The organism is Pseudomonas brassicacearum (assembly GCF_918698105.1).
GTDB classification, from domain to species: Bacteria; Pseudomonadota; Gammaproteobacteria; order Pseudomonadales; family Pseudomonadaceae; genus Aquipseudomonas; species Aquipseudomonas brassicacearum_F.
Genome location: NZ_CAKKMI010000050.1, coordinates 1 through 49079 on the forward strand (window position 1 = coordinate 1; position 49079 = coordinate 49079).

Consider the following 49079-nt stretch of genomic DNA (forward strand, 5'->3'; position numbering starts at 1 on the left):
GGCGCGAAGCGGCCCTGTTTTTGGGGCCGCTGCGCAGCCCAGCGGGAGCAAGCTCCCTCGCCACAAAGGCTTTTCTGCGTGGCAGCGCAAATAGTCGTCAAGATTATGTGACAGCTGTAGGCCGAATCCCACCGCTAAATCCCGATAACATCGCAACCCCACTCAATTCGTAACGAAAACTTTACGAATATACCTTTCTTTCACCTGCCCCGCCTTTGCCAGCGTGCTGCACATGTCGCTGCTTCGCGGTATCTCTATTGCATCGCTGGACATAACAACAAACACATCTTCCCCCCGAGGGAAATCAGCAGGAGAGCAGCATGAAGCAGACGCAGTACGTGGCCCGCGAGCCCGATGCGCAAGGTTTTATCCACTACACCGCTGAAGAACATGCGGTGTGGAACACGCTGATCACCCGCCAGCTGAAAGTCATCGAAGGCCGTGCGTGCCAGGAATACCTGGACGGCATCGACAAGCTTGGCCTGCCCCACGACCGTATCCCGCAACTGGACGAAATCAACAAGGTGCTGGGCGAGACCACGGGCTGGCAAGTCGCCCGGGTGCCGGCGCTGATTCCTTTCCAGACCTTCTTCGAATTGCTCGCCAGCAAGCAGTTTCCGGTGGCGACCTTTATTCGTACGCGCGAAGAGCTGGATTACCTGCAAGAGCCGGACATTTTCCACGAGATCTTCGGCCACTGCCCATTGCTGACCAACCCCTGGTTTGCGGAATTCACCCACACCTACGGCAAACTCGGCCTACAGGCGTCCAAGGAAGAACGTGTCTACCTGGCGCGCCTGTACTGGATGACCATCGAGTTCGGCCTGGTGCAGACCCCGCAGGGCCGGCGCATCTACGGCGGTGGCATCCTGTCTTCGCCCAAGGAAACCGTGTACTGCCTGTCCGACGAGCCCGAGCACCAGGCCTTCGATCCCCTGGAGGCCATGCGCACGCCGTATCGCATCGACATCCTGCAGCCGGTGTATTTCGTGCTGCCCGAGCTCAAGCGCCTGTTCGACCTGGCCCACGAAGACATCATGGGCATGGTCAAGCGCGGTCGGGAACTGGGCTTGCACGCCCCGAAATTCCCTCCAAAGGCTGCGTGAACCGCGTCTTTTAATCTCAATTGAGTCTGTTGCACGACGCGGCTTTGCTTTAGCGTGGGTGCATCGACGTTTTCAAATATTCGATCCAGGAATAGACCATGAACACTCTGAACCAAGCCCATTGCGAAGCCTGCCGCGCCGATGCCCCACAAGTCAGCGACGAAGAACTGCCGGTGCTGATCAAGCAGATCCCCGACTGGAACATCGAAGTACGCGACGGCGTGATGCAACTGGAGAAAGTTTTCCTGTTCAAGAATTTCAAGCACGCCCTGGCGTTCACCAACGCCGTCGGCGAGATCTCCGAGGCCGAAGGCCACCACCCAGGCCTGCTCACCGAATGGGGCAAAGTCACCGTGACCTGGTGGAGCCACTCCATCAAGGGCCTGCACCGCAACGACTTCATCATGGCCGCCCGCACCGATGACGTGGCCAAGACCGCCGAGGGCCGCAAGTAATGCATTTCGACGCCATCGGCCGGGTACCCGGTGACCCGATCCTCGGTTTGATGGAGGCCTACGCGGCGGACGCCAACCCGAGCAAGTTCGACCTGGGCGTGGGTGTCTACAAGGACGCCCAGGGCCTGACGCCGATTCTTCAGTCAGTGAAACAGGCTGAACAACGGCTGGTGGATCGCCAGACCACCAAGACCTACATCGGCGGCCATGGCGACGCCGCGTTCGGCCAGTTGATCAACGAGCTGGTGCTGGGCGCCGACTCACCGCTGATCCGCGCAAAACGTGCCGGAGCCACCCAGACACCGGGCGGTACCGGTGCGCTGCGCCTGAGTGCCGACTTCATCGCCCAGTGCCTGCCGGGCCGTGGCGTGTGGCTGAGCAACCCGACCTGGCCGATCCACGAAACCATCTTCGCCGCAGCCGGGGTCAAAGTCACTCACTACCCTTACGTGGGCGCCGATAACCGCCTGGATTTCGAAGCAATGCTGGCGGCCCTGAACCAGGCGCCCAAAGGTGATGTGGTGCTGCTGCACGCCTGTTGCCACAACCCCACCGGGTTCGACCTGTCCCATGAGCAATGGCACCAGGTGCTGGAGGTGGTGCGCAGCCGCGACCTGCTGCCGCTGATCGACTTCGCTTACCAGGGCTTTGGCGATGGGTTGGAGCAGGACGCCTGGGCAGTCCGGTTGTTTACCGATGCGTTGCCGGAAGTGCTGGTCACCAGTTCCTGTTCGAAGAACTTCGGCCTGTATCGCGACCGCACCGGTGCGCTGATTGTCTGTGCCCGGGATGCCGAGAAGCTGGTGGACATTCGCAGCCAACTGGCAAACATCGCCCGCAACCTATGGTCGACACCGCCGGACCATGGTGCGGCCGTGGTGGCGACCATCCTTGGCAACCCGGAACTCAAGAGCCTGTGGGCCGATGAAGTCCAGGCCATGCGCCTGCGCATCGCGCAATTGCGCAGCGGTTTACTGGAGGCCCTCGAACCCCATGGCCTGCGCGAGCGCTTCGCCCATATAGGCGTGCAACGCGGGATGTTTTCCTATACCGGCCTGACGCCAGAACAGGTCAAGCACCTGCGCGAGCGCCACAGTGTCTATATGGTCGGCACCGGCCGGGCCAACGTGGCCGGCATCGACGCCACGCGCCTGGACCTGCTGGCCGAGGCTATTGCTGATGCGTGTAGATAACGCCACCGTCGGCCGTTGATTTTGTGGCAAGGGAGCTTGCTCCCGCTCGGCCTGTAGGAGCTGTCGAGCGAAGCGAGGCTGCGATCTTTTGATCTTTCGCTTGAGATTCAAGTGGCAGGAAAAAAATCGCAGCCTCGCTTCGCTCTGTAACAGCTCCTACGCGCCCGTCCACTCGCGGACAAACTGCCCGACATCCTCTTGCGGCGCCGTACGCGCTTCTTTCTGCGGCGTGCCCAGGTAGAGGAAACCGATCACCTCCTCTCCCTCTTCAAGGCCAAGCCCCCTGGCCACATGCGGCGAGTACGCCAGTTCGCCAGTGCGCCACACGCCACCCACCCCTTGGGCATACGCGGCCAACAAGATGCCATGGGCCGCGCAGCCGGCCGCCAGCAGCTGCTCGGACTTGGGAATTTTGAAATGGTCCTGCAGACGGGCAATCACCACCACGACCAGGGGCGCGCGCAATGGGCCGTTGAGGGCCTTTTCCACGACGGCTTCCGATACCAGCGGGTCATTGAAGCGCGCTGCTTCGGCCAGCAGTTCGCCCATGCGATGCCGCGCCTGCCCTTCGACCGTCAGAAAGCGCCATGGCCGCAACTGGCCGTGATCCGGTGCCCGCATGGCCGCGGCGAACATGAGTTCGCGCTGTTCCGGCGTGGGGGCCGGGTCCACCAGGCGCGGGACGGAAACACGGTTGAGCAAAGCGTCGAGAGCCTGCATCGGCCACCTCCTGAAAAAATGTCCGGCTATTCTAGTGGCTGTGCGGCGAGTTCGTTAGCGCAAATTCCACGACCAGGCGCCCACTCGGCGCCGGGTGCCGGTTTACAGGACGCTTGTCACGGGTAGAATGGCGCCCTTCCTTTTTAGCCAGAGCGGATTTCATGGCGTTGCCGACCCTGCGGATCATTGGTTTCATCATCGGCATCTTCCTGATCACCCTGGCGATCTTCATGGTCGTGCCCATGGCCACCCTGATGGTCTTCGAGCGCACCGGCGACCTGCCGTCGTTCCTCTGGTCGAGCATGATCACCTTCCTCGCCGGCCTGGCCCTGGTACTTCCCGGGCGCCCGGAACACATCCACCTGCGCCCGCGCGACATGTACCTGTTGACCGTCAGCAGTTGGCTGGTGGTGTGTATCTTTGCCGCGCTGCCGTTCTTGCTGACCCAGAAGATCAGCTACACCGACTCGTTTTTCGAAAGCATGTCGGGCATCACCGCCACCGGCGCCACCGTCCTGAGTGGCCTGGACAGCATGTCCCCGGGCATCCTGATGTGGCGGTCGCTGCTGCACTGGCTCGGCGGTATCGGCTTCATCGGCATGGCGGTGGCGATCCTGCCCTTGCTGCGCATCGGTGGCATGCGGCTGTTCCAGACCGAATCGTCGGACCGCTCGGAAAAAGTCATGCCCCGTTCCCACATGGTGGCGCGGCTGATCGTGGCGTCCTACGTGGGCATCACCATTCTCGGCACCCTGGCGCTCTGGTGGGCCGGGATGAGCCTGTTCGATGCCATCAACCATGCGATGTCGGCGATCTCCACCGGTGGTTTTTCCACCTCGGACCAGTCCCTGGCCAAATGGACCCAGCCGGCCGTGCACTGGGTCATCATTGTCATCATGATCCTCGGCAGCCTGCCGTTTGCCCTCTATGTCTCGACGCTGCGAGGTAATCGACGGGCGCTGATCAAGGACCAGCAGGTCCAAGGGCTCATCGCGGTATTGCTGGTGACCTGGCTGGTGCTCGGCACCTGGTATTGGGTGACCACCGACCTGCATTGGCTGGAGGCGCTGCGGCACGTGGCGCTGAACGTGACATCCATCGTCACCACCACCGGTTTCGCCCTCGGCGACTACAGCCTGTGGGGCAACTTCTCACTGATGCTGTTCTTCTACCTGGGGTTCGTCGGCGGTTGTTCGGGCTCGACGGCCGGCGGGATCAAGATCTTCCGCTTCCAGGTCGCCTACATCCTGCTGCGGGCCAACCTTAATCAGCTGATCCACCCCCGTGCGGTGATCAAGCAGAAATACAACGGTCATCGCCTCGACGAAGAAATCGTCCGCTCGATCCTCACCTTTTCGTTCTTCTTCGCCATCACTATCTGCGTGATCGCCCTGCTGCTGTCGCTGCTCGGGGTGGAGTGGATGACGGCGCTGACCGGTGCGGCCAGCACCGTGTCCGGCGTCGGCCCGGGGCTGGGCGAGACCATTGGCCCGGCCGGCAACTTTGCTCCGCTGCCGGATGCGGCCAAGTGGATTCTGTCGGCCGGCATGCTGCTGGGTCGACTGGAGATCATCACCGTGTTCGTGCTGTGTATCCCGGCGTTCTGGCGTCACTGACCGCTTCAGGCTGGCTCGCCAACCGTGCCCGATATTCGCCAGGCGTGGTGTCGAACCAGCGGCGGAAGGCCCGGAAAAAATTGCTCGGGTCGGCAAACCCCAGCAGATAGGCGATCTCCAGCAGCGTCATGCGCGGTTGCGCCAGGTACTGCTCGGCCAGTTCGCGCCGGGTGTCCTCAAGCAAGCTCTGGAAACTGGTGCCCTCTTCCTGCAAGCGCCGCTGCAAGGTGCGCTGCGACAGGTGCAGCGTCTGCGCCACCACGTCACGCTTGGGCTCGCCCTGGGGCAACAGTCGGCACAACACTTGTCGCGCCTTGTGGGTCACACGGCTTTCCGAAAAACGCGCGAGGTATTCACCGGCAAACCGGTCATGCAACTGCGCCATGGCTTCGTTGGCCGTCGGCAGCGGCGCTTCCATGTCGGCCCGTTCAAAAATCAGCGCGTCATAAGACGCACCGAACACCAGCGGCGCGCAGAAGGCACGCTGATAAGGCGCCAGTTCCAGGGGGTCGGTGCCTTGGAACAACACTTTTACCGGGTGCAAGGTACGCCCGGTCAGCCAGTTGCACAGGGCCAACGCACAGGCCAGGGACGCTTCGGCGCTTTGGCGAGTGGGGGGTAAATGGTCGCCGTGCACCGTCAGAATCAGCCCATAGCCTTCTTCCAACCGACGAAAGCTCAAGTCGGCGCTTTCGGCAATGATCCGCTGGTATCGCACCAGTCGCTGGAAACCCTCCGCCAGCGTGCGACTGGACATCAAGGCGTAGCCCGCCACATGAAACGAGGCCGGGCGCACCACTTTACCCATGTTCAAGCCAATGGCCGGGTTACCGGACAATTCCACCGCCCGTTGCCAGAGCCGCGTCATCGAGTCCTGGGGGAAACGTGCATCCGGATCATCCAGCGCCTCAAAGTCCAACCCCAGTTGCTTGAACAGCACCCGACAATCCAGACCGTCCATTTCCAACGCCTTGACAATCCCCATCGCCCAGCTTGAAGAAGTCGTTCGTTCGTTCATGACGTTTTACTTGCATGACGAGCCGCAGGGTACGGCTGGATTTGCGAAGGATACTAAAGTGGCGCCGATTGTCACTGGCTGTTGCTAATGATGGCTCTAGACTTCAATCAAGTTGATGAATGCAAATCTCACCAGAACAATAACCACAGAGTCTGCAGTCGTGGAAAACACCAAACGATTCAATACCTTCGCCGAGTTCTACCCGTATTACCTCGGCGAGCACAGCAACAGCGCCTGCCGACGACTGCATTTCATCGGAACCTCCCTGGTCATCCTGATTTTCGTCACGGCCCTCGTCGTGGGTAGCGGGTGGCTGTGGCTCGCCCTGCCCGTAGCCGGCTACGGCTTCGCCTGGGTCGGGCATTTCTTTTTCGAAAAGAACCGTCCTGCCACCTTCCAGCACCCGTTCTACAGCCTGCTCGGCGATTTCGTCATGTACCGCGACATGCTGCTGGGCAGGGTGGCGTTCTAGCCAAAGGATTGCCTATGAACACTCATGCACGCTTTACCCACATGCGGGACGGCACCCAGGAAGACTGGGCGATCATCGCCGCCGACTTCAGCGCCTATGCCCGGCAATTGCCGGGCCGGGTCCTGGCCCACTTGAAACTGCTGGACGGCGACTTCGGCGGATTCCCGGTGGATCGCCTGACCCACTCCCTGCAAACCGCCACCCGCGCCTACCGTGATGGGAGGGATGAGGAGTATGTGATCTGCGCCCTGCTCCACGACATCGGCGACACCCTGGGTTCGTATAACCACCCGGACATCGCCGCGGCGATCCTCAAGCCCTTCGTCAGCGCCGAAAACCTGTGGATGGTGGAAAAACACGGGATTTTCCAGGGCTATTACTTCTTCCATCACCTGGGCATGGACCGGCACCTGCGCGAGCAGTTTCTCGAACATCCGCAGTACCAGGCGACGGTCGATTTTTGTGCGAAATATGACGCGGCCGCGTTCGATCCCGAGTACGACACGCTGCCGTTGAGTTTCTTCGAGCCGATGCTGGAAAGGGTGTTTGCTACGCCTAAGCAGTCGATCTACAAGGCGGCGATGACTGGGCAGCCTTCTGGCTGACAGATTGCTGGGGACCGCTGCGCGGTCCATCGCGGGCAAGCCTTGCTCCCACAGGTGTTGCCTGCTCTCATAGGCGGTGAGTACTTGTGGGAGCAAGGCTTGCCCGCGATGGCGTCATGAAGGCCTACACCGGCTCAGTCACTTTCAACTCAGTCTTGGCCAGTGCCTCCCGCGCCTGGGCCTCCGCCAACCGATACAGCTCGATCGACCCGTCCCAGTGCTCGATCAGCGCCGTGCAGGATTCGACCCAATCGCCACAATTGAGGTACTCCACCTCGCCCACCATACGCATCTCGGCATGGTGGATATGCCCGCAGACCACGCCATGCAGTTCGCGCTTCACACACTCGTGGGCGATGGCTTCTTCGAAATCGCTGATGAAGCTGACGGCGGTCTTGACCTTGTGCTTGAGGTACGCCGACAACGACCAGTAGCCGTAGCCGTAACGGGCCCGCCAATGGTTGAGCCAGCGGTTCAGCGTGAGCGTGAACTCGTAGGCCGAATCCCCGAGGAACGCCAGCCAACGATGGTACCGGGTGATGACATCGAACTGGTCGCCATGGATCACCAACAGGTGCCGACCATCGGCAGTGACGTGCACCGCTTCGTCCACCAACTGGATATTGCCCAGGATCAGCTTCGAATAGCGCCGCAGGAATTCGTCATGATTGCCGGTGACGTAGATCACCTCGGTGCCGCGCTTGCTCATGGTCAGCAAGCGGCGAATGACGTTGGTGTGGGCCTGGGGCCAATACATGCCACCGCGCAGTTTCCAGCCGTCGATGATGTCCCCCACCAGGTAGATCTTGTCGGCGTGGTAACCCTTGAGGAACTGCGACAAATGCTCGGCCTGGCAGTCCCGGGTGCCCAGGTGCACATCGGAAATCCACAGGGTGCGAACACGCTGTTTGCGGCTGGGTCTGGCGAGCTCGGCGCTGGTCATTGGGCAACCCTCTGATCGTTTTTGCCACTGTGCACGCCAGCGGTTAATGGCCCATGACAAACACAAGTCCATTGCATGACAGCGCCTGGCGTTGCGCCCCCGGTGTATGCTGGCGGCCTGACACGGGAGACCGCGATGAGACCGATCCTCACGCTACGCCACTACAGCCACGACTTGATCGTCCACAGCCATGACCACGCCCAATTGGTGTTCGGGTTGTCTGGCGCGCTGGATTTCGAGGTCGAAGGGCATGGCAGCCAGGTGGTGCAACAAAGCTTCGTGGTGATACCGGCCGGCGCGCATCACGCCTGCGGCAGCCCCAACGGCAGCCGTTGCCTGGTGTTGGATGTGCCCAGCGATGACTGGGTCGGGCAATGCCTGGGGGATCACGCCGACGCCAGCCGTCGTTTGCTCGACGACACCGCTCGCCTGCCCCTGGATACGGGGCAAAGCCAGTTGGTCAGCTGGTTGGCGGGGAGCCCGGTGGACGATCCGGTGATCGCCCAGCAAGGCGCGGTGCTGCTGCTGGCGAGTCTCAATAGCGCTCGCCAGCAAACCCTCGGCGGCCGGCGCCTGCCCTACGCCGCACTCAACGCCCACATCGACCAGCACGCCGCCTATCCGCTGCTGGTGGCGGACCTGGCGCGAGTGGCCGGCCTCTCCAGCGCCCGCCTGCACGCGCGCTTCGTCGCCGAGTGCGGGCAAACCCCGATGGATTACATCCGCAGCCGCCGCTTGCACAAGGCCGTAGCGTTGTTGCGGGATTCGCCGTTGCCCATCGGTGAGATCGCCCACCGCGTCGGCTACAGCTCGCAAAGTGCCTTCGCCGCGGCGGTGCTGCGCGAATTCGGCGTCTCGCCGGGCAAGCTGCGGCGTCAGCGCTAGATTCGCGCTAAAAATCGCTAGGATCGCGACAGACACTGCCGCCTCACCCACGCTTAAATACTAGGGGACGATCTTGTGGGAGCGAGCTTGCTCGCGATTGCTATCTGTCAGTCAATATCTGCATTGCCTGAACCACCGCTTTCGTCGGATCGCCGCCCGGAGCAAGCTCGCTCCCACAGAAGACACTCGCCAGTTGCCCCACTGTCTGTTGAAAGGATTGAAATGACACCCCGTACCGCCCTCGGCGCCCTGCACATTGGCGCACTCATGTTTGGCCTGACCGGTGTATTCGGCAAACTCGCCGCAGCCTCGCCGGCGGTCATTGTGTTCGGTCGCGCCGTTTTCGCCGTGCTCGCCCTGGCGATGTTTGCCCGGTTCGCCAGCAACAGCCGCTGGCAGAAACTGCGGGCCCAGGATGGCCGGCGCTTGCTCCTCGGAGGGCTGTTACTGGCTGGGCATTGGGTAAGTTTCTTCATCGCCGTGAAGGTGGCCGGCGTGGCGGTCGCCACGCTGGGGTTCGCCAGTTTCCCGGCCTTCACGGTATTGCTTGAAGGATTGATTTTCCGCGAACGGATTCGCGCCAATGAAATCGGGTTGGTGGTGTTGGTGAGCGTCGGCCTGGTGTTGGTCACGCCGAACTTCGACCTGGCCAGCGGCGCCACCACTGGCCTGCTGTGGGCCATGTTCTCGGGGTTGCTCTTTTCCCTGCTGTCATTGACCAACCGCGCCGGTTCGGCGCACGTCCCGCCGGTGCAGGCCGCGCTGTGCCAGAACGTGGTGGTCGGGTTGTGCCTGCTGCCGATGGCCGCGCCACAATTGAGCGACGTTCGCCCCATCGACTGGTTGTGGATCGGCTTGCTCGGCGTGTTCTGCACCGGCCTGGCCCACAGCTTGTTCGTCGCCAGCCTGGCGGTGATCAAGGCCCGTACGGCAGCGGTGGTGTTCGCCATGGAGCCGGTCTACGGCATCGCCATGGCCTGGTGGCTGTTCGATGAGAGCCCGACCCTGCGCATGCTGCTGGGCGGCGTGGTGATCATCGCGGCCATCGTGATCTCAAGCCAACTGGGCGGTTCGAAGAAACCGGGGGTCGGCGCCCAAGCCGCGTCTCACTGAACCCGATCGTTGTGGCCCAGGTCCCGCTCCGGGTCGATCCGATCGCGGACCCGCTGCTTGAGCACCTTGGCTTCGGGAAAACCACCATCGGCCTTGCGCTCCCAGATCTGCGTGCCGGCGCAACTGATATGGAACACGCCGCCAGTGCCCGGCACCAGGGACACTTTGCTCAAGTCGTCGCCGAAGGTGCTGAGCAGTTCCTGGGCCAGCCAGGCGGCGCGCAGCAGCCATTGGCACTGGGTGCAATAGGTGATGACGACTTCCGGTTTGTGTTCGGTCATTGTGGGTGGACTCCTGGGTTCGAAGGCGTCGCTATAATACCCGCCTTTGATCGCCCGCCCCGAGATTGACCATGCGCCGCCTGCTTCCCCTCTTGCTCCTGCTGCTACTGCCCCTTTTCGTCCAGGCTGGCGAAGCGCCACGCCCGAAAATCGGCCTGGTGCTGTCTGGTGGCGCGGCGCGGGGACTGGCCCACATCGGCGTGCTCAAGGCCCTGGAAGAGCAAGGCATCAAGATCGATGCAATCGCCGGCACCAGCATGGGCGCGGTAATCGGCGGGCTGTATGCCTCGGGCTACAAGATCGACGAACTGGAAAAACTCGCCCTGGGCATCGACTGGCAACAGGCCTTGTCCGACGCACCGCCACGCAAGGACGTGCCATTCCGACGCAAGCAGGATGACCGGGACTTCCTGGTCAAACAGAAACTGAGCTTTCGTGACGATGGCAGCCTCGGCCTGCCCTTGGGGGTCATCCAGGGCCAAAACCTGGCCCTGCTGCTCGAAAGCCTGCTGGCCCATGCCAGCGATACACGGGACTTCGACAAACTGCCGATCCCGTTTCGCGCAGTCGCCACCGACATCGCCACGGGCGAAAAAGTCGTGTTTCGCAAAGGCCACCTGCCCAAGGTCATTCGCGCCAGCATGTCGATCCCGGCGGTATTCGCCCCGGTGGAACTGGACGGCCGGCTGCTGGTGGACGGCGGCATGTCCGACAACATCCCGCTGGACGTGGCCCGGGAAATGGGCGTGGACATCGCCATCGTGGTCGACATCGGTACGCCGCTGCGCAATCGCAAGCAACTGGTCACGGTGGTCGACGTGCTGAACCAATCGACCACGCTGATGACCCGGCGCAACTCTGAAGAGCAACTGGCAACGCTGAAGAAAGACGACGTGCTGATCCAGCCGGCGCTGGCAAGCTTCGGCTCCACCGATTTCGGCCGGGCCCAGGACATGATCGATGCCGGTTACCGTGCCACGCGGATACTCGAGGCACGCCTGGCGCCTCTACGCCCATCCGAGGCGCCCGACGCCGAGCTCATGGCCGCGCGCACCCCCAGCGAGCGCACACCGGTCATCACCGCCATTCGTGTGGAGAACGACTCGAAAGTCGGCGATGAGGTGATCCGCTATTACGTTCGCCAGAAGATCGGCGAGCCGCTGGACCTGGGCCGCCTGCAGACCGACATGGGCACGCTGTACGGCCTGGATTACTTCGAACAGGTGCAATACCGCGTGGTCCGCAAGGGCCCGGATCACACGCTGGTGATCAGCGCCCGGGGAAGACGCACCGGCACCGACTACCTGCGGCTGGGGCTGAGCCTGTCGGACGACATGCGCGGCGACAGTGCTTTCAACCTGGGGGCCAGCTATCGGGTCAACGGCATCAATCGCCTGGGCGCCGAATGGCTGACCCGGGCGCAGATCGGCGACAAGCAGGAACTGTACAGCGAGTTCTACCAGCCATTGGATGTCGGCTCACGCTACTTCATCGCTCCCTACGGGCAGTTCGAATCGCGCAACGTGGAGGCTATCCTGGACAACGATCCGGTGGCCCAGTATCGCGTCGAGCGCTATGGCTTCGGGCTGAACGTGGGCCGCCAGATCGGCAACAACGGCGAAATCCGCTTCGGCGTCGGCCAGGCCTGGGGCAAGGCGGATGTGCGCATTGGCGACCATGACCAGCCCAGCGAAAACTTCAATGAAGGTTTCTATGAGCTGAAGTACTCCTTTGATTCCTTCGACAACGTGTATTTCCCCCACGAAGGAGAAGACATCGGCCTGACCTGGCGCCAATACGAACCGGGCCTGGGTTCCGACCAGCGTTACCGCCAGTGGGAGTTCAAACTGGACAAGGCCCTGAGCAGCGGTCCGGACACCTTCATCCTGGGCGGGCGCTACGGCCGAACACTGGACACTGCCGAGGTCGTGACGTCCAGCTTTGTGCTCGGTGGCGCGCGGCAACTGTCAGGCTTTCGCGAAGACGGGGTATCCGGGCAGAACATCAGCCTGATGCGCGCCGTGTATTACCGCCGCCTCACACCGCGGGCCTACCTGCCACTGGACTTCCCGCTGTACATCGGCGGCTCATTGGAACGTGGTCGGGCCTGGAACAATGACAACGAATTCGACAGCGGCTACATCAACGCCGCCAGCATTTTCCTCGGTTTCGATACACCGCTGGGGCCACTGAATTTCAGCTATGGCTTTAACGACGATGATGAACAGGCGGTGTACCTGAACCTGGGGCAGACGTTTTGAAGGGTTGGGTGTTTGCCTGGGCTAGTTTGATGGCCTGACAGACCGCTATCGCGAGCAAGCTCGCTCCCACATTGGATCTTTGGCAGACACAAAATCCATGTGCACCGCAAAACCTGTGGGAGCGAGCTTGCTCGCGATGAGGCCAGCCGCTACAACCTCGAAGGCACTTAGCGAATCCCTGCCAGCAGCACCCGGGCAGTCTGCTTGAGGGGTTCGTCGCCCTCTTCGAGCAGTTCTTCAAGCAGAGAGACGGCAGTCTTCAGGTCGCCATCGTCGATGCAGTTCTGTGCCTGTTCCAGCTTGACCGAATGTTCCGGGGCCTGGGGTTCAAGGGCCAGCGGCTCGAGTTCCAGCGACTGTTCTTCGTCGGCAAAGCTATCGAGGAAAGCATCGTCCAACGACTCGGTTTCCAGTGGAGCTTCCCATTGCAGCTCCGGTTCGTCGAACCCTGAAAGCGAAAAGCTCTCGGCGCAAGGAGGTGAAACAGCCTCCTTATCAACCGTGTTGTCCTGGGCATCGGCGAGGTCCCAGCTGGTTTCCATGGACAGCGCATCCAGGTCCAACTCGAACTCGTCACCAGGCACCGGCTCAGGTTCAGGAGCAGGTGTCGTAACAGGTGCAGGCGCAAGAACCGGTACCAGAGGTTGCATCGACGCCACCGTCGGCGCGGCGATCAGGGCAACCTTGGGGTAGCGCCCGCGGATCTCCTCCAACGTCCCGGCATCGATACCCTGTGCCTGTAGATGATGTTCTTGGGCCTGGAAACCAATGACATCGCCCTGCTTGCCCAGTACCTCCAGCAATTTGAGGCCCAGGTCGGTGCGTTCCGGCTCCGCCAGCAACGCGGCGCGCAACAACCCTGCGGCCTCGGTGAAACGGCCGTAGGTCAGGTAGATCCCGACGCCCTCCAGCACATCACCCAGGGGCGTATCCCCGTTGTTGAACGATGCCGCGGTCTCGGACGGCTCCGCATCGGGGATTGACGCAAAGGTTTCGTCGCCCTCCTCCAGCATCGGCTCGGGACGCCCGGTCATCGGCTCCAACTCGGCCTGCTGCTGTCGACGCCGAACGAACAGTAACAGCGCCAGCAACCCCAACAGGCCCACCAGCCCCGCCACCCATGTCCAATTGTTGCCCTCTGGTTCTGCTACCGGCTCTGTAGCGGGTTGCGCGTCCGGCGCCGGTTGCGCTGCAGGAGGCGCCGGTTGCGGTTGCGCTTGCGGCTGCGCCGACGCAACGGAAGCGGGTGTAGCTTCGGCCAGCCGGGCCTGCAATTCGCTGATCTGCTGGCGCTGGCCAGCGATTTCCTCGTCCTGGGCCTGGAGCCGGGCCTGCAGTTGCTCGATCGTCTTCTGTTGTTGCTGGTTTTGCAGCACGCTGGCGGCCATTTGCTCATCGGGTGCGGCGGGGGCCTGGCCGGCCGGGGTTGCAGTAGACGTCGGCAACACGGCCGAATCGGGCAACAACAAGCGCTGGCCGATGGAAAGCCGGTCGCTGCCGGGGTTCAAGGCCTGGATGCCTTGCATCAACTCATTGACCGACGCGTTGCTGCCGGCGTCATGCAGGCGCTTGGCGATGAGCCAGGGATTGTCTCCCGCCACCACGGTGTAGCGCTTGCCCTGTACCGCCGGGGGCGGCTTGATGGACTGCGGGGCCTCGGAAGGTTCTTCACGGACCGGCACGATACCCGGCGTGCCCGGCGGGTCGATCAGCACGGTGTATTCGCGCAGCAGGCGCCCGTTGGGCTGATTGAGCTGCACCAGGAAATTGAGAAAGGGTTCTTCCACCGGTTTGCTGGAGGTCACCCGAATGAAGCTGCGCTCCCCGCGCAGAACCGGCGTGAAGCGCAGGTTATTGAGAAAGAACATCCGCTCCACGCCCGCACGACTGAAATCGTCCGGGCTCGCCAGGCTGGCCGACAGATCGCCCTCACCGATCCCGGCCACATCGACCAGGGCGATATCAGCGCGCAACGGCTGGTTCAGGGCGGAATGAAGCGTGATCTCGCCAAGTCCCAGCGCCGACGCCAAGGCCGAATATCCCAGGGCACCCACGACGACCGACACGTTGACCCAACTGCGCAACGTGGACTGCAAACTTTCAAGCATGGGTATCCCTTTCGACTGCCAGACTGAGCGTAAACGCATCCAATACGATCACTTAGTACTGGTTATAGTTCGCTAATCGCCGAATCTCAAAAGTCTGGCGCCAGGGATATGCCTCAGGATTTTTCCAGGTTGGCCAAGATCGTCCCGTGGACCCGCATGCACACGCGCATGTCTGCTTCGTCGACCCCTTCGAACAGCTCACGACGCAGCTGCGTTGCAATGGTTTCGATTTGTTCGATCAACGGTAGGGCTGGTGCGCAGAGCACGATCTTCTTGGCCCGGCGGTCCTCGGCCACGGCCTGGCGCTGCACCAGCCCCTGGGTTTCCAGGCTGTCGAGCAACCGGGCCAGGGTCGGGCCTTCGACGGCGACGCTCTGGGCCAGTTCACGCTGGGTCGGCGCCTGTTCGAAACGGGCCAGGTGCAACAGCACCAGCCAGCGCGCCTGGGACAGGCCCAGCCCGGCCAGGCGACGATCCAGTTCGGCACGCCAGCCTCGAGACATCTGCGCCAACTGCATGCCAAAACGGTGTTGATCGGTTAACGGCATAAAAAACTCATCAGATCTGAAATAGAGAAAAACTAATTATTAGTCAGCTAAGCATGAGCTTGGGGTTCAAGCAAGGCTCGCCTTGTACTGAATCGTTAAAGGAACGCAACTCACTGATCAGACTTCAAATTCCGACTGCAACGCAGCCCTGACGCAATACAGCACGCCTTCGGGAACCCGTCCGACAAACAGTGCGGCAATTTCAGACACCGGTGGTAACTCGCCTTCGCCATCCAGGAAGGCATCCTGCACCTCTCCCATCAGTTCTTCGGGTAGATCCAGCGCCTGTTCCAGGGATAACTGCTGTTTGCCGATGGCCTCGGCCAGCATCGTGTAGACGTTCTTTTCCGAGCACTGCAGTTGCCCGGCGATCTGCAATGGCGTCATGCCGGCCCGGGCCAGCGTGATGAGTTCATGGCGCACATCGGCCACCGCTTTCGGTGCTTCGGCTTCGCCGCCCAGGACCTGGAGGAAGGCTTCGCCGTAACGCTCCAGCTTGCGCGCCCCCACGCCGCTGACCCGGGCCATTTCCGCCAGGGAGGTGGGCTGGCTGCGGAGCATTTCCAGCAGGGTCGAGTCGGGGAAGATGACGTATGGCGGCACGCCGTGCTCCTCGGCCAGCTTGCGCCGCAAGGCCCGCAAGGCTTCCCATTGATCGCGTTCTTCGCCACGCACCAGTTGGCTGGCCTGGCTCTTGCTGCTCTTGACCGCGGTTGCCGGCTTGAGATCGCGGCGCAGTTCGAGGGTGACTTCACCTTTGAGCAACGGCCGGCAAGTCGCACTCAGGCGCAGGCCGCCGTAGCCTTCCAGGTCGATGTCGGCCAGGCCGCGGGCCACCAGTTGTCGGAATAATGACCGCCACTCACTTTCGGTGCGCGCCTTGCCCACGCCGAACACTGAAAGATGCTGGTGGCCGAAGTTGCGGACCTTCTCGTTGTCCTTGCCCAGCAACACGTCCACCAAGTGCCCGACACCATAGCGCTGGCCGGTGCGGAAGATGGCCGACAAGGCCTGGCGGGCCGGTTCGGTGGCGTCCCAGGTTTCCACCCCATCGACGCAGTTGTCGCAATGCCCGCAAGGCTGGGGCATGTCTTCGTCAAAATAGGCCAGCAAGGTCTGGCGACGGCAGCGGGTTTCTTCGCACAGCGAGAGCATCGCGTCGAGCTTGTGCTGCTCCAGACGCTTGTGGCGCTCGTCGCCTTCGGAGTTCTGCAGCATCTGCTTGAGCATCACCACGTCTTGCAGGCCGTAGGCCATCCAGGCATCGGCCGGCAAGCCATCACGGCCGGCACGCCCGGTTTCCTGGTAGTACGCCTCGAGGGACTTGGGCAGGTCCAGGTGCGCGACAAAGCGCACGTTGGGCTTGTCGATGCCCATGCCGAAGGCAATGGTGGCCACCATGATCAGGCCTTCCTCGTTGAGGAAGCGCTTCTGGTGATAGGCCCGCAGGTCGTTGGGCAGGCCGGCATGATAGGGCAACGCCGGGAACCCCTGCTCACACAGGAACGCCGCCACTTCATCGACCTTCTTGCGCGACAGGCAATAGACGATGCCGGCATCGCTGCGGCGTTCGGCGAGGAACGCCAGCAACTGCTTGCGCGGCTGCTCCTTGGGCACGATGCGGTAGAAAATATTCGGACGGTCGAAACTGGACAGGAACCGCTCGGCATCCTGCAAATGCAGGCGCTCGACGATTTCCTCGCGGGTGCGCTTGTCGGCGGTGGCGGTCAGGGCGATACGCGGCACGTCGGGGAACAGTTCCGCCAACTGCCCCAGTTGCAGGTATTCGCGACGGAAATCGTGGCCCCATTGGGACACACAGTGGGCTTCGTCGATGGCGAACAGAGCAATTTCCAGGCTCTGCAGGAACGCCAGCATGCGCGGCTGCACCAGGCGTTCCGGGGCCAGGTACAACATCTTCACTTCGCCGCGCTTGATGCGCGTCGCCAGGTCCCGCTGCTGCTCGGCGCTGAGGGTGGAGTTCAGCGAAGCAGCGGCAACCCCCAGCTCTTCGAGGGTCGCGACCTGGTCGTCCATCAATGCGATCAGCGGCGAGACCACCACGGCCAGGCCATTGCGCAACAGCGCCGGGACCTGGAAGCACAAGGATTTGCCGCCGCCGGTGGGCATGAGCACCAGGGCATCGCCACCGTTGGCCACGCGCTCAATAATGGCACCCTGGCGGCCACGGAAACTGTCGTAGCCGAAGATGTCCTTGAGGACGCGTTGAGCCTGTTCGAGCATAGAAACTCCAAAAATCACCGAAACATCCCTGCAAGGCTGGTTCAGAATCACAAACGCTGCACCGGCAAATCGTAAGTGTGCGTTTCGAACCGGCGGGACGCCGCAGGGCATCACAAAACGCGGCAGTATACCCGAGGCCTTCGTTGCAAAGGGGGCTGCTGACAAGAGGCGCTAGCGGCGAGTGCTGGGCAAGGTCCGAACCTGTGGCGAGGGAGCTTGCTCCCGCTGGGTGGCGAAGCCGCCCCCAAAAACAGGGCCGCTGCGCGCCCCAGCGGGAGCAAGCTCCCTCGCCACAGATCGCCCTGACATTGAGTCATGCCCGGCCAACAAAGAGGCAAATACGCCACGCGGCTGGCCTGAGGGCTCAAGAAGGCCTAGAATTCCCGCATTGTTTATTCCCCAAGGTAGCCCGTAATGTCCTTCGCTGAGCAACTGACCCGCCTGCAAGTCTTCCTCGACGCCGATGAGCTGCACGAAGAGGCGCTGGACTACGTGGCCGCTCACGGCTATCTGACCGCCCTGTCCATCTGCGCAGAAACGGTGCCGGACCGTGAGTGGATCGACGCCCTGTTCGCCGAAGAGCCGCATTACAGCGACGAAGCCCAGCGTGCCGAAATCGAAGCCACGCTGGTCGGCCTCAAGGCCCACATCGCCCGCCAACTGGCTTCCGACGAAGAATTCGAACTGCCGTGCGACCTGGACCTGGGCGATGACCCGGACGATTCGGAATTGCGTGGCTGGTGCATCGGTTTCATGGAAGGCGTGTTCCTGCGCGAAGCCGCCTGGTTCGAAACCGCCGAAGAGGAAGTCAGCGAAATGCTGCTGCCGATCATGGTCGGTTCGGGCCTGTTCGACGAGCAACCGGAGTTTTCCGACATCGCCGCCGACGCCAACCTGATGGACGACATGATCGTCCAGATCCCCGAAGCCCTCACCGCCCTGTACCTGCTGTGCAACGCACCGGACGAGAAACCGGCGATCCTCAAGCCTCGCCACCACTGAGTGACCGGGTGCCCTCGCCAGTCGGCAATCGCCCGCTGATCCTGCGTTACGTTCTGTTGGCCATCGGCTGGCTGAGCGTAGCGCTGGGGGTCATCGGCATCTTCGTTCCCGTACTGCCCACCACCCCTTTCCTGCTCCTGGCGGCGGCCTGTTTCGCCCGCAGCTCGCCGCGCTTCTACCAATGGCTGGTCGAACATCCCCGCCTCGGCCCGTGGATCCGCGACTACCTCAGTGGCAACGGCATCCCGCTCAAGGGTAAGGTCTACGCCATCGGGCTGATGTGGGCGAGCATCCTCTTTTCCTGCTACCTCGTGCCCCTGCCGTGGGCCCGGGGGTTCATGCTCACCAGTGCGGTGCTGGTGACGATCTATATCCTCAGGCAGAAGACCCTGCATAGATCCTGAAACACCCTTTCTATTCGCTCCTCCTCGCCAGCCCAACCGTTCGTCCAATCCCTTCCCGCACCTGTCAACCCTGACAGTAGCCAGCCCTTCCAACCCGATGTCTGATATTCCTGCCGCTGGAAGCCCGCGCGCCCCCTTATCAGGTAAACAACATGGACATCCAATCCTCCACGCTGGACGAACTGTTCGATTTACACCCCGTGATCATTTTGGGTTGGGTGCCGTCCGTACAACCGGCCGGCATCGCGGCAGGTGGCATCCCCAAGAGTCTTTACGACGATCAACCGCGTGGCCTGAGATGTCTGATCGATCCATGGACCGAGCTGCAGCGACGTTCCTGGACGATGGCAGTGGATGATCGAGCCGATTTGTACCTCAATGACGATCCGTTCCCCCTGGATGGCAAGGACGTGGGCCCCGGGGAGGAACAACTGCGCATGGAATTGCATGTGCCCCATGGGCGGTTATTGGATGGTGTGAATCGGTTGTATTACAAGGTGAGCCGCCCCAGTCAAAACGGCGAAACTTCGAGGGACCTGACAGTGCTGTATCACCTGAGGGCACCCGGTGAGCCTGCGCCCCAAGGGCTGAATCTGGTGATCCCGCCGGACGTCATGACGGACGGAGTCAGCGCCGAGCGGGCAGCGCAGGGTGTGGAGTTCGGTTTCACCTACACAAATCAGCGAAACTATGACCGCATCAACTTCTTCCTGGGCACCGTGAACGTTGCGTTTGAGGTGCCGGCGGATACGATACCGGTGACGCGCACACTGTTTACCGAGACTTTCCTACAGGCCGGTAACAACCCGTATACGGCGCTGCAGTTCAGCGTGACGGACCAGTTGGGGAACGCCAACGCGTCGCCGATCAAATATATTGATATTCACCTCGATACCGTCTCTAAACCGATCATCAGCGGCGCAGCAGGTGCCAACGGCCCCATCGAAAACGGCGGCATTACCCCCGATACCACCGTCACCTTCACCGGCACCGCGCAGCCAAACGGGGCAATGGATTTTTTCCGTGATCAGACGCCCTTGGGAAACATCACTGCCAGTCCCACCGGCACCTGGACCTATACGGCTACCGGACTGCCGATCGGGTTACTCAGTTTTACGGCAGTGGCCAAGTATGGCGAAGGATTGACCTCAAACGTCTGGCGGTTCACCGTGCAAAGCGCGAATGTCGAGTTGCGGATCGATCGGGTGGAGGATGGTAATGGCAATGATATTCCTCAGGTTTCAAGCACGCCGTATCGACAGGTAGTGGTGCACGGGAAAGGAACCGCGTCCAGCAATGTGGACCTTTTCGAAGGGGCCACGCCGGTGGGCACTACACGCAGCGATGCCGTCGGCGTCTGGCGATGTGTAACCAGTACGCCTTTGAGGGTGGGCAGTATTGCCTTGACGGCGCGATACGCAGGAACGGGAACTTCGTCTAATTCCTGGCCATTGGTTGTCTACCAGGCTGTGAATCATCAATCGACATTCGCCACCGACTACGATAACTGGGCAAAAGGTCCTGCTGCGAGTGACAGTAAGGACCTGGTGCGCGTGAATGACCCAACAGACGGCTGGCTGTTGCAAAACATGACGTACACCAACAACAGCCACGGCATCATCTTGCACCGGTCGTTCGCGGTCCTGGGTGGAGCGGACTATGAATTCGCCATCAGGACCCGCCGAATCGTAACCCCAACCCCCGCCACGCCGTCGCTCAACCTGGAAACAAACACCTCACAAGGCGAAATGTTCCCGCCGACGCCCCTCACCCAAAATTGGACGAACCTTGCGGGTACGCTGAAAGCGACGGCGAATGCCGAGGTTGATTTCAGAATCAAGAACGCTACCGCATCAGGAGATGGCAACGACTATCAGATCAAGACAATCTGGGTCTGGCAACGACTGCGGCCCAGTATCCTGACCATGATCGACAGCAACGGCGAACACGTACCCAATGGCGGTACTACCACCGCCGGGGCCGCCCACTTCAGCGGTTTTGCACTACCCGGCATGTCCCTGGTCATCTTCGTCAATGGTCAACCCGCCGGCGTGGAACGAGTCGCGGACAGTGAAGGCCATTGGACGACGGCGCCAGTTACCATAAGCGGTCCGGGGCGCAAGGAGTGCCGGGTGGAGGCCCAGTATTTGAACGGAACAATGGCTTCGCTGAGCTGGATAATCCATTTCGTCTGACTCGATAAGACAGCCTCAGCCGTTCGTCCTGCATCGATCGAATCTGTCAGTCCTGACAGTAGCCGCCCCATGCGCCTGTGGGAGGTACGACGGACAGACAAAACCCGGCACATCGCCGGGTTTTGTCATTTCAGCTCACTTCATACTGTGTCCACTTTCAAGGAATGATCATTCAACATCCCATTGATGATCGTCGCCGTGTCCGCGCCGCCGATGATCCCCCCCGAGCCCGGCGTGACGCCGTAATGCGTGGCCAGGTTGACGCCGGCCAGGTCGATGGTCTGGTTCGGTGTGGCACCGGCAATGGCACTGACGTCGATGCTGGTCACGAGCGACGCACCGCTACCGGTAACGGAGAAGTGCAGGTAGTCGTCCAGCGATGCCGCACTGCCGTTTTCCCCTAGCAACAGTTGGGACAGGTCGAGTTTGTCGAGGCCGGGGGTGAAGTCGGTGATCACGTCGTGGCCGCTGTTTCCTGCCTGCCATTGGAAGGTATCGGCGCCGCTGCCGCCAGTGAGCGTGTTGTTGCCCAGGCCGCCGATCAGCAGGTCATCGCCACCACCACCATTGAGCACGTCATGGCCCAAGCCACCGTTGATGCGGTTGCTGGCGCCGTCACCGGTGAGGGTATCGTTGAAGTTCGAACCGACCAGGTTTTCGATGCCTGTAAGGGTATCGGTGCCGGCGCCCACGGTGTTCTGCGCCGCCAACAATCCCAGGTTCACCGTGACCCCGGCGGTGGCGTGGGCATAGCTCGCCGTGTCGTTGCCCGCACCACCGTCGAGCAAGTCGTTGCCCGTGCCGCTGTAGAGCAGGTCATTGCCTGCCCCGCCGTGCAGGGTGTTGTTGCCCGAGCCCGCGCTGAGTATGTCGTTGCCGTCGCCCGCATTGAGGGTGTTGTCACCGTTGCCGGCGATCAGCACATCGTCCCCGGTGGTGCCCGTCAGCGTATGGCCCGCCTGGTAGGTGATGCCCACCGCCGCGCTGTCGCTGCCGCCATGATTGTCGCTGGCGGTGTAGCTGCCATGATAATCCGACGTGCTGTCGTGGGCGCCGGCGTAGTTGACGGTCATGGTCAGTTGATAGTTTTCAGCGCCGTTGGGGTTGCCACCGCTGCCATTGGCGATGTTGGTGACATGGATCTGGTAGTTGCCATCCGCCGCGGCGGTGAAGGAGGCGCCGTCGCTGATCGCAATGAAAGGCCCACCGTTGAGAGAGTACTCAAGGGTGACATGCCCGCCCGCCAGGTTATGGTCCAGGGTCAGGGTTTCACCCTGCTTGAGGCTGATGTTGAGGCGGTCTTCATCGCTGGCATTGTTGTTGGAAACCGCACCCAGCGCACCGCTGACCACCAGCACCGCCGTCATGCTCGCGGCATTGGCGACGAAGGCGCTGCGATTGAGATTGATCGACTGCACATTGTTGCCGGTGAAGCTGACCGTGCCGGTGCTGCCAGTGAAGTCCCCGCCTTTGGCGCTCCAACCGGTATTGAAACTGGTGGGTGACGCGGTGAGCGGATCGCCATTGGCGTCGCTGTCGTTGCCCAGCAACAATTCGCCCGGTACCACGATGTTGCCCGACAGCACGTTGGTGATGATGTTGTCGTCCATCGCCACGGGTGGGCTGTTGGGCACGACTTTGATCACCAGATTGGAGCTGGCCAGGTCGCCATCGTTGTCACTGACGGTGTAGCCGATGTGTTCGGTGATCAATGTGCTGGTGGCGGTCTGGGAGGTATAGCTGAACGCACCGGTATCGAGGTTGACCACCAGGGTACCGTCATGGGCGGTGGCAATGCTCAGCGTGTTGGTGGTCGTATTGAAACTGCCGTGGTTGACCCCGCCACTGGCGCTCAGTGCACCCTTGCCATCGTTGGCCGCCGGGTCATAGCTGTACGTAGTGCCATCGACCACCAGGCTTTTGACAAACCCGCCATCGGCGCCGAACGAACCGCCCTCGCCCAGCAGGTTGCCGGTAACCGGCGCGCCTTGTACGGTGCCGGAGAGCACCGAATTGAGTTGGTTCAGGTCGGTGACCACCACCGCGTTGGTGTTGGTATGGGCGCTGCCGTCGTAGGCCAGCGGGTCGAGGTAGCCATTACTGACACCGTCGCCCAGGCCAATGGCGTAGTTCTTGATGCCATTGGCATCGAGGAAGGCTTTCCACGCCGCCTCGTCTGCCGCGCCGGTTTCCAGGCCCGAATTGGGCTTGCCGTCCGAGAAGAAGTAGCCGATGTTCTGCGCCCCGGTCAGTTGCCCGGACGTGACGAACGCCGTCTTGGCCGCTGCCACCGCCGCGTCGTAGTTGGTCCCGCCATCCGCCGACAAGCTGGAGAGAAGCGACTTGGCAGTCGCCACGTCGACCCACACCGAAGTCTGGTCGGTGGCGCTGCTGCTGAACGTCACGAGCTGGACTTTCACATCCCCAAGGTCATCGTATTTATCGAGCAAGGCGCTGATCGCCTGTTTCGCCAGGTCCAACCGCGAAAGCCCCGGCACACCGGAGTCATCAGCCATGCTGCCGGACACGTCGAGCACGATCAGCAGGTTCGAATCGATCTCCACCGCCGTGACCGAACGCTCGGACGCAACGGCCTTTGGTACATCATCGACGATGCTGACCACCAGGCTGCCGGTGGTGCTGTTGCCCAGGGAGTCCGTGGCCTGATAGGTGAAGCTTTCGCTCAGCACGTTCGGGCCATCGTTGGCGTGGGGGGTGGTGTTGGCTGGCGAGGTCAGGGTGTAGCTGTAGGACCCGTCCGGGTGCAGCAGCAACTGGCCGTAGGCGCCGGTGGCGTTGCCTACCAGGGTGAAGGTGACGGCGCCAGTGGCACCGCTGACTGAACCGACCAAGGTGCCGCTGGCGGTTTCACCAGTGGCGCTCGGGTCACTGCCGGTGACGGTGCCGGGGGCCAGGTCCTGACCGTCCTGGTTCAGGTCGAGGGCTTTTTCATAGACGGTAATGTCGTGATCGGTTTCCGCGACGAGGCAGCTGTTGTGCACATCAATGGTAAGGGTGGTGGTGCTTTCATCGCCATCGGCATCGCGCACGGTGTAGGTGAAGACATCGGTCGCACCTGGCGCGCCGACAGCGTCGGGATTGCTGTGGTAGACGGCGTTGCCGTTGGCGTCCAGGGTCAGGTAACCGTAGGTGCCATTGATCTGACTGTTGAGACCACCGACGACAGGGTTCGAGGTGTCATTGCCGGCGCGCACACCGATGACTGCACCACCGTCGGCACCGAGTACGTCGTTGTCCAGCACGTTGCCATTGACCGTCCCGCCTTCCACCACCGAGGCGAAATCGCAGTGTGCCTTGGGCACGTCGTCGACGATATCGATAGTGATCGTGCTGGTGACCGTGTTGCCCAACGAGTCCGTGGCTTGGTAGGTGAAGCTTTCGCTCAACACGTTCGGGCCATCGTTGACTTGGGGCGTGGTCGTGGCGGGCGAGGTCAGAGTGTAGGTGTACGAACCATCAGGCTGGAGTGACAGTTGACCGTAGGCGCCGGTGGCATTGCCCACCAGCGCGAAGGTCACTGCACCAACGGCACCGCTGACCGAGCCGACAAGGCTGCCGCTGGCGGTTTCGCTGGTGACGCTCGGGTCGCTACCGGTGACGGTGCCAGGGGCCAGGTCCTGGCCGTCCTGGTTCAGGTCGAGGGCTTTTTCGTAGACAGTCACGTCGTGGTCGGTTTCCGCGACGAGGCAGCTGTTGTGCACATCAATGGTGAGGGTGGTGGTGCTTTCATCGCCATCGGCATCGCGCACGGTGTAGGTGAAGACATCGGTCGCGCCTGGGGCACTGACGGTGTTCGGGTTGCTGTGGTAGACGGCGTTGCCGTTGGCGTCCAGGGTCAGGTAGCCGTATGTGCCGTTGATCTGAGTGTTCAAGCCGCCGACGGCAGGGTTCGAGGTGTCATTGCCGGCGCGCACACCGATGACTGCACCACCGTCGGCACCGAGTACGTCGTTGTCCAGCACGTTGCCATTGACCGTACCGCCTTCCATCACCGAGGCGAAATCGGCATGGGCGTTGGGCACGTCGTCGACGATATCGATAGTGATCGTGCTGGTGACCGTGTTGCCCAACGAGTCCGTGGCCTGGTAGGTGAAGCTTTCGCTCAACACGTTCGGACCATCGTTGGCGTGAGGCGTGGTCGTGGCCGGTGAGGTCAGGGTGTAGGTGTACGAACCATCAGGATGGAGTGACAGTTGACCGTAGGCTCCGGTGGCATTGCCCACCAGCGCGAAGGTCACGGCGCCAACGGCACCGCTGATCGAGCCGACAAGGCTGCCACTGGCGGTCTCGCTGGTGGCGTTCGGGGCGCTGCCGGTGACGGTGCCGGGGGCCAGGTCCTGGCCATCCTGGTTCAGGTCGAGGGCTTTTTCGTAGACGTTGATTTCGTGGTCGGGTGTGGCGACGAGGCAGACATCGTGGACATCGATGGTGATGGTGGTGGTGCTTTCGTCACCGTCGGCATCACGCACGGTGTAGGTGAAGACATCGGTCGCGCCTGGGGCGCTGACAGTGTTCGGGTTGCTGTGATAGACGGCGTTGCCGTTGGCGTCCAGGGTCAGGTAGCCGTAGGTGCCGTTGATCTGGGTATTCAAGCCGCCAATCGCCGGGGTCGAGGTGTCGTTGCCAGCGCGCACGCCGATCACGGCACCACTCACGGCCGGCCCGTCGGCACCACCTTCGTCGTTGTTCAGGACATTGCCACTGACCGTCCCGCCCTCATCCACCGAGGCGGAGTCGGCGTGAGCGGTCGGCAGGTCATCAACGATGTTCACGTCCAGGTTGCCGTTGGCCGTGGTGCCGTTGTCATCGGTGACGACCACCGCAAATTGCTCGCTAACGCTGTTGGCGCCGTTGGCGTTTGGATGGGCTTCGTTGTCCAGCAAGGTGTAGCTGTAGCTGACCACGCCGGTGGTGGCGTTGTAGCCGGTGATGGTCAGGGTGTTGCCCAGCGCGGTGGTAATCGATTGCGGGAAACCGCCTGCCACGCCACCGATGACGACGTTAATGCCACCCACACTCAGGGTTTGCACTCCGTCCAACGCAGTCACGGTGAACGTGCCGCTTTGAGTCAGCGCCGGTGCATCCGGGCTGCTGCCGTCGCTGAGGTTTTTTTCCTGCAATGACAGCTCGCCACCTTCGGTGTCGAGGCCGGTGATGATCACCGGATCGTCGTTGTTGTGCACTTGCAGCACCAGGTTGGCGGTGCTGGTGTCGCCGTCGGCATCGGTCAGGGTGTAGGTGAAGGTTTCGCTGCCATTGCCACCACCGTGCAGGCCTTTGAAGTCAGCATCGGCAGTGTTGAGGGTGTAGGTGTAGGAACCGTCGGCGTTGAGCACCAGGGTGCCGTAGGTGCCGGTGAAGGTGCCGGGGGTGATGGGGCCGGACGCCACATGGTCTGCACCTTGGGTGTCGTTGGTCAGCACGCTGCCGGTCAAGGTCAGGTGGGTTTCCGAAGCCGTGCTGGCGTTGCTGTCGTCCACAGCTTTAGGCAAATCATCAACGATGTTCACGTCCAGGTTGCCGTTGGCGGTGGTGCCGTTGTCATCGGTGACGACCACCGCAAATTGCTCGCTGAGGCTGTTGGCGCCGTTGGCGTTTGGATGGGCTTCGTTGTCCAGCAAGGTGTAGCTGTAGCTGACCACGCCGGTGGTGGCGTTGTAGCCGGTGATGGTCAGGGTGTTGCCCAGCGCGGTGGTGATCGATTGTGGGAAACCAGCCGCCACACCGCCCATCACCACGTTAATGCCACCCACACTCAGCGTTTGCACACCGTCCAACGCAGTCACGGTGAACGTGCCGCTTTGGGTCAGCGCCGGTGCATCCGGGCTGCTGCCGTCGCTGAGGTTTTTTTCCTGCAATGACAGCTCGCCACCTTCGGTGTCGAGACCGGTGATGATCACCGGGTCGTCGTTGTTGTGCACTTGCAGCACCAGGTTGGCGGTGCTGGTGTCGCCGTCGGCATCGGTCAGGGTGTAGGTGAAGGTTTCGCTGCCATTGCCACCACCGTGCAGGCCTTTGAAGTCAGCATCGGCAGTGTTGAGGGTGTAGGTGTAGGAACCGTCGGCGTTGAGCACCAGGGTGCCGTAGGTGCCGGTGAAGGTGCCGGGGGTGATGGGGCCAGACGCAACGTGGTCTGCACCTTGGGTGTCGTTGGTCAGCACGCTGCCGGTCAGGGTCAGATTGGTTTCCGAAGCCGTGCTGGCGTTGCTGTCGTCCACGGCTTTGGGCAAGTCGTCGACGATATTGACGTCCAGATTGCCATTGGCTGTGGTGCCGTTATCGTCGGTGACAACGACCGCAAATTGCTCGCTGAGGCTGTTGGCGCCGTTGGCGTTTGGATGGCCTTCGTTGTCCAGCAAGGTGTAGCTGTAGCTGACCACGCCGGTGGTCGCGTTATAGCCGGTGATGGTCAGGGTGTTGCCCAGCGCGGTGGTGATCGATTGTGGGAAACCCGCCGTCACGCCGCCCGTCACCACATTGATGCCACCAACGCTCAGCGTCTGCACACCGTCCAACGCAGTCACGGTGAACGTGCCGCTTTGAGTCAGCGCCGGTGCATCCGGGCTGCTGCCGTCGCTGAGATTTTTTTCCTGCAATGACAGCTCGCCACCTTCGGTGTCGAGGCCGGTGATGATCACCGGGTCGTCGTTGTTGTGCACTTGCAGCACCAGGTTGGCGGTGCTGGTGTCGCCGTCGGCATCGGTCAGGGTGTAGGTGAACGTCTCGGTGCCGCTGCCCCCGCCATGCAACGCGACGAATTGCGGGTCGCTGGGGTTCAGGGTGTAGGTGTACGTGCCGTTGGGGTTGAGCACCAAGGTGCCGTAGGTGCCGGTGAACGTCCCGCCAATGATCGGCCCGCTGTCGGGACCGGTGGGGATCCGGTCGGCGCCCTGGTGATCGTTGGTCAATACGTTGCCAGTGAGCGTGACGAGGGTTTCCGACGCTGTGTTGGCGTGGCTGTCGTCGATCGCCTGGGGCACGTCATCGGTGATGTTGACGTCCAGGGTGCCGGTGGCCGTGTCGCCGTCGGTGTCGACGGCCACTACGGGGAACTGCTCGGTAATGTTGTTGGCACCACCGCCGGCAGGATGGCTTTCATTGTCCGTCAGGGTGTAGGTGTAACTGACCACCCCCGTGGTCGGGTCATAGCCGGTGATGGTCAACGTGTTGCCCAGCGCCGACGTGATGGTCTGGGGGAAGCCTGCGGGCACGCCGCCACTGATCACGTTGATGCCGCCGATGCTCAGGCTGCTCAGCCCGTCAGGCGCGGAAACCGTGAAGGTGCCATTTTGCACCAGCGCACTCGGATTGCTGGCCGAACCATCGGCCAGATTGGCTTCGTTGGTGGTCAGTTCGCCGCCCTCGACATTGACCCCGTCGAGGGTCACCGGGTTATCCGGTGTCACCGGCGGCACGGTTGCATTGTCACCGGTGTTATCCGGGTCACCGGCCAGGCGTAGTTGTGGAAACTCGGGAATCCCGTTGAAGCCGGCCGTCGGGAAACCGATCAGCGGATCGACCTCCCCGCCGACTTCTTCCAGCAGCACAAAATTGTGCCCGCCGCCAACGCCCCCCGGATTGCCACCCTCGGGGCCGGCGGCGGTGGCTTCACCGGTCTGGGTCGGGTCGGCACCGGCGGCGATGGCTTGCTGCAGCTTTTGCACATCGGTCAGTTGCGCGGTAGTCGGTGTCGCCGCGTCAGGCGTGTCGACATGAGGCGCGTGGTTGGCGAGTAGCTGCGGAGTCAGGGTCAGGTTGCTTTCGCGGCCCAGGGTCAACGTCTGGCCGTTCTGCATATGAACAGCCACGGCCCCTTCGACACCGGTGACCAGGTGTTCGCCGGCGTAAAGCCGATCGCCTTCGACCAGAGGCCGCCGCAGGCCACCGGCCGCTTCTGCGAAAACTTGCCCGACCACTTTGCTGACGATACCGATGAGCGCTGCCATGTGCATTTCCTCCGTTGCCGATCGCAATCGGCACCTGTCTTGGTGAAGAATCCGCCCTGAGATCTGGCAACCCAAAAGCTGGAAAAACTGCCAGCTTTGGGGAAAGCAGAAGGCGCTAGCGATTCGCCATAATGACAAAAAACCGTCACACCAAACCGCTTCACAAACTGCTCTTCTCGTCGCTTCTTCACATTGTTTGAAAATCTGCATGGAACTTTTTATTGACGCCTAAAAGCCGTCAGAACCAGCAGATCCAAAGGTTTTCGCTTTGAACAATGTGCCGGTTTTTTTCCGCGACATAAGTTTTTTTCGAAATAATCGTTATGAGAAATTCTTCTTAGGGTTTTTGCCCAGAATGTTCTTAGCTGTGTGTAACAAGGTTGAAACGGTTTTGATCTTAACTACGTCAATATTTTGGCGACAAGCAAAGCGCTACAGACCTCAGGAGATGTACCCCATGCACGTTCTAACCCCCCTCTGCAGTGCGGTTTTGCTGGCCATGGCCTGCGCCTCTCAGGCGCAGGCCATATCCTTGACCGAAGCGATCCAGAGCACCATTGCCACTCACCCAGAGCTGGCACAACGGGTAGATAGCCGTCTGTCGGCCAATGAAGACGTCAAAGTCGCCCGAGGGGGCTTTTTCCCGTCGGTGGATTTGAATGCCGGTTACGGACGCGGCTACAGCGACAACACCAATACCCGGGCCTTGGGCAATCACCACACCAATATCCTGACCTACACCCAATCGGAGCTGCGCCTGCGGCAGATGATCTTCGACGGGTTCAACACCGCCAATGAAGTGCAGCGCACCCAGGGCGTGGTCAATTCCCGGGCCTATTACGCCCAGGGCACCGCCCAGGATCTGGCGCTGCGCACCATCGAGGTCTACCTGGAAGTGCTCAAGCGTCGCGAACTGGTGACCCTGGCCAAGAACAACCTGCAGGCGCACCTGCGGGTCAACGACCAGATCGGCCTGCGCACCCAACGCGGGGTAGGCAGTACGGCTGACTCCGACCAGTCCAACGCCCGTCGCGCCCTGGCGGAAAACAACTACGACACCGCCCAGGTCGACCTGGCCGACGCCGAGGCGAACTTCTACAGCGTGGTCGGGCGCATGCCCGATGAACTGGAAGCGCCGCCCTCGACCAAAGGCGAACTCCCTGCCGACCTGCGCGAAGCCCAGCAAAGCATGGTGGATAACAACCCGTACCTGAAATCGGCCCAGGCCGACATACAGTCCGCCGAGAGCCAGTACGAAGTGGCGAAGTCGCCGTTCTACCCGCGCTTCGACGCCGAGGCGGCGGTGGGCGCCAATAACAACATCGGTGGCGAAGAAGGCCACGACAACAACTGGCGGGTCGGCGTGGTGATGAACTACAACCTGTTGCGCGGTGGCAGCGACAAGGCGCGGCTGGCGTCCAACGCCCACCAGATCAACCAGGCCATGGACATCCGCAACAATGCCCTGCGCCAGCTCAACGAAGACACGCGCCTGGCCTGGAACGCGATGCTCAACGCCCGTAAACAGACCCCCACCGCCCGCGAATACGCCGAAACCACTTCGCGCGTGCGCGCCGCCTACCAGGATCAGTTCGGCCTCGGCCAGCGGACCTTGCTCGACGTGCTCGACAGCGAAAACGAGCTGTACAACGCCAACCGTCGTTACACCGAGGTGCGTTACACCGAGGAATACTCGATGTACCGGGTGTTGGCGAACATGGGCCTGTTGTTGCAAAAACAACGGATCGTGCTGCCGGCCGATGCGGTCGCACAGACCGAAGTCAAGAACCAGGCTCGGCTGCCGGAACTGAAGTAGCCCCCTCCAAAAAAAATGGGAGCGAACAATGTGACCAGCATGGAACCCGCAACCCTTAGCGCCGATCCGCGCCTGAATTTCGATGATCCCTTGCTGGACGGTCTGTTGATCCTCTGCAAACTCCATGGTGCGACGGTCAGCCGCGCCAGCCTCAGCGCCGGGCTACCTATGGCGCACCAACGCTTGAGCCTGGACCTGCTGCCCCGCGCAGCGGCCCGGGCGAGCTTGCAGGCGCGGCTGTTGCGTCGCGACCTGGCGGATATCTCCCCCCTGAACCTGCCGGTGATGCTGATCCTGGCGGGCGGCCGCTGTGCGGTACTCAGGCGCTGGGGCGAGGATGGCAAGGCGCTGATCCTGCCCAGCGAAGCCGACGGCGGCGAGCAGTGGGTCAGCCGCGAGGAACTGAACCTCGACTACAGTGGCCAGGCCTTGTTCGCCCGGCCGCGCCATGAACTCGAAGACCTGCGCGCGCCCCTGGTGCCGCGGGTCGAGGCGTGGTTTCGCGACACCTTGAAACTGTCGCGCTGGCTGTACAGCGATGCGATCCTGGCGAGTTTCCTGATCAACCTGCTGGGGCTGATGGTGCCGCTGTTCGTCATGCAGACCTACGACCGCGTGGTGCCGAACCAGGCCACGTCGACCTTGTGGGTGCTGGCCGTGGGGCTGTTGATCGGCACCGGTTTCGAGCTGGTGTTGCGGGTGGTGCGCGCCCATCTGCTGGACACCGCCGGCAAGAAAACCGATGTGATTCTTTCGGCGACGTTGTTCGAACGCATCACCGGCATGGCGATGAAGGCCAAGCCAGTGACCATCGGTGGTTTCGCCCAGAGCATCCACGACTTCCAGGGCCTGCGCGAATTCCTCACGGCAGTGACCCTCACCAGCCTGATCGACCTGCCCTTCGCCGTGCTGATGCTGGTAGTGATCGGCCTGCTGGGCGGCTGGCTGGTGGTGATTCCCGTGATCGCGTTTCCGATCACCATCGTCTTCGCGATGATCATCCAGGTGCGCCTGCGCGACACCGTGCAAAAAAGCCTGGCCCTGGGCGCCCAGCGCCAGGCACTGCTGATCGAAACCCTCGGCGGCCTGGAAACCCTCAAGGCCTGCAGCGCCGAAAGCGAGCGCCAGCATCAGTGGGAAAGCACCCACGGCGCCCTCACCCGCCTGGACAGCCATGCACGCAACCTCTCGGCACTGGCGACCAACGGCACCTTGTTCCTGCAACAGCTGGCCGGCATGGCGACCATCGTCGCCGGGGTCTACAGCATCATTGCCGGCAACCTCAGCGTCGGCGCGCTGGTGGCCACCTACATGCTCGGCAGCCGGGTTCTGGCGCCGCTGGGGCAGATCGCCGGGCTGATCACCCGTTACCAGCAAGCCCAGCTCACCATGCGCAGCACCGATGCGCTGATGGCGTTGCCCCAGGAGCGTGACGCCAAGCAGCGGCCGCTGGATCGCACCCAGTTGCAGGGCGGGCTGGACGTCAGCGGCGTGACCTTCCACTACAACGGCCAGAGCACCCCAGCGCTGGCCAATATCAGCTTCAGTCTCAAGCCCGGCGAACGGGTCGGGATCATCGGCCGCAGTGGCTCGGGCAAGAGCACCCTGGCGCGCCTGGTGATGGGTTTCTACGCGCCGGAGGAAGGCCAGTTGCTGCTCGACGGCCTGGACCTGCGACAACTGGACGTCGCCGACCTGCGCCAACAGATCGGCTACGTCGCCCATGACCTGCCGCTGCTGGCCGGCAGCCTGCGGGACAATCTCACCCTGGGCGCGCGCTACATCAGCGACGCGCGCATGCTGGAAGTGGCGGAACTGACCGGTGTCACCGAACTGGCGCGCCAACATCCCCAAGGTTTCGACCGCCCGGTGGGCGAGCGCGGGCAACTGCTCTCTGGCGGCCAACGCCAGGCCGTGCTGCTGGCCCGGGCCTTGCTGCTCGACCCGCCGATCCTGCTGCTGGACGAACCCACCAGCGCCATGGACAACAGCAGCGAAGACGTCTTGCGGCAGAAACTTCACACCCATGTACAGGGCAAGACCGTGCTGCTGGTTACCCACCGCACCTCGATGCTGAGCCTGGTGGACCGCCTGGTGGTGCTGGATAACGGCCGGATCGTGGCGGATGGGCCGAAGGAAGCGGTGATCGATGCACTGCGCAAGGGCCGGGTGGGCTCCGCGGCGGTATAGAAACCGACACACCCCGGGACATGATTAACACCTGTGGCGAGGGAGCTTGCTCCCGCTGGGCTGCGAAGCAGCCCCTAGGCCATTCACCCGATCGTGTCAGGCGAGCCGCGTCGGCAGGTTTTACGACGGCTTCGCCGTCGAGCGGGAGCAAGCTCCCTCGCCACAAAAAGCAGCACCCAGTTCCTTTTACTTAAAGCAGCACCCAGCTCTTTTCACTTAACCAACGGGTACCGCCCCATGTCTGCTCAAACACCGGATTCAGCCGCCCGAAGCTACTTCGGCAGTTTCAGCAAAAGCGCCGAAAGCGAGTTCATGCCGGAAACCGCCGGCGCCACGCTGCAGGATTCGCCCCGCCGCTCGCGCGTCACCGTGTGGCTGGCCGCCGGGTTGATTATCACTGGGCTGGTCTGGGCGAAGTTGGCGGTATTGCAGGAAGTCACCACCGGCGAAGGCAAGGCGATTCCGTCGAGCAAGATCCAGGTGATCCAGAACCTGGAGGGCGGCATCGTCACTGAGATTTTCGTGCGCGAAGGCCAGATGGTGAACAAGGGCGACACCCTGCTGCGCCTGGATGACACGCGGTTCCTGTCGAACAAGGGCGAGAGCGAGGCCGACCGCTATGCCTTGACCGCCCAGGTCGAGCGCCTGTCGGCCGAGGCCGAGGGCCGGCCATTCAAACTCTCAGCCGAAGTGATCGCCAAGGCCCCGCAAGTGGCCGAGGACGAGCGCTCACTGTACGAACAACGCCAGCGGCGCCTGGCCAGCGAACAACGCACCCTGACCGAACAGCTGCGGCAGAAGACCCAGGAGCTGGCGGAGTTTCGCTCCAAGCAAGGCCAGTTCAGCTCGGCCCTGGCCTTGCTGCAAGAAGAAATGAACATGTCCGCCCCGCTGGTGCGCACCGGGGCGGTATCACCGGTGGAGATCCTGCGGCTCAAACGCAGCGCGGTGGAAATCCGCGGCTCGCTCAACGCCACCACCCTGGCGATTCCCCGGGCGGAATCGGCGATCAACGAGATCAAGAGCAAGATCGACGAATCGGAACAGACCTTCCGTTCCGAGGCGGCCAAGGACCTCAATGAGAAACGCACCGAACTGTCGAAAATCACCGCCTCGAGCATCGCCATCGACGACCGCGTGACCCGCACCACCGTGGTCTCGCCCGTGCATGGGGTGATCAAGCAATTGAAGGTCAACACCATCGGCGGTGTGGTGCAGCCAGGTAACGACATGGTGGAAATCGTGCCCCTGGAAGACAACCTGCTGATCGAAGCCAAGGTCCGCCCCCAGGATGTGGCGTTCCTGCACCCGGGCCAGAAAGCCATGGTCAAGTTCAGCGCCTACGACTACACGATCTACGGCGGGCTGAGCGCCAAGCTCGAACTGATCGGCGCCGACACCATCACCGACGACAAGGGCAACAGCTTCTACCTGATCCAGGTGCGCACGGATAAAAATCACTTGGGTGGGGATGCCAAACCGTTGCTGATCATTCCGGGAATGGTGGCGACGGTGGACATCATCACCGGGGAGAAAAGTGTGCTGGATTACTTGCTCAAGCCGGTGTTGAAGGCGCGGACCGAGGCGATGCGCGAGCGGTGATCTGGACTTAACTCAACCCCGTGGCGAGGGAGCTTGCTCCCGCTGGGCTGCGCAGCAGCCCCAAGACCATTCACCTCGTTGTGTCAGGCAGACCGCGCCAGCAGGTTTTACGACGGCTGCGCCGCCGAGCGGGAGCAAGCTCCCTCGCCACAGGGGCCTCTAAACCCCTCCATGGTACTTCTGATAGGTCTCCTCCCCCATCGCCGCTATCTGCCCCTCGATCAACGCCTCGAACGGCCTCAGCAACCCCTCGAAGCTCGCCGGCGCCTCAAGCACCTGCAACGCCTGGACAATCGCCTCCACCGTCGACAGCGCCCCCGGCCCAGGGGCCTTGCGCAAACGATAACGCGACACCCCGCCCTCGGCCAACGTTACCCTCGGCAACGCCGCCAGCAGCGGGTTGAGGTGCAGCAGCTTGCGCGCCTTGCGCCAGGTGCCGTCGGGCACGACCAGTAGCAACGGCTCATCGCAGGGCGCATAGGCTTGCAGCGGCTGCGCATCGTCAGCCGGAAACAACAACCGCGCCTGATAACCCGGCTGATTGAGCAACCTGGGCAAATCCTCGAACACCTCGCCCACGATCAGTTCAGCATTGCGCAGCCCCAACGCCGCCAGCCTGGCCGTGTTCAACGCATGGCTCACTTCGCTGGGATGCTGCAACAGCAAGACGCGGGTGCGGCTGTCGAGGCTGGGGATCAATGGGCACAGGCAGTGGCTTTGCGGTCGTTGGCAGCGCGGGCATTGAGTTCTGGACATGGTCAGGCCTGATTCAGTTGAGCTTTGAGCAAATCGCGGAAGGTCTGGATCAGCGGCTCGCGGCTGCGGCCGCGGCGCACGATCATCGAAAACGGCGCCTGATAGCCGAAAGTCGCCGGCAGCAGCACGCGCAAGTCGCCCTTGTCGACCCAGGCCTGGGCGTAGTGCTCGGGCAGATAGCCGACGTAGGCCCCGGACAACACCAGGATCAACTGCGCCTCCATGCTCTCCACCGTCGCCGCGCTGTGCTTGAAGCCATGACGGGCCAGTTCGGCCTGGCTCCAGTAACCGCGCCCGACCATGCGCTGCTGGGTGATGACCTGCTCGGGGATACGCCGCTCGTTGAACAACGGGTGGCGGTTGCTGCAATACAACCAGTGCTGCTCACGGTACAGCGGCATGTAGACCAGCCCACTCATTCGCGTGGAAAACGCACCGATGGCCAGGTCCAGGCGGTTGTCCTGCACACCGAGTTGCAACTCGTAAGGGCTCATGACCGACAGGTGCAAATGCACCGCCGGATGCTCCTGGCTGTAGGCACCGATGGCTTCGGCGAACGGCAAGGCCTTGTCGCTGACCGTGGAGTCGATCACCCCCAGGTTCAAGGTGCCGCGCAGCTCACCCTTGAGCGCGGCGGCGTACTGCTCGAACCCTTCAAGTTCGCCCAACAGGCGCAAGGTTTCCTGATGGAACAGCTCGCCCTTGCTGGTCAGGCTGAACCCACCCCGGCCACGATGACACAGCACCAGGCCCAGGGCAGATTCCAGTTGGCTCATGTAGGTGCTGATGGCCGACGTGGACAGGTTGAGCTCGTGCTGGGCATTGGCGAAACCCTGGTGCCGGACCACGCTGACGAAAATGCGCAGCAGTTTCAGGTCGGGTAGAGCGTTGGCCATTGGGGGTGTCTCCATACAGACGGGTCACTGCAAACTTTGTGGCGAGGGGGATTTATCTGTGGGAGCAAAGCTTGCTCGCGATACAGGCGCCTCGGTTCCAGAGGAAACCGCATGAACTTCATCGCGGGCAAGCCTTGCTCCCACAGGCTTGCACCCACCATTAACCTCGACAGATCAATCGCGAGAGTCTATCGCCCTGCCCGCCATTAGTTTAGAAAAATCTGAACTAAGTATTTGCCGCCAGCGATTCTTCACGGCAACGGCTTTTCGCAGAATCGGCCCCTGATAAATAAAACAACGATGAGGCCCTACCCGTGGACAAGATTCTTCACCAACCACTGGGCGGCAACGAAATGCCGCGCTTCGGCGGCATCGCCACCATGATGCGACTCCCCCATTTGCAAACCGCTGCCGGCCTGGACGCTGCGTTCGTCGGCGTGCCGCTGGACATCGGCACCTCCCTGCGCGCCGGCACCCGTTTCGGGCCGCGGGAGATCCGCGCCGAATCCGTGATGATCCGCCCCTACAACATGGCCACTGGCGCCGCGCCGTTCGACTCGCTGTCGGTGGCCGACATCGGCGACGTGCCGATCAACACCTTCAACCTGCTGGACGCGGTGCGGATCATCGAAGAGTCGTACCACAAGATCCTCGAACACAACGTCATCCCCCTGACCCTGGGTGGCGATCACACCATCACCCTGCCGATCCTGCGGGCCATCCACAAGAAACACGGCAAGGTCGGCCTGGTGCACATCGACGCCCACGCCGATGTGAACGACCACATGTTCGGCGAGAAGATCGCCCACGGCACCACCTTCCGTCGCGCCGTGGAAGAAGGCCTGCTCGATTGCGACCGCGTGGTGCAGATCGGCCTGCGGGCCCAGGGCTACACCGCCGATGATTTCAACTGGAGTCGCAACCAGGGTTTTCGCGTGGTCCAGGCCGAAGAGTGCTGGCACAAATCCCTGGCCCCGCTGATGGCCGAAGTGCGTGAGAAAGTCGGCGGCGGCCCGGTGTACCTGAGCTTCGACATCGACGGTATCGACCCGGCCTGGGCGCCCGGCACCGGCACCCCGGAAATCGGCGGCCTGACCACCATCCAGGCGATCGAAATCGTCCGTGGCTGCCAGGGCCTCGACCTGGTCGGTTGCGATCTGGTAGAAGTCTCGCCGCCGTACGACACCACCGGCAACACCTCGCTGCTGGGCGCCAACCTGCTGTACGAGATGCTCTGCGTACTGCCTGGCGTTGTTCATCGCTGAGGTGCGGCCATGAACGAACAGGACCAGGTGCTCCAGGCCGCTGCAAATTTGGTGTCGGCCTTCGCCCGCAATGACCGCGACGCCTACTTCGGCGCGTTCACGGCCGATGCGAGTTTCGTGTTCTACACCCTCGAACAGCCCCTGCTGTCACGCGATGCCTACCAGGCGTTGTGGGATCGCTGGCGGTCCGAGGATGGCTTCGAGGTGCTCAATTGCACCTCGAGCAACGCCTTCGTCAGCCTGCAAGGGGACGTGGCGATTTTCATCCATGACGTGGCCACCGAGCTGCGCATGCAAGGGGAGCTTCACTTTAGCCAGGAGCGCGAAACCATTGTGTTTCGCCAAGAACAACAAGGCCTATGGCTGGCCTGCCACGAACATTTGTCCGCAATGCCGGAAGGGCTGCCACCCCCTTAGCAACAGGTGACGCCCGCACACGACGGGCGCGCCTTTATGATCGGAGCAGATCATGCATAACAATAACGACAACAGCCTTACGCAAATTGAAACCTTCGGGGTCGAACAGATCCCGGACCACGAACGAACCGCCGGCCCAAGCGACCTGTTTCGCCTGATCTTCGGCGGCGCCAACACCTTCGCCACCGCCGTGCTCGGCAGTTTCCCAGTGCTGTTCGGCCTGTCATTCCAGGCCGGGGTCTGGGCCATTGTGCTGGGCGTCCTGGTGGGTTCGATCATCCTCGCGCCCATGGGCCTGTTCGGCCCGCTCAACGGCACCAACAACGCGGTGTCTTCCGGTGCGCACTTCGGCGTGCACGGGCGAATCGTCGGCTCGTTCCTCTCGTTGCTGACCGCCATCGCGTTCTTCTCGCTGTCGGTGTGGAGTTCCGGAGACGCGTTGATCGGCGGCGCCAAGCGGCTGATCGGCGTGCCGGAAACCGACCTGAGCCTGGGCCTGGCCTACGGCCTGTTCGCCCTGCTGGTGTTGACGGTGTGCATCTACGGCTTCCGCTTCATGCTGTGGGTCAACCGCATCGCCGTGTGGGCCGCCAGCCTGCTGTTCCTGCTGGGTATTTTCGCCTTCGCACCGACCTTCGACAGCCAGTTCGCCGGCACGGTCAGCCTCGGCCAGCCGGGCTTCTGGGCGGCGTTCATCGGTGCGGCGCTGGTGGCCATGAGCAACCCGATTTCCTTCGGTGCGTTCCTCGGTGACTGGTCGCGCTACATCCCTCGCAACACGCCCAAGCGCCGCATCATGCTGGCCGTGATCGCGGCGCAGCTGGCGACGTTGATCCCGTTCCTGTTCGGCCTCGCCACCGCCACCATCGTGGCGATCAAGGCACCGGACTACATCGCAGCCAACAACTACGTGGGCGGATTGCTGGCAGTTTCGCCGAGCTGGTTCTTCCTGCCGGTGTGCCTGATCGCGGTGATCGGCGGCATGTCCACCGGCACCACGTCGCTGTATGGCACGGGCCTGGACATGTCCAGCGTGTTCCCACGGGTGCTGTCGCGGGTCAAGGCGACGCTGCTGATCGGCGTGCTGTCGATTGCCTTTATCTTCATCGGGCGCTTCGCGGCGAACCTGGTGCAGAGCGTCTCGACCTTCGCCGTGCTGATCATCACCTGCACCACGCCGTGGATGGTGATCATGATCATCGGCCTGCTGGTGCGCCGTGGCTTCTACTGCCCGGATGACCTGCAAGTGTTCACTCGCGGTGAAACCGGCGGGCGCTACTGGTTCAGCCACGGCTGGAACTGGCGCGGCCTGGGGGCATGGATCCCCAGCGCGCTGGTGGGGTTGTGCTTCGTCAACCTGCCGGGGCAGTTCGTCGGGCCGCTGGGGGAGCTGGCTGGCGGGATCGACATCAGCCTGCCGGTGACCCTGGGCCTGGCCTCGGTGGTGTACCTGACGCTGCTGGGGCTGTTTCCAGAGCCGGCGGCGGTGTATGGGCCGGGGGTGTGGCGAGGGGATTTATCCCCGCTGGGGCGCGAAGCGGCCCTTAAACCTGGCGCCTCGGTGTGCCAGACAGATTGAGTGGCCTGTATTGGGGCTGCTTCGCAGCCCAGCGGGGATAAATCCCCTCGCCACAAAGGCATCAATCACCCGACCTCACTATAAAAAATAGAATCGGAGACACGCCATCATGGCTTTGGACTTAATCGTCGTTCTCATCTACGCCACCGGCATGATCGCCCTCGGCTGGTACGGCATGCGCCGCGCCAAGACCCGTGACGACTACTTGGTCGCCGGGCGCAACCTCGGCCCGGGCTTTTACCTGGGCACCATGGCCGCCACCGTGCTGGGCGGTGCATCCACCATCGGCACCGTGCGCCTGGGCTACGTCTACGGCATTTCCGGGTTCTGGCTGTGCGGCGCCATTGGCCTGGGCATCGTCGGCCTGAGCCTGTTCCTCGCCAAGCCGTTGCTCAAGCTCAAGATCTACACCGTGACCCAAGTGCTGGAGCGCCGCTACAACCCGGCTGCGCGCCAGGCCAGTGCGCTGATCATGCTGGTTTACGCACTGATGATCGGTGCCACCTCGACCATCGCCATCGGCACCGTGATGCAGGTGCTGTTCGGCTTGCCGTTCTGGGTGTCGATCCTGGTGGGCGGCGGCGTGGTGGTGCTGTATTCCACCATCGGCGGCATGTGGTCGCTGACCCTGACCGACATCGTGCAATTTCTGATCATGACCGTTGGCCTGGTGTTCCTGCTGATGCCGATGTCCATCGGCGATGCCGGCGGCTGGGACGCGATGGTGGCGGCCTTGCCGGCCAGCTACTTCGATTTCACCGCGATTGGCTGGGACACCATCCTCACCTACTTCCTGATCTACTTCTTCGGCATTTTCATCGGCCAGGACATCTGGCAGCGGGTGTTCACCGCTCGCAGCGAAGGCGTGGCCAAAGTGGCCGGCACCGCCGCCGGCCTGTACTGCGTGCTGTACGGCCTGGCCGGTGCGTTGATCGGCATGGCGGCCAAGGTGTTGCTGCCGGACCTTGAAAACGTCAACAACGCCTTCGCCAGCATCGTCCAGACCAGCCTGCCCAACGGCATTCGTGGATTGGTGATCGCCGCCGCCCTGGCAGCCTTGATGTCCACCGCTGCGGCAGGCCTGCTCGCGGCGTCCACCACGGTGGTCCAGGACTTGCTGCCACGCCTGCGCCATGGCCGTGAAAGCGGCAGCGGCGACGTCCACGAAAACCGCATCGCGACCTTGCTGATGGGCGCGGTGGTCTTGGTGATCGCCCTGGTGGTCAGCGACGTCATCAGCGCCCTGACCCTGGCCTACAACCTGTTGGTGGGTGGCATGCTGATCCCGCTGATCGGCGCCATCTACTGGAAGCGCGCCACCACGGCCGGTGCGATCAGCAGCATGTCGCTGGGCTTCCTGACCGCGCTGTTCTTCATGCTCAAGGACGGCCTGGACGCCAATACGCCGATCTACTACAGCCTGAGCGTGGCGTTGGTGAGTTTTGTGCTGGTGAGCGTGTTGTCGCCACGGCCGAATGTGGTGGCCAAGGTGGTTTGATCAAACACTGAGAGGCGGTTTTCTTCGAGGGGTGTGGCTTCGGTGGCCACGCCCCTTTTTTGCTTCTGTGGCGAGGGAGCTTGCTCCCGCTGGACTGCGCAGCAGGCCCCGACGCCCTGTCTGATGCATTGCGGTGATAGGTACATCTTGGGGCTGCTGCGCAGCCAGCGGGAGCAAGCTCCCTCGCCACAGGGTTTCACATCACCAATAAAAAGATCGCAGTTGCGGGCCATCTCAAATGAAATGGTCCGCAACTGCGATCTCTCCAAATGCCTGGTGGGTTTACCGGCGGCGCGGTTGGCGGCGGCGTTGCTCGTCATCGGTGCGGATCGGTATCGGTTGCATCGGTGGCTCGATCAGGCCAAGCGCGACACCCAGGTCGTGAAGCCAATTCTGGATTTTCTCTTTCATCGTGGTGCCCCCTCAGGGTGGTACGAGCGGCAAATTACTGTGGCCCCTTCGCACTGATAATAGTCCGATGTTCTACGCAATGCTCGTCTCAGTTTGCAATGATCTGTTACTGAATTGATCCAAATCCACCTCTCGGAGTTCAAGCCGATTGCGCCGTCGTCATGGGCGCTCGCGGCCAGGCCTGTTGTTGCAATTCAATCCAAGCATTGAGGTTGGCCCCGACCATGCCTTTGCGCCACATCAGCCAGGTCGTGGCGCTGGCAAACGGCTCGACCAACGGGTGCACTGCCACCCGCTCGCGGCCCGGCAGGCTGGCGAGCATCGATTCCGACATCAGCGCCACCCCGGAGCCGGCGATCACACACGCCAGCATCCCTTGGTAAGACTCGATTTCCATCGCCCGGCCCATGGTCGCGTGGTCATGGGCAAACCAGGCTTCCAAGCGCATCCGGTAGGAGCAACCACGCCGGAACGTGAACACCGCGCGACCCTGCACATCCAGTGCACTGCGTACCGGCGCATGATCGGCCTCGGTAATCAGTACCAACCGCTCGTCGCACAACGGCACGCCATCGAGCCCCGCCAGCTCCAGTGGGCCGTCCACCAGCGCCGCGTCGAGACGATTGGTGAGCAGGCCCTCAAGCAATTCGCCACTCGGCCCGGACTGCACTTGCAGATTCACCGCCGGATACGCCCGGTGATAAGTCGCCAGCAAGTCCGGCAGATGCGTCGCCGCCGTGCTGTACATCGTGCCCAGCACAAAATCCCCGGCCGGCTGCCCACCCTGCACCGCCGCATGGGCTTCGTCGTGCAAGGCGAACAGCTTGGCCGCATAGTCCAAGAGGACTTTTCCTGCCGGTGACAACTGCAAACGCTGACGTTCGCGCAGGAAAAGGTCCACGCCCAGTTGCTCTTCAAGCTGCTTGAGCCGGGTCGAAAGATTCGACGGCACCCGGTGCAAGCGTTCGGCGGCCCGGGTGATGGAACCTTCTTCGGCCACGGCCTGGAAAATCCGTAATTGGCTGAACTCCATGACCTTCTCCAAAAAAGAACAAGTTACTCACTATTATTCATTTTTAATGAAAGTCCATCAGTCCTAGCCTGACGGTCATTCGCCCCGACACCCGGAGAACGACCATGTCACCTCTAATTCGCCTGCTCGGCAGCTTCATCGCGCTGATGATGGCCATGGGCATTGGCCGCTTTGCCCTTACGCCCCAGTTACCTCATTTGATCGGCGAAGGTCAGCTCGACTTGACCGCCGCCGGTCTGATTGCCGCGGCCAACTACCTGGGTTATTTCCTCGGCGCGCTGGACGCCATGTTCGCCCGGCGCCCGGAGCAGGTGCGGCGACGGTTGCTCGGCGGCCTGTGGCTGTGTGTATTGCTGACCTTGGCCTCGTTCTGGGCCTGGGGTTTCTGGCCACACCTGGCATTGCGCTTTGGCACCGGCGTGGCGAGCGCCTGGGTGATGGTGATGATCACCGCCCTGAGCCAGCCCTTGGCAGCGGCGGCGGGACGGCCACGGCACGGCGCCCTGGTATTTGCCGGACCTGGATTGGGGATTTTTCTGACAGGTTTGTTGGCGTTGGGCTCGAACCTGCTGGGCCAGACTTCCGCAACCCTGTGGCTGGTGTATGCCGACGTGGCGTTGGCGATGTTGCTGGTGATCTTGCCGATCCTGCCGCGACCTGCCGCAGCCGCGGCCGTTGCTGCGCCGGTCAGCGCCTCGCCGAACCGTGGCATCGCTCGGCTCGGTGTGGTGTACGCCTTGTACGGCGTGGGCTACATCATTCCGGCCACGTTCCTGTCGCAAATGGCCTCGGCGCAGTTCCACGGGCAATGGCTGGCCGACCTGTTCTGGCCCTGCTTCGGCCTGGCCGCCGCCACCGGCGTGTTGTTGGTCAGCCTGCGTCGCCCCACCCCGAACACCACCGGTCGCTGGCTGATCGGTACGCTCTGGCTGCAAGCCGCCGGGGTATTTGCCTGCCTGCTGGGCAGCGGCCCGGGCCTGGCGTTGGGCGTGATCCTGTGTGGCACGCCGTTCCTGGCCTGCATGCAGCTGGTGATGCTGCGCTCCCGGGAGCTGTCGCCCCACGCCACCCAGCGCAACGCTGGCCTGTTGACCGCCTGCTTTGCCGTGGGCCAGCTCAGCGGGCCACTGCTGGCGGCGCTGAGCAGCCATTTCAGCGGCGGCCTGCAACCGGCGCTGATCATCGCCGGCAGCGGTCTGCTGCTGGCCGGCGGCCTGTTGCTGCGGCCCGCCAGCCAGGGCGCGGCAAGGCCTTGCGCCCAGACCGCCCTGCGTTGATCAGGCCTGGCCGGCTGGGCTGAGCGATTTGTTCAACTGCGCGGCCGGCTCACGTCGCGCCAAGGCGAAATACAACACCCCGCCGAGGAAGCAACCGGTGAACCAGGCAAAGTTGGCCATCGGTTGCAGCAACGGCGTAAAGGTGATCGCCACGCCCATCAACGTGGCCGGAATCAACGCCTTCACCGCGGTCCAGTTGATGCCGCCACTGTAGTAATAACGCCCGCTCGGCCCGTCATTGAACAACGCATCGACGTCGATCTGCTGTTTTTTGATCAGGTAGTAATCCACCAGCAGGATCCCGAACAACGGCCCGATAAACGCCGCCAGCACGTCGAGGGTGTAGTGGATCACTTCGGGGTTGTTGAACAGGTTCCACGGCGTGATGAAAATCGAGGCCACCGCCGCGATCATGCCGCCAGCGCGCCAACTGATCTTGCTGGGCGCGACGTTGGCGAAGTCGAACGCCGGAGAGACAAAGTTGGCGACAATGTTGATGCCAATGGTGGCGGTCACAAAGGCAAAGGCGCCCAGCAAGACGGCCACACTGTTGTCGATGCGCGCCACAGTGGCGATCGGGTCATGAAGCATTTCGCCGAACACCGGCAAGGTCCCGGAAACAATCACTACGGTGACCAGGGAGAACGCCAGGAAATTCACCGGCAGCCCCCAGAAATTGCCCCGGCGCACGTCAGACATGCTTCGGCAGTAACGGCTGAAATCGCCGAAGTTCAGGGTCGGACCGGAAAAGTACGACACCACCAGCGCCGTCGCCACGATCACCTGGCCGAACGCCTGCCAACCAGACAGGGACTTTTCCGCCAGGGTGAAGCTGATATTGCTCCAACCGGCCTTCCACACGATCCATCCGGCCAACAGGAACATCACCGCATACACCACCGGTCCGGCCCAGTCGATGAAACGACGGATCGATTCCATACCGGTCCAGAACACCAGCGCCTGGACGAACCACAAGCTGAGGAAACCGAACCAGCCCAGGTAGGACAAACCGGCAAAATGCGCCGTCGCGTAGGCTTCCATCGAAGGAAAAAACCGTAGCACCACAATGATCAGAGCGCTGGAGGCCAGGTACGTCTGAATGCCGTACCAGGCCACGGCGATCAAGCCGCGAATGACCGCCGGAATATTCGCCCCGAACACCCCGAACGCCAACCGACAGATCACCGGATACGGCACCGCCGCCTGCTGGCTCGGCCTGGCGACCAGGTTGGCGATCAACTGCACGATGCAGATCCCGCCGAGCAAGGCAATCAATACCTGCCAGCTCGCCAACCCCAGCGCGAACAGACTGGCGGCAAACACATAACCGCCCACACTGTGCACATCGCTCATCCAGAAGGCGAAGATGTTGTACCAATTCCATTTCTGCGGCAGCGGGCCCAAGTCCTCGTTATAGAGGCGGGGGCTGTAGCCGTTGGGCAATTGCTCGGACATCGCGGGGCTCCTTTGAGTACCGCCGTGCCCCCGTACCGACCTGCTCACCATACTGCGCACGGGAGCCGGCATGGTTTGTATACGCCTTACTACGCAGAATGCGTGCCATAGGCGAAGAATGTGAGACAAACCGGGGTGTGTAGCGGCGGTTAAAGCCGGGCAAGAGCAAGCATACGCCCACGAACAGGGCGTGGGTGCATGCTAAAGGTGCAGGGGTTTGTATACAGATAGGAACAACCTGTGGCGATGGAGCTTGCTCCCGCTGGGCTGCGAAGCAGCCCCAAACCCGGTGTGTTCAATCAATCAGGCAGACCGAGGAGGCAGGCTCGGGGGCCGCTTCGCGCCCCAGCGGGAGCAAGCTCCCTCGCCACAGACCTACAACCTGCAAGACCGCAGGTCCACAGGTCCACAGGTCCACAGGATTCTGTCGTCAATCAGCTCAATTCAATGCGATCCGCATGAATGACAATCTGCCCATTCTTGTACAGCGCACCAATGGCCTTCTTGAAGTTGCCCTTGCTCACGCCAAACAGACTGGTGATCAGCACCGGGTCGCTCTTGTCACTGACCGGCAGCGTGCCGTTGTTTTCGCGCAACTTGGCGAGGATCTTGGCGTTCAAGCTGGTGGCAGCTTCCTGGCCCACGGGCTGCAGGCTCAGGCTGATCTTGCCGTCCGGGCGAATTTCCTTGATGAAGCCTTTTTCCTGCTTGCCGGCGCGCATGAACTTGAAGATTTCATTCTTGTGGATCAGGCCCCAGTGCTTGTTGTTGATGATCGCCTTGAACCCCATGTCGGTGGCTTCGGCGACCAGCAAATCCACTTCCTGGCCCGGCGTGTAGTTGGCCGGGGTCTTGTCCAGATAACGATCCAGGCGCGCCGTGGCGGTGATGCGGCGGGTGTGCTTGTCGAGGTAGACGTGCACCACGCAGTATTCGCCGGCGGTCATCTGGCGCTTTTCTTCGGAGTACGGCAGCAACAGATCCTTGGGCAGGCCCCAGTCCAGGAACACGCCGATGCTGTTGACTTCAGCCACTTTCAGGCTGGCGAACTCACCCACCTGAACTTTGGGTTTTTCCGTGGTAGCGATCAGTTTGTCGTCGCTGTCCAGATAAATGAAAACATTGAGCCAGTCTTCATCTTCACTGGGAATATCCTTGGGAATATAACGATTGGGCAGCAGGATTTCGCCGTCCGCACCGCCGTCCAGATATAAACCGAAGTTAGTGTGTTTAACCACTTGCAAACTGTTGTAGCGCCCGACTAAAGCCATTTCCAATACCCTCATTGCGTGGGCGGCATTCTACCCGGTTTTGCGGCGCGATTCGTGGCCGACGGCAAGGTTTGCCGGCAAGGCCAGGGACAACCGTTGATTTTCCTGGGTTTTCGTCCGAGGCACAGCCATTCGTCAGACCGGTGACGGTGCGTGCCGTCCGCTATCGGCGCAATATTCTTCACACGGTTGTTATTTAAAACAGAGGCTTAGGGCAATAATTGCCGGATAACGGCTGGTTATTTCCATCACGCTAGCGATAATTCAGAAGGATATTTGCCAAGCAATTGTCAAGTATTTCCTGTACGATGCCTGGCCCAATTAATTATCTACAGGTTAATGGCCGTCATGCGCGTAAAAGCATCCAACAGCAAAGCAAAGCCAGCTCCAGCCGTTGAAACCAGCGAGTCGATCAACGACCAGATCGCTGCGTTCCTCAAGTCCGGCGGCGAGATCCAGCAAATTGCCAAAGGCGTCAGCGGCCAGACATTCGGCCCGTCCAAGCAGATCAGCCTGGGCAAGAAGTAACCTGCGCGTCACCTGGTCCCAAAGCGCTTTGAGCTTCGAAGCGCTTGGACTGGAACCCTCCCCCGCCCCGCCTATTTCCCATGAATCGACGAACGGCCCTCGCTGCCGAGCATTCGTCGGTATGCTTTCGCCTCTCTAGCTCAAGCGTTTCAGCTTAATAACCGATCCTGCTTCCCGCTTTTCATGGAGTGAAGCATGCGTGGCCCTACTGTTCTGCTGATGATCAGCCTGTTGCCCTGTTCCCTCGCCCAGGGGCAGGTATTCCAGCGCGAACTCGGCGACTTCGACCTCAAACTCGGCACCACGCCCAGCCGCAGCATGGCCCAAGGCCTGGTCACCCCGTCTAGCACCGGTTCGTTCCATGGTGGCCTGGACCTGAGCCACGACAGCGGCTGGTACGTGGGACAGTGGTCACCCAGCGCGGGCGTATCCGCCGATCTGGAAGTGGATTCCTACATGGGTTTTAAACAACCCTTCGACCAGACCCTGGGCTACGAAGTCGGCCTGATCCACTACAGCTACCCCACCGTCGATACCCTCGACAGCCAGGAGTTCTACGGCGGCCTGACCGTGCTCGGCAGCCGCTTCGGTGCGGCCCTGAGCAACGACCCGGACAAACAGAACAGCACGCTGTTTGCCGACCTGGGTGGCAATGTGCCGTTCGGCATTGGCATCAGCGCCAAATACACCACCCACCAACTCAATACGCCAGTGTCGGTCGAGAACGGTTATGTCGGCAGTTTCAGCGACTGGTCATTGAAAATTTCCCGCCCGTGGAAGGGCATCGACCTGGACCTGATCTACAGCGACTCAAGCCTCAGCGGCAGCAGTTGCTCGGCATACTCCGGCCACAACAGCGAATGCGACAGCCTGCTGACCCTCAAGATGGCCCACCCTTTTTACTAAGCGTTACGCATTTAATCGGCTGAACTGCCGCGTGTCTGCGATGCTCAAACAAAGCACCTACGCCTTTGCAAGGACTCGCTCATGCCGCGCTGGTTGACCCGCACTGCCATGTTCATCGCCCTGCTGCTGACACTCACCGCCTGCACCCGCATAGGCCTGGCCTACCGCAACCTCGACCTGATCATCCCTTGGACCCTCAACGATTACCTGGACATCAGAGGCGAGCAAAAGAACTGGTTCGACGAACGCCTCAAGGACCACCTGACTTGGCACTGCACCACCCAATTGCCCGGTTACCTCGACTGGCTGGATCGCCTCAAGACCATGGTGCAAACCGACCAGGTGACCGACGAAGCCCTGCAACAGCGCACCCGGGAAGCCGAGGCTGCCATCGCCGAAACCGCCCGGGAAATCACCCCCTCGGCCATCGAACTGCTGCAAGGCCTGAACGACGACCAGGTCGATGACATGGACGCCGCCTTCGTCAAGGACCAGCGCAAACGCCAGCAGCAGTACCTCAAGCCGACGTTGCAGGAACAGATCCAGGAACGCAGCGACCGCATGGTCAAACGCCTGGACGACTGGCTTGGCCCGCTCAACGACGCCCAACGCCAACGGGTGATGGCCTGGTCCACCGCCCTGGGTGACCAGAACCAGCAATGGATCGCCAACCGCGCCCACTGGCAAAACCAGTTCAGCGAAGCCGTGGCCCAACGCCACAGCCCCGACTTTCCCAAGCGCATCGAACAATTGCTGGTCAACCGCGAAAGCCTCTGGACCCCCGCCTACCGCGAAGCCTTCAGCAAAACCGAAGCCCAGGCCCGCAGCCTGCTGGTGGACCTGATGGCCGAAAGCACCCCGCCCCAGCGCGAACGGCTGCTGAAGAAAATCGACGGGGTGAAGAAGGATTTCACTGACTTGAAGTGCCTGAAAGCAGCACGAACCTGAGTAAGCACTGACTTAAAACCAGTGAGATCCAATGTGGGAGCGAGCTTGCTCGCGATAGCGGCAGAACAGGCAACACATCTGCTGAATGTCAGCCC

37 protein-coding genes are annotated in these 49079 nt (G+C 62.0%); 23 read left to right on the forward strand and 14 right to left on the reverse strand.

Going from position 1 to position 49079, the window contains the following annotated elements; translation table 11 throughout:
• The first annotated feature begins 320 nt into the window (after window positions 1-320).
• From phhA to LQ215_RS19170, 3 genes are all read left to right on the forward strand, one after another.
• Window positions 321-1106: a phenylalanine 4-monooxygenase gene (gene phhA, locus LQ215_RS19160; protein ID WP_053120239.1), complete on the forward strand. Its 786-nt coding sequence runs from the start codon at window positions 321-323 to the stop codon at window positions 1104-1106.
• 98 nt (window positions 1107-1204) lie between these two features.
• Entirely contained in the window at window positions 1205-1561 is a 357-nt protein-coding gene (locus LQ215_RS19165) for a 4a-hydroxytetrahydrobiopterin dehydratase (protein WP_003184087.1), read from the forward strand.
• Window positions 1561-2754: an amino acid aminotransferase gene (locus tag LQ215_RS19170; protein ID WP_230152089.1), complete on the forward strand. Its 1194-nt coding sequence runs from the start codon at window positions 1561-1563 to the stop codon at window positions 2752-2754. The genes LQ215_RS19165 and LQ215_RS19170 overlap by 1 nt, the downstream gene beginning before the upstream one ends.
• Window positions 2755-2910: 156 nt before the next feature.
• On the opposite strand, the gene LQ215_RS19175 is transcribed toward LQ215_RS19170, so the two are convergent.
• Window positions 2911-3474 carry an NAD(P)H nitroreductase gene (locus LQ215_RS19175; protein WP_230152090.1) on the reverse strand — a complete coding sequence of 188 codons (564 nt, stop codon included), beginning with the start codon at window positions 3472-3474 and terminating at the stop codon, window positions 2911-2913.
• 161 nt (window positions 3475-3635) lie between these two features.
• Here LQ215_RS19175 and LQ215_RS19180 point away from each other — a divergent pair, with 161 nt between their 5' ends.
• Window positions 3636-5090 (forward strand): TrkH family potassium uptake protein, encoded by a 1455-nt coding sequence (locus tag LQ215_RS19180; protein ID WP_230152091.1) that lies wholly within the window; start codon window positions 3636-3638, stop codon window positions 5088-5090.
• On the opposite strand, the gene LQ215_RS19185 is transcribed toward LQ215_RS19180, so the two are convergent.
• A complete protein-coding gene (locus tag LQ215_RS19185) occupies window positions 5047-6108 on the reverse strand; it encodes an AraC family transcriptional regulator (protein WP_230152092.1) in 1062 nt (353 codons plus the stop codon). The genes LQ215_RS19180 and LQ215_RS19185 overlap by 44 nt on opposite strands.
• Before the next feature lie 160 nt (window positions 6109-6268).
• Between LQ215_RS19185 and LQ215_RS19190 the strand changes: the two genes are divergently transcribed.
• Window positions 6269-6580 carry a DUF962 domain-containing protein gene (locus LQ215_RS19190; RefSeq protein ID WP_230152094.1) on the forward strand — a complete coding sequence of 104 codons (312 nt, stop codon included), beginning with the start codon at window positions 6269-6271 and terminating at the stop codon, window positions 6578-6580.
• A gap of 14 nt (window positions 6581-6594) precedes the next feature.
• On the forward strand, window positions 6595-7185 hold the full coding sequence (locus LQ215_RS19195) for an HD domain-containing protein (RefSeq protein ID WP_230152095.1): 591 nt from the start codon (window positions 6595-6597) through the stop codon (window positions 7183-7185).
• A gap of 124 nt (window positions 7186-7309) precedes the next feature.
• On the opposite strand, the gene LQ215_RS19200 is transcribed toward LQ215_RS19195, so the two are convergent.
• On the reverse strand, window positions 7310-8128 hold the full coding sequence (locus LQ215_RS19200; protein ID WP_003199013.1) for a UDP-2,3-diacylglucosamine diphosphatase: 819 nt from the start codon (window positions 8126-8128) through the stop codon (window positions 7310-7312).
• A gap of 135 nt (window positions 8129-8263) precedes the next feature.
• On the opposite strand from LQ215_RS19200, the gene LQ215_RS19205 reads away from it, so the two are divergent.
• Both LQ215_RS19205 and LQ215_RS19210 read left to right on the forward strand, forming a co-directional pair.
• Window positions 8264-9013: a helix-turn-helix transcriptional regulator gene (locus LQ215_RS19205; RefSeq protein WP_230152096.1), complete on the forward strand. Its 750-nt coding sequence runs from the start codon at window positions 8264-8266 to the stop codon at window positions 9011-9013.
• A 222-nt stretch (window positions 9014-9235) separates the two neighbouring features.
• The gene (locus LQ215_RS19210) at window positions 9236-10126 is read left to right on the forward strand and encodes a DMT family transporter (RefSeq protein WP_230152097.1); all 891 of its coding nucleotides are present in this window, start codon (window positions 9236-9238) and stop codon (window positions 10124-10126) included.
• Here LQ215_RS19210 and LQ215_RS19215 read toward each other — a convergent pair.
• Window positions 10120-10407, reverse strand: a complete 288-nt coding sequence (locus LQ215_RS19215) for a SelT/SelW/SelH family protein (protein WP_230152098.1) — start codon at window positions 10405-10407, stop codon at window positions 10120-10122. The two genes, LQ215_RS19210 and LQ215_RS19215, sit on opposite strands and share 7 nt — an antisense overlap.
• Window positions 10408-10478: 71 nt before the next feature.
• Between LQ215_RS19215 and LQ215_RS19220 the strand changes: the two genes are divergently transcribed.
• On the forward strand, window positions 10479-12668 hold the full coding sequence (locus tag LQ215_RS19220; protein ID WP_230152099.1) for a patatin-like phospholipase family protein: 2190 nt from the start codon (window positions 10479-10481) through the stop codon (window positions 12666-12668).
• Between the two features lie 167 nt (window positions 12669-12835).
• Here the strand turns inward: LQ215_RS19220 and LQ215_RS19225 are convergent, their stop codons facing one another.
• The 3 genes from LQ215_RS19225 to recQ form a co-directional block, all read right to left on the reverse strand.
• Window positions 12836-14776 (reverse strand): FimV/HubP family polar landmark protein, encoded by a 1941-nt coding sequence (locus LQ215_RS19225; protein ID WP_230152100.1) that lies wholly within the window; start codon window positions 14774-14776, stop codon window positions 12836-12838.
• A gap of 113 nt (window positions 14777-14889) precedes the next feature.
• Window positions 14890-15324: a MarR family transcriptional regulator gene (locus LQ215_RS19230; RefSeq protein WP_003199001.1), complete on the reverse strand. Its 435-nt coding sequence runs from the start codon at window positions 15322-15324 to the stop codon at window positions 14890-14892.
• 117 nt (window positions 15325-15441) lie between these two features.
• Complete coding sequence (gene recQ / locus LQ215_RS19235; RefSeq protein WP_230152101.1) at window positions 15442-17568, reverse strand: DNA helicase RecQ; 2127 nt, start codon at window positions 17566-17568, stop codon at window positions 15442-15444.
• 414 nt (window positions 17569-17982) lie between these two features.
• Here recQ and LQ215_RS19240 point away from each other — a divergent pair, with 414 nt between their 5' ends.
• The 3 genes from LQ215_RS19240 (at window position 17983) to LQ215_RS19250 (ending at window position 21169) form a co-directional block, all read left to right on the forward strand.
• Window positions 17983-18570, forward strand: a complete 588-nt coding sequence (locus tag LQ215_RS19240; RefSeq protein ID WP_003198997.1) for a YecA family protein — start codon at window positions 17983-17985, stop codon at window positions 18568-18570.
• Window positions 18571-18578: 8 nt separating this feature from the next.
• Window positions 18579-18974, forward strand: a complete 396-nt coding sequence (locus LQ215_RS19245; RefSeq protein ID WP_230152102.1) for a YbaN family protein — start codon at window positions 18579-18581, stop codon at window positions 18972-18974.
• A gap of 152 nt (window positions 18975-19126) precedes the next feature.
• Window positions 19127-21169, forward strand: a complete 2043-nt coding sequence (locus LQ215_RS19250) for a hypothetical protein (protein ID WP_230152103.1) — start codon at window positions 19127-19129, stop codon at window positions 21167-21169.
• A 140-nt stretch (window positions 21170-21309) separates the two neighbouring features.
• Here the strand turns inward: LQ215_RS19250 and LQ215_RS19255 are convergent, their stop codons facing one another.
• On the reverse strand, window positions 21310-29136 hold the full coding sequence (locus LQ215_RS19255) for a retention module-containing protein (protein WP_230152105.1): 7827 nt from the start codon (window positions 29134-29136) through the stop codon (window positions 21310-21312).
• Window positions 29137-29593: 457 nt separating this feature from the next.
• On the opposite strand from LQ215_RS19255, the gene LQ215_RS19260 reads away from it, so the two are divergent.
• From LQ215_RS19260 to LQ215_RS19270, 3 genes are all read left to right on the forward strand, one after another.
• Entirely contained in the window at window positions 29594-30952 is a 1359-nt protein-coding gene (locus tag LQ215_RS19260) for a TolC family outer membrane protein (RefSeq protein ID WP_230152107.1), read from the forward strand.
• Between the two features lie 30 nt (window positions 30953-30982).
• A complete protein-coding gene (locus tag LQ215_RS19265) occupies window positions 30983-33142 on the forward strand; it encodes a type I secretion system permease/ATPase (RefSeq protein ID WP_230152109.1) in 2160 nt (719 codons plus the stop codon).
• Between the two features lie 237 nt (window positions 33143-33379).
• Window positions 33380-34744 (forward strand): HlyD family type I secretion periplasmic adaptor subunit, encoded by a 1365-nt coding sequence (locus tag LQ215_RS19270; protein ID WP_230152110.1) that lies wholly within the window; start codon window positions 33380-33382, stop codon window positions 34742-34744.
• A gap of 159 nt (window positions 34745-34903) precedes the next feature.
• Here the strand turns inward: LQ215_RS19270 and LQ215_RS19275 are convergent, their stop codons facing one another.
• Window positions 34904-35500, reverse strand: coding sequence for a tRNA-uridine aminocarboxypropyltransferase (locus LQ215_RS19275; RefSeq protein WP_230152111.1), 597 nt, complete (start codon window positions 35498-35500; stop codon window positions 34904-34906).
• A gap of 2 nt (window positions 35501-35502) precedes the next feature.
• Entirely contained in the window at window positions 35503-36396 is an 894-nt protein-coding gene (locus tag LQ215_RS19280; protein ID WP_003184133.1) for a LysR family transcriptional regulator, read from the reverse strand.
• Window positions 36397-36710: 314 nt separating this feature from the next.
• Between LQ215_RS19280 and speB the strand changes: the two genes are divergently transcribed.
• The 4 genes from speB (at window position 36711) to LQ215_RS19300 (ending at window position 41155) form a co-directional block, all read left to right on the forward strand.
• The gene (gene speB / locus LQ215_RS19285) at window positions 36711-37661 is read left to right on the forward strand and encodes an agmatinase (protein ID WP_003198979.1); all 951 of its coding nucleotides are present in this window, start codon (window positions 36711-36713) and stop codon (window positions 37659-37661) included.
• 9 nt (window positions 37662-37670) lie between these two features.
• Entirely contained in the window at window positions 37671-38078 is a 408-nt protein-coding gene (locus tag LQ215_RS19290) for a YybH family protein (RefSeq protein WP_230152113.1), read from the forward strand.
• 49 nt (window positions 38079-38127) lie between these two features.
• Complete coding sequence (locus LQ215_RS19295; protein WP_230152123.1) at window positions 38128-39657, forward strand: purine-cytosine permease family protein; 1530 nt, start codon at window positions 38128-38130, stop codon at window positions 39655-39657.
• 109 nt (window positions 39658-39766) lie between these two features.
• A complete protein-coding gene (locus tag LQ215_RS19300) occupies window positions 39767-41155 on the forward strand; it encodes a sodium:solute symporter (protein WP_230152115.1) in 1389 nt (462 codons plus the stop codon).
• Window positions 41156-41437: 282 nt separating this feature from the next.
• Here LQ215_RS19300 and LQ215_RS29525 read toward each other — a convergent pair whose 3' ends face one another.
• Window positions 41438-41566 carry a PA1414 family protein gene (locus LQ215_RS29525; protein ID WP_256222727.1) on the reverse strand — a complete coding sequence of 43 codons (129 nt, stop codon included), beginning with the start codon at window positions 41564-41566 and terminating at the stop codon, window positions 41438-41440.
• Between the two features lie 139 nt (window positions 41567-41705).
• The gene (gene ptrR / locus LQ215_RS19305; RefSeq protein ID WP_230152116.1) at window positions 41706-42599 is read right to left on the reverse strand and encodes a putrescine utilization regulator PtrR; all 894 of its coding nucleotides are present in this window, start codon (window positions 42597-42599) and stop codon (window positions 41706-41708) included.
• Window positions 42600-42703: 104 nt separating this feature from the next.
• Between ptrR and LQ215_RS19310 the strand changes: the two genes are divergently transcribed.
• Window positions 42704-43876: an MFS transporter gene (locus LQ215_RS19310; RefSeq protein ID WP_230152117.1), complete on the forward strand. Its 1173-nt coding sequence runs from the start codon at window positions 42704-42706 to the stop codon at window positions 43874-43876.
• Here the strand turns inward: LQ215_RS19310 and LQ215_RS19315 are convergent, their stop codons facing one another.
• A complete protein-coding gene (locus LQ215_RS19315) occupies window positions 43877-45331 on the reverse strand; it encodes an NCS1 family nucleobase:cation symporter-1 (RefSeq protein ID WP_230152118.1) in 1455 nt (484 codons plus the stop codon).
• A 434-nt stretch (window positions 45332-45765) separates the two neighbouring features.
• Window positions 45766-46602, reverse strand: coding sequence for a CvfB family protein (locus tag LQ215_RS19320; protein WP_230152119.1), 837 nt, complete (start codon window positions 46600-46602; stop codon window positions 45766-45768).
• A gap of 339 nt (window positions 46603-46941) precedes the next feature.
• On the opposite strand from LQ215_RS19320, the gene LQ215_RS19325 reads away from it, so the two are divergent.
• From LQ215_RS19325 to LQ215_RS19335, 3 genes are all read left to right on the forward strand, one after another.
• A complete protein-coding gene (locus LQ215_RS19325) occupies window positions 46942-47130 on the forward strand; it encodes a hypothetical protein (protein WP_018607615.1) in 189 nt (62 codons plus the stop codon).
• 195 nt (window positions 47131-47325) lie between these two features.
• The gene (locus LQ215_RS19330; protein ID WP_230152120.1) at window positions 47326-48036 is read left to right on the forward strand and encodes a TorF family putative porin; all 711 of its coding nucleotides are present in this window, start codon (window positions 47326-47328) and stop codon (window positions 48034-48036) included.
• A gap of 81 nt (window positions 48037-48117) precedes the next feature.
• Entirely contained in the window at window positions 48118-48984 is an 867-nt protein-coding gene (locus tag LQ215_RS19335) for a DUF6279 family lipoprotein (RefSeq protein ID WP_230152121.1), read from the forward strand.
• The last annotated feature ends 95 nt before the right edge of the window (window positions 48985-49079 follow it).

Coding starts and splice junctions, on each gene's coding strand:
- LQ215_RS19210 (WP_230152097.1), top strand. CDS start 9,236: ATGACACCCCGTACCGCCCTCGGCGCCCTGCACATTGGCGCACTCATG.
- LQ215_RS19215 (WP_230152098.1), bottom strand. CDS start 10,407: ATGACCGAACACAAACCGGAAGTCGTCATCACCTATTGCACCCAGTGC.
- LQ215_RS19260 (WP_230152107.1), top strand. CDS start 29,594: ATGCACGTTCTAACCCCCCTCTGCAGTGCGGTTTTGCTGGCCATGGCC.
- LQ215_RS19240 (WP_003198997.1), top strand. CDS start 17,983: ATGTCCTTCGCTGAGCAACTGACCCGCCTGCAAGTCTTCCTCGACGCC.
- LQ215_RS19170 (WP_230152089.1), top strand. CDS start 1,561: ATGCATTTCGACGCCATCGGCCGGGTACCCGGTGACCCGATCCTCGGT.
- LQ215_RS19200 (WP_003199013.1), bottom strand. CDS start 8,128: ATGACCAGCGCCGAGCTCGCCAGACCCAGCCGCAAACAGCGTGTTCGC.
- LQ215_RS19325 (WP_018607615.1), top strand. CDS start 46,942: ATGGCCGTCATGCGCGTAAAAGCATCCAACAGCAAAGCAAAGCCAGCT.
- LQ215_RS19225 (WP_230152100.1), bottom strand. CDS start 14,776: ATGCTTGAAAGTTTGCAGTCCACGTTGCGCAGTTGGGTCAACGTGTCG.
- LQ215_RS19310 (WP_230152117.1), top strand. CDS start 42,704: ATGTCACCTCTAATTCGCCTGCTCGGCAGCTTCATCGCGCTGATGATG.
- LQ215_RS19275 (WP_230152111.1), bottom strand. CDS start 35,500: ATGTCCAGAACTCAATGCCCGCGCTGCCAACGACCGCAAAGCCACTGC.
- LQ215_RS19250 (WP_230152103.1), top strand. CDS start 19,127: ATGGACATCCAATCCTCCACGCTGGACGAACTGTTCGATTTACACCCC.
- LQ215_RS19330 (WP_230152120.1), top strand. CDS start 47,326: ATGCGTGGCCCTACTGTTCTGCTGATGATCAGCCTGTTGCCCTGTTCC.
- LQ215_RS19205 (WP_230152096.1), top strand. CDS start 8,264: ATGAGACCGATCCTCACGCTACGCCACTACAGCCACGACTTGATCGTC.
- LQ215_RS19255 (WP_230152105.1), bottom strand. CDS start 29,136: ATGGCAGCGCTCATCGGTATCGTCAGCAAAGTGGTCGGGCAAGTTTTC.
- LQ215_RS19185 (WP_230152092.1), bottom strand. CDS start 6,108: ATGAACGAACGAACGACTTCTTCAAGCTGGGCGATGGGGATTGTCAAG.
- ptrR (WP_230152116.1), bottom strand. CDS start 42,599: ATGGAGTTCAGCCAATTACGGATTTTCCAGGCCGTGGCCGAAGAAGGT.
- LQ215_RS19290 (WP_230152113.1), top strand. CDS start 37,671: ATGAACGAACAGGACCAGGTGCTCCAGGCCGCTGCAAATTTGGTGTCG.
- LQ215_RS19335 (WP_230152121.1), top strand. CDS start 48,118: ATGCCGCGCTGGTTGACCCGCACTGCCATGTTCATCGCCCTGCTGCTG.
- LQ215_RS19230 (WP_003199001.1), bottom strand. CDS start 15,324: ATGCCGTTAACCGATCAACACCGTTTTGGCATGCAGTTGGCGCAGATG.
- LQ215_RS19175 (WP_230152090.1), bottom strand. CDS start 3,474: ATGCAGGCTCTCGACGCTTTGCTCAACCGTGTTTCCGTCCCGCGCCTG.
- LQ215_RS19165 (WP_003184087.1), top strand. CDS start 1,205: ATGAACACTCTGAACCAAGCCCATTGCGAAGCCTGCCGCGCCGATGCC.
- LQ215_RS19320 (WP_230152119.1), bottom strand. CDS start 46,602: ATGGCTTTAGTCGGGCGCTACAACAGTTTGCAAGTGGTTAAACACACT.
- recQ (WP_230152101.1), bottom strand. CDS start 17,568: ATGCTCGAACAGGCTCAACGCGTCCTCAAGGACATCTTCGGCTACGAC.
- LQ215_RS19280 (WP_003184133.1), bottom strand. CDS start 36,396: ATGGCCAACGCTCTACCCGACCTGAAACTGCTGCGCATTTTCGTCAGC.
- LQ215_RS19315 (WP_230152118.1), bottom strand. CDS start 45,331: ATGTCCGAGCAATTGCCCAACGGCTACAGCCCCCGCCTCTATAACGAG.
- LQ215_RS19220 (WP_230152099.1), top strand. CDS start 10,479: ATGCGCCGCCTGCTTCCCCTCTTGCTCCTGCTGCTACTGCCCCTTTTC.
- LQ215_RS19270 (WP_230152110.1), top strand. CDS start 33,380: ATGTCTGCTCAAACACCGGATTCAGCCGCCCGAAGCTACTTCGGCAGT.
- LQ215_RS29525 (WP_256222727.1), bottom strand. CDS start 41,566: ATGAAAGAGAAAATCCAGAATTGGCTTCACGACCTGGGTGTCGCGCTT.
- phhA (WP_053120239.1), top strand. CDS start 321: ATGAAGCAGACGCAGTACGTGGCCCGCGAGCCCGATGCGCAAGGTTTT.
- LQ215_RS19195 (WP_230152095.1), top strand. CDS start 6,595: ATGAACACTCATGCACGCTTTACCCACATGCGGGACGGCACCCAGGAA.
- LQ215_RS19180 (WP_230152091.1), top strand. CDS start 3,636: ATGGCGTTGCCGACCCTGCGGATCATTGGTTTCATCATCGGCATCTTC.
- LQ215_RS19300 (WP_230152115.1), top strand. CDS start 39,767: ATGGCTTTGGACTTAATCGTCGTTCTCATCTACGCCACCGGCATGATC.